Raw genomic sequence first — 53,148 nt, forward strand, 5'->3', positions numbered from 1 at the left:
GCTATCGTACACTCATTCTAAAAACGTTCTAATGGCGGCGACCCGCATCCGGGAACCAGTGGCCCAATCCCCTCAAAACAACTCCTTAAGCCAAGAACCACCGGCCTCGGTGGGCGCGGGCTGATCGCCCCCACAGGCCGCAAGCTGCGTGGGAGCCGTTCCGGCGATGAACGGCATCCGCACGGCACCCGCGCATCCTTGGTCGGTGCGCCCCCCACTGGCACGATCCACCCACGCCCAGTCCACATTGTCCGGCAATTCCAATTCCAGCGGCTCGCGGCTGACCTGGCGCATGGTCGAGGCCCACACCTTCAACGCCCCCTGCGCGCCGGTCAGACGGGCCGATTGATTGTCGTCCCGCCCCACCCACACTACCCCCAGATAATCGCCCGTGAATCCGGCGAACCAGCTATCCCGCAAATCATTGGTGGTGCCGGTCTTCCCCGCCGCATTGAAATCCGCAGGCAAATAGGCGTAGGCCGGCTTGCCGGTGCCCTGCCGCATCACTTCTTGCAGGGCGGTGTCCACGAGGTAAACGGCGGTCGGGTCCAGCCGCTGCTTGGTGTCGATCCCATAGCGCTGCAATCTGGCCCCGTCCTGGGAAACCACGTCCTGGATGCCCCGCAAGTGGGTGACGAAGCCGTTGTCCGCCAAGGTCTGATACATCTGGGCCACCTCGAAAGGCGTCAGAACCGCCGTGCCCAGCAGCAGCGACGGCACCAGCTCCAGCGGCTTGTCCACCCCGAGCTTGCGCAGGGTCTTCGCCGTGTGCGCCACGCCCACGTCCATGCCCAGCCGCACCGTCGCCAAGTTGTAGGAATGGGCCAGGGCCCGGTACAAGGGCACGGTGCCGTGTTCTCGGTTGTCGTAGTTCTTCGGCGTCCAGGCCGCGCTGCCCGGGTTCTTGATGCGGATCGCCGTGTCCTGCAAGGGCGTCGCCAGGGTGTACTTCTTGGGATTTTCCAGGGCGGTGAGATAGACCACCGGCTTGTACAACGAGCCGATCTGCCGCGCCGCGTCCAACGCCCGATTGAAGCCCGCCGCCTCCGGGTCGCGTCCGCCCATCAAGGCCACGATTTCCCCGGTCGCCCGCCGGGTCAGGATGGCCGCGCCTTCCAACTGGGTGGACTTGGTCTGGGCGTCCAGCTTTTTCAGGTTAGCCGTCATGGATTCTTCCAGTCGCCGCTGAGCGTTGATGTCCAGCGTGGTGAATATCCTGAGGCCCTCGGACGTCAGGTCTTCCGGCTTGTATTCCTGCTGCAACTGGCGGCGCACCAAGTCCAGGAAGGCCGGATAGCGGCTGATGGATTGATGGGGATTCTCCACCACGTCCAGCGGATGGGATTGGGCCTCGGCGGCCTGGGCGGCGTCGAGATGGCCCTGCGCCACCATTTCATCCAGCACCAAATCGCGGCGTTTCAACGCCCGGTCGGGCGCTTTGAACGGGTCGTAATAGGATGGCCCGCGCACCAGCGCCACCAACAGCGCGACATGGTGCAGGTCGAGTTCGTCTAGAGAGCGGCTGAAATAGTATTGGCTGGCGAGTCCGAAGCCATGAATCGCCCGCGCCCCGTCCTGCCCGAGATAAATCTCGTTGAGGTACGCCTCCAAAATTTCGTCCTTGGAATAGCGGGCGTCGAGGATGAGCGCCATCACGATTTCGTTGGCCTTGCGCCACCAAGTCCGCTCGGAGGTGAGGAAGAAATTCTTCACCAACTGCTGAGTCAGGGTGCTGCCGCCCTGGACGATGCCACCCGCCCGGAGGTTGGCCCAGACCGCCCGCAGGATGCCCCGCGCCGACACGCCGTGATGCTCATGGAAATTGCGGTCCTCGCTGGCGAACAGCGCCTTCAACAGCAAGTCGGGCGCCTGGTTGAGCTTGATGAGTACCCGGTCCTCTTTCAGCGCCGGATAGAAGCTGCCGATTTGCACCGGCTCCATGCGCAACACCGGCAGGGCGCGGCCCGTGTCCACGTCTTCCAGCGTCACCACTTGTTTACCGGCGAATTGGGCGCGGACTTCCCGTGCCGGCTCGGGCTTGTCCCAGAATTTGAATTCGCGGGTCTTCAGAACAATTTCGTTGCCGGTGCGGACGTAGGCACCTTGCGACGACAGGCTAGGATCAGCGCGGAATTTCAATTCGCCGAGCAGCCATTCGAGGCCCGTTGCGTCCAGGTTCGATCCGACGAATAGCTCCGTGGGCGCGGCATAGACACGGGCGGGCAAGGCCCAGCGCTTGCCCTCGAACTGCTCGCGGACCACATAGTCCTGGTAGGCGACATAGGCCACGAGTCCGGCGAGGACGAAGGGGGCGGTGAAAAATAGGAGGCGGCGGAAGGAGGAAGGGAAAAACCCGGAGGCTGGTTTGGCGGGGCGCTTGGAACGGCCCTTGCCTTTGCGTCTGGATGTCAGCATGAAGTCAAACTTGCCCTGGCGGGCGGGGAAACGAAGGAGGGGCTATTCTACACGGCGGGATTGGGGCGGGAAGGCTGTGGCTCCATCAGAGCATGGTGAAGCCGGTTAGCCCGAAGTGATGGGTTCCGCTAAGGCTCCACCTATCCTATGCACTCCAGAAGAACCTCCCAAAAATTAACGCCCGAACCCGCCCGAACCTTGCGGCCCGGGCGCGTCCGGGCGTTGTGGTAACTATCGAGGAAAACAACCGGGGCAACGCGGGTGTCCGCCCTACCCCGGCTATTTAGCTTCCCGGCGGTTGTAGGTCGGCCTTCAGTCCGACCTATCGGGCTAAAGCCCGACCTACGGCGAGCTGCTTAGTGGTGCCCTCCCGAACCACCCGAGGAGTTGCTAGCGGTCACCGCTTGCGGCATCGGCGGCATGTGCAGCTTGGCCGCAGGCCAGCCGCCCGTGGGCGATTTAGGGTTGGGCGCCCCGGTGAAGCTCTTCGCCAAGCTATGGCAGAGAGCGCAGCCGATGACCTGATCCTTCGCCACCTTGACCGGCTTGCCTTGATCGTTGGTCAAGACCCGATCCACAAGCGACCGCGACAAGCGGGTGCCCTTGTGATCCGCGCCATGGCAGGCGGCGCATTGGTCTTCGCCATCCGGTCCCGGCTTTTTGGCCATGTCGTTGTGCCAGCCGCCGTTCAAGCCGTCCTTATGCTTGCCCGCGCTGGTGTTGATAGCGGCACCTTCCGCGTGCTTGTACCAATACTCATCGCCCACCGGGTGCATCCCGTGGGGACCGGCTAGGAAGGCTTTCGCGCTGGCAGGGCCAACCACGCTGCCGTCGCGCACGCCCTGCCCTACCCCTAAGCCGCTGGTGCCGCCATCGGTGGCGACCAAGCCAGTCTTGAAATCGTCCTTGATATGGCAGGTGGAACATTCGGCGATGTTGCCGTCGTAGCCCTGGAGTTGGCGGGCGGTCACGTTGTCGTTGGCGTTGGGGTCTTTATTGGGCCACAGGCCATGCGAACCGCCGTGACAGGTGGAGCAATTAAGGATGCCGTTCGGCCCGGACCCATGCACATCGCCGCTCTTGCGGTAAAGCACCTGGGAAATTTCCCGGTCCACAAAGATCGTGTCGCCTTTCTTGGCGGCCAGCCCCGCCGCGACCTGGGCATCCGTCGCCGCCACTTTTTCGGGCCGCGATTCCTTGCTGGGCATGACCGCGAAGCGGGCATTGACCGGATGAATCGTCGCCGCCGCCGAGTCGCCGTCCTTCCAGCCCTGCTTCAAGGCACCCGCGCTGTAGTAATGATTCAAGCCCGCTTCGCCGTTCTTATCCAGATTGGCGTCGCCCACATGGCAAGAACCGCAGTTCGGCTCGTCGATCCACTGCCGCCGGAAATCCACGGAAGACAGGGTGTTGGGATCGTCCGGCCCCATCTGACCGCCCATGGTCAGGTTCTGGTCGTACATCTCGTGCGGGTAAACCAAGCCCACCGCCAGCATATCGCCATGGCAGCTATCGCACTTCAAGCCAGCGGAATGATGCACGTCACGATAAGCCTTCTCGGTCTTGCCGGTATGGCAGGTCAGGCAGTTTTTCTCCATGGGGATTTTTTCGCCCACCGGCAGCATTTCCTCGCCCAAAGAATGACGGGGGAATTGCGCCGGGTCCCAGTTGTTGCGCGGGGCGAAGGCTGGCACGGCGGACTTAACAGTGTAATTGCCGTTGGCGTCCTTGGTGTAATACTGGCCTTCCTCATCCAGATGCACCGAATCCCAGCCGCGCCCGCCGTACATGATCGGGTGGCCGCGCTCGTCGCGGATCAAGTCGCCCTTGGCGTGGGCCTGGCGGTCGGGGGCTTCCTGGGCGGTCACGTCCCGTTTGTAGACCTGCATCTTGCCGTGGAAAGCATGTTCGGTGCGGGTGTATTGGGACAGGGTTGTGACCAAACTCACCGCCGCCGCGCCGTAGTCGTACTTGAGGGTGCTGGTGTGGTGGGAGGCGCACATCGTGACCGAGTTGCGGGTGGTGTACTGATCGTCCACCACTTCGGTGAACACGTCGTCGCGGGCGTTGTTGTAGTTGATGGGCGTCATGTAGTCATGGACCAGCATGTTGTTCCAACGCGCCGCCTTCTCCTGATTGACCCAGTTGTCCTCGCCATAATCCTTGGCTTCCTTGAACTTCAGTTTGATCTGCAATTTCCAGGTCGCGTCATTGCCGGGATTGGTGGGGCTGGTGCTGCCGTCCGGCTTGAGCCAGCGCGATTCCGCAACGCGATCCGTGCGTAAGCCATTGGCGTCGTATTGCAGAACGATACCGGGCGCGACCAAGGCTTGAGTGGGATTGAGCGGGAACTTGCCATCGAAAATAGCGTGTACCGCCGGGCCGTAACCGTATTTCTTGAAGTCGGCGATGGGGTCGCTGGTCAAGCTGATGGTGGCCGGATAATCCGGCGGCAGCGGGAATGCGCCCTTGCCGGTGGCGGGTCCGGGCGTGCCGTCGGCGTTCAGCAATTCGGTGATGCGCACCGGCGTCCGCCAGATGTCCTCGGAACCTTTCTTGCCCTTGGCGTGGCATTCCCGACAGCCGGTGTCGGACGCGGTGGAATAGACCGCATCCGTCGCGGCTTTCTTGGCCCCGCCTTCCCGCGCCTCGACCCGCAGCAAAGGAAACGGGTTGATCCGGCCCTGATCGTCCACGGAGGTGAGCGGAATGTTCTGCGCCACGAAGGAATTCTGGGACGCGCTGAACGCGAACGGCTGCGGCTCATTGGACTTGTAGGGGTTGGCGATGCCCGGCATGGCCCGCACGCCCGCCCCCTTGTCCACTTGGCCACGCAAGCCTTCATCGGGTTTCACCAAGGGCTTGGCCGGAGTGAAGGCGTTTTGCACATCCGCCTGGGACAGGCCCTTCTCCGCCACCGGGGTGGTCAGCTTGGAGGCGTTGGGCTGATGCACCTTATCCCAAAACTCGCTCTTGGCGATGGTGGCGCGGGTATAGGCGTGGTTGTCCTGGTAAATGGTTTCCCCGGTAGAACTGGCTTTACCCAGCGTCCCGGTGTAGTCGAAGTTGGCTCCGGTCAGACCGTCCTGGAAATAGTTCTGGCTGGTGGAATTAATGGAGTTGGCGCCCGCCGGATCGTTGGGATTGGACGCCGCTGAGTAATAGACGCTGACGACGGAAGAATCGACGATGGAAGGCTTCTGCGGCACCTTCCGAATCACTTGGGCATTCAGCGCGTTGTACGGGAACAGGGCGTTGTACGGAATATTGATCTGGCTGCCGCCCTCCATCCCGGTGTCCTCGAACGGGAACACGACTAACGCATCGCGGTCGTTGGCACCATTCGTCCCCGGCATGGCCGCCGCCTTGGCGGGCCGGGCCACGGGTTCAGAGACCGGCGGGTTGGGGTTGGTGCCGGGCGGCGGCGCCACGGACACGGTAATAGCATCCGCGCATTCGGCCCCGCTGGCGTCTGTGCCCACGGCCATGACTTGGTAAAGTCCAGCCAGATTGAAGGCGTGGGAAACGCTGCTCTTGTTTTGATCGGTAGCGCCGTCGCCGAAATCCCACCCGAAGGCCACGCCTTTATTTTTGGTGGCGATTTGCAGGGCCACTGGCGCACCCACAGTGGCCGAGCGGTCGCCGCCGACGATGCCGCAAGCGGGCGCGGTCTTGCAGGACTTGGCGGCACCCGCCACGGCGACGGCAAGCTCCGCCCCGCCCGCCTCGACCTGTAATTGGCAAGGAATGGCGTCCTGAGGGATTAAGAAATTGAAGCCGAATTTGGCGTCGGTCTGACCCGAGAATAGCAGCCGATGAGCGGCGGCGTCGTAGATGGACACTTGCGAGCCAGCGGGTATGCCTTTGGCTTTGCCGGTGACTTGGATTTTGCCGACCTTGTTGGTGAACTTGGCGACCGCTGTGATTTTTGGACTGGCGGCCAGCGTTGGTGGCGCGGCGATGGTCGTTGCCACCGCGAGCAGCGCCGCAAAACTCGCGTGCCGCCCCCCGTAGAATAGGTTAATCATGATGTTCCCCGTTCAATAAAGAAAAATAAAACCAGCCACTTGCGTCAAGCCTTGCCGCGTTTTGGGCGAGGCCGAAACCGGGCCGGATGAGGGGAAAGCAATAAGGACGCCATGCTGTGAATCGCCCGGCGCTTTGGTCAGGATGGACGTTGGTCTGGGCAGAGAAACAGCGCGAGGGCGGTTTTTATTGTTCTCAGCCAAGACAGAAAAGTACGTAATGAGCGGGGTTTTTGAATGGGGGCGAGCCAAAATGACTTAATCCGGTGTCTTTTCACTCGCGGGCGCTTTTTTGTAATCGTTGCCCGCGAATCAATCCGTTTCTTTCGGTAATTCTTGCCCATTAGGCCGGGCCGTCATACGTGTATGCCATATAACTTAATAACCATAAAGAATGTGCGATATAGCTTATTGATTTGCGGGTGTCGGTCAGCGCTGGTTGAGGATGACGTAATGTCTTGACCACGCTGGAGTTTGAAAGCGAGAAAGCGTGACTTTTCCCCGCCAGCCTTTACCATCGGTGGCTTTCCATCCACCAGATTTACCAGATTTCCGCCCATGCGCCTGGACCTCTCCCGACACGCCGCCCAACTCGCCGAGCAATGCGCCCGGCGTCCCTGGCATATCCTGACCCTCGCCCTGCTGGTTTCGCTGCTGTCCGTGTGGGCCACGGCGCATTTGCCCATCTACACCTCCCGCCAAGCGCTGCTGCCGCAGAACACCCCGGTGGCCGAACGCCTCAACGGGTTCTTGAAGAAATTCGGCGCCGCCTCGGATTTGATCGTGGTGCTGGAAGGCGCCCCGCCCGCCGAGTTGGAAGCCTACGCCAACACCTTGGCCGAACGGCTCCGCGCCGAGCCTGAAATAGGCCAGGTCAGCGAGCGGCTGGATGTCCGCTTCCTGCTGGAGCATGGCTTTTTGATGGCGCCGCCCGAACGGCTCGACCAGTTCGGCGCGGCGCTGGACAAGCTGGCGGGAATGGATTTGCCCGGCGATACCCGTGGCCTCGACGCCGCGCTGCGAAAGGGCTTGGCGTGGCTGGAAAAGCCGCCGCCCATGGGGGACACCGACCTCCACGCCGCCGAGCAAAGCCTGGAAGCGCTGGGCTTTTTCCTGGGTGAATGGCAGCGCTGGCTGACCGCCGAAGCCCCGCCCACCGATTTGGAATGGACCCGGCTGCTGGCCCAGTTCGGAGCGGGCGAACTCGGCAAGGGCTATTTCACCTCCCGCGACGGGCGGCTGCTGTTCCTGTTCGTCCACGCCAAGAATCCTTCCGAGGAATTCGAAGCCCTCGCGCCCTTCGTCGAGCGGGTCAAAACCGTGGCGGCGGATTTGGCGACCGAGGCCAAAGCCGCCGGACGCGCCGCGCCCAAGGTCGGGCTGACCGGGCTGCCGGCGGTCGAGTACGAGGAATATCTCGATGTGCGGAAGGACATCGTGTTCGTCGTGACCACTTCCGCTGGCTTGATCGCCCTGTTGATTCTGGGCGTGGTGCGCAGCGTCCGCTGGGCGCTCGCCATCTTCGTGCCGATGGGCATGGGCGTGGTGTGGAGCCTGGGGCTGGCGCTGTTGGGGGTCGGTCATCTGACCATCGTCACCGCCGGGTTCATCGCCATCCTGTTCGGGCTGGGGGCGGATTACGGCATCTTCACCACGTCGAGCATCGCCGAGCAACGCCGGGCCGGGAAGCCCTTGGTGGAAGCCATCGGCCTGGGGATCGGCGCGTCGTTCCACGCGGTGTTCACGGCGGGCGGGGCGTCCGTGCTGATTTTCGGCGCACTGACGACGGTGGATTTTCCGGGCTTCGCCGAATTGGGCCGGGTCGCGGCGGAGGGCGTGTTGATGATCCTGATTGCGACCTGGATGGTTCAGCCCGCTTTGTACGCGCTGTTGCCGCCGAAGCTGAAAGAGTCCCGTGGGCTGAGCGGAGCCGAAGCCAATCAAGCCGATGGTAAACCGGGGCTAGGTGATCCGGTTCGCTCCCTTCGACTCCGCTCAGGGAACGAAGCGGATCGTCTAGCCGCATCGCCGTCGGGAAGCGTTCAGCGGCGCGGCACACTCCCCCGCCCGGTGGCCTTCATCCTGGTCATTGCCGCCATCGGCTCCGCCGTGGCCGGGGGCGTGAAAGGCTTCTCCATCCCGTTCGATTACGACGTGCTGGCCCTGCTGCCCAAGGATTCGGAGGCCGCCCACTACCAGCGCCGGATGGCGGCGGAGAGTGATTACCAACCCGAGGTGGTCATCTTCACCGCCAAGAATTTGGCCGAAGCCCGCCGCATCACCGACGAGGCCGGTAAGCTCAAAACCATTGCCAAGGTGCAATCCCTGACCAACCTATTCCCGCCCGACGCCGACCAGCGCTTGCGGAAAGCCCGCGCCATCGGGGAAGCGGTGACGCAGGCGGACTTCGCCGAGAAGGTCATCCAGCTGGAGCGGGGCGGAATGCCCGAGAAGACGTTCGGGCTGGTGAAAACAGCGCTGGACAAGAGCCTCGACCCCATCGACAACTTCCAGGAACAGGCGTTTTCCGCCGGGCACGCCAATCTGGTGAAGGGCTTGGAACAAGTGCGCGGGTCCATCGAGTCTCTCCGCGCTGCTCTCGACCAAAATCCCGAGCGGGGCCGGGAACGCAGCGAGCTGTACTTCCGCACTCTGCTGGGTACGGCGGGCAGCGGACTGGGGATACTGAACACCTGGCGCAAGGTCGAACCGCTGGCCCCGGACCAGTTGCCCGCGAGCCTCCGGGACCGTTTCTTCGCCCCGGACGGCACCATTGCCGTATACGCCTTCCCGGCGGAAAGTGTGTATGATCCGGCCAACCTCGAACGTCTAACCCATGATGTCTACAGCGTTTCACCGGAGGCCACCGGCTTTCCCGTGACCCATCTGGAATTCTCAAAAATCGTCGTGGAGAGCTTTACCCGTGGCACGGTGCTGGCGGTGGTGGCCTGTCTGATTTGGCTGATGCTGGTGTTGCGCAGCTTGCGCGGGTTCGTCCTGGCGGCGCTGCCGCTGTTGATCGGCGGCGGCTGGATGCTGGGGGTCATGGCCCTGGTCGGCATCAAGTACAACTACGCCAACATCATCGCCTTGCCGTTGGTCATCGCCCTGGCGGTGGATTATGGCGTGTGGTTCAGTCATCGCTGGCTGGAGCTGAAGGACCACAGCCCCTTCCAGGTCAGTGTCATCGCCGGGAAGGTCATCCTGCTGGCGGCGGGCACCGAGCTGGCTGGACTCGGGGCCATCGCCATGGCGAATTATCGCGGCGTGTCCAGCCTGGGGCTGGACATCACCATCGGCCTGTTATGCTGCTTGCCAGCGACTTTAGTGGTGGCCCCGACCATCGGACAACTAATTGATTCAGGGAGGAAAACCTGATGCGTAAACTGACCTTCATTACCTTGCTCGCTGGCCTGCTGGCCCCGCTCACCCCGGCCAACGCCGCCGAATCCGCGCCCCCCATCGTTGTTTGCTATCCCGGCGGGCCGGTCAACGAGGCCGACGCCAACGGCGCCATGGCCGCGATGTTGCGGGTGGTCGAGCGGGTCGGCCAATGGCCGGCGCAAAGCCTCACCAGCGAGTTCACCGCCAAAGCCGCCGACTGCCGGAAGCTGCTGGCCGAGAAGAAGCCCAAATTCGCCATCACCTCCCTGGGCCTGTTCCTGGAAGAACGCGCCGCGCATCGCCTGGTTCCGGTCATCCAGCCCAAGATGAAGGGCGCCACGGTGGAGCGCTATCAGGTGGTGGCCTCGCAAGGCAAGTTCAAAAGCCTGGACGAACTCAAGGGCAAAGCGGTGGGCGGCACGGTGCTGGAAGAGCCGGAATTCATAGGCCGGATCGTGTTCGCCGGGAAGATCGACCCCGCTACCTTTTTCGACCTCAAGCCCTCGCGGCAAGCGCTGCGGGCCTTGCGTTCCTTGGATAGCGGGGAATTGGACGCGGTGATCCTCAACGGCCAGCAATCCGCCGGGCTGGCCTCCCTGCCGCTGAAAACGCCCGCCGAGGCGGTCTTCACGTCGGCGGACATTCCGTTGATGGGTCTCGCCGCCGACAGCAAAGCCACCACCGCCGAGGAGCGCGCCCGCTTCGCCAAGGCGCTGGAAGGCATGTGTACCGACGCCGAGGGTAAGAAGCTGTGTGATTTGTTCGGCGTCGAAGCCTTTCAGCCCGCCGCCCCGGCGGTGTTCGAGCCGATGGTCAAGCTGTGGGAAAAAGGGAAGTAGCCTGATGCGTAGCTTGCCTATCCTATCCGCCGCGCTGGCGCTGGTGGCCCTGAGTGGCTGCGCGAAGCTGCACCGGGGCATGGTAAGTTTCGGGGCGCTGTCCGGTTGCCCCGAGGAAACCGCCGCCACCCTGGCCGCCCGCCAGAACGAACTTGGTTCCCACAGCGACACGCCCGCGCTGCAATGTGCGCTGGATTTCCTGCGCAATACCCACGACCCGGCTGTGCTGCGGACCCCGTTGGGCAGCCGGGTTTGCCTGCGCCTAGCGGAGCGCCAATCGAACGCGGAGACCCGCGAGAAGCTGGCGGCGGAGGGCGTCCGGTTCGCCGACGAAGCCTTGGCCTTGGGCGCGTCGGATAAGGGCGCGGTGCATTATTACCTCGCCGCCAACCTGGGGCTGGCGGTGCGCGATCAGCCTACGCTAGCGCAACAAAATTTGCCCCGGCTGGAAAACGAAATGAGGCACGCGGTGGAATTGAGCCAGGACACGGACGACGGCGGGCCATTGCGGTTGCTGGGAATGCTCTACCTCAAGGCGCCGCCCTGGCCCGTCGGCATCGGCGATGGCGACAAGGCGCTGGATTTGCTCAAGCAGGCGGTGGACAAGCATCCCGCCCACCCGCTCAACCATTTGTTCTACGCCCAGGCGCTGTGGGAAGTGGAAGGCGACAGCGCCGCCCATCAAGCCAAGACGGAATTGGCTTCGGGCATGAAGCTGCTTAAGGACGGGGATTGGGGGTATAGCAAGGAGCCTTGGTTGAAGGAATTCGCCGAGGCGGAGAAGGAGATGGGGGAGGTTAGTGCGGCGGGGATTTCGGGGGCTGGGGTGGCGGTTCGGTAGGTTTTGTTGTGACTCCCGACTTCCGGGTGGGAGTCCAAAGCCGTTAAGGCGATTTCCGAAAATGCTTGTCACCGTTGATCTGGATGTAGGATGGGTAGAGCGTACTCGCGAAACCCATCGAGCCTGACACAGAGTGATGGGTTTCGCTTCGCTCTACCCATCCTACAGGTATGTCTTTTCCTGGAAATCGCCTAAGTTAAGGTTTGAGCCGTTCGCCCTGATGCCTGTCCTGAGCGTAGTCGAAGGGTATAGAAGGGTGAATGGCTCAAACCTTAACCGGCTGAAAATGAAGCCATTCATGGTTCGAGTACCCTGTCCTGAGGTATCGAAGGATCACCACGAACGGCTTAATTGTCACCGTGGCGACTTTGACTTAGAGCGCCGTTCACTCGGCTTCGATACGCGATTCGTAGGGTACGCTGTGCGTACCTTGCGGGGTCGGAGAGGTACGCACAGCGTACCCTACCGCCGTATCGAACTCGTATGAATGCCGCTATAAGTCAAGCGTGCGCGGGCTTTGATTTCGTTGGCTGAACCTGTCCTGAGCGCAGCCGAAGGGCGGAGTCGAAGCCAGCGAAATCAAAGCCTCTCGGCAGGTTCGCTTCGACTCCGCTCAGCGAACGGGTAGCCTAACTTAATGACAGTGAAGCGGCAGCTAGGGCACGAGCCGAAAGCGCAGCGGAATCCGGGATAGTTAGTGCCAGCATGGCCCCAGATTCCGCAAAGCTTCATCCGGCCTACACCGCCTCCCGCCGCGCCACCCCCGTCCGATAAGCCGCCTCCTCCACCGCGCTCGCCACCGCGTTCGCCACCCGCTTATCGAACACCGACGGGATGATGTATTCCCGGTGGACCTCACCGTCGGCAATCAGGCCCGCGATGGCGGTGGCGGCGGCCAGTTTCATTGCCTCGTTGATGCAGGTGGCCCGACACGCCAAAGCGCCCCGGAAAATGCCGGGGAAGCACAGCACATTGTTGATCTGGTTCGGGTAATCCGACCGGCCCGTCGCCATCACCGCCACGTAAGGCTCGGCTTCCTCGGGCATGATTTCCGGGGTTGGATTGGCCATGGCGAACACGATGGGCCGATCCGCCATGCGCTTCAATTCGCTCACGCCGATGGCACCGGGCGCGGACAGGCCCAGGAATAAATCGGCCCCCGCGATCACCTCGCGCACCGTGCCCCGCTCTCCGTTGGGATTGGTGGCTTCCGCGTATTCCTCCTTGGCCGCGTTCATGCCATCGGCCCGACCCCGGTAAATCGCGCCCTGCCGGTCGCAGCCGATCACGTTCCGCACGCCCGCCGCCATAATCATCTTGGTGCAGGCCACGCCCGCCGCGCCCGCGCCGTTGACGACGACCTTGATGTCTTCCATCCGCTTGCCGACGATTTTCAAAGCGTTGATGAGCGCCGCCAGCACCACCACCGCCGTGCCGTGTTGGTCGTCGTGGAACACCGGAATGTCCAACTCGGCCTGCAAGCGCCGCTCGATGTCGAAGCAGCGCGGCGCGGCGATGTCCTCCAAATTGATGCCGCCAAACACCGGGGCGATGGCCTTCACGGTACGGACGATTTCGTCGGGGTCTGTGGTGTCCAAACAAATGGGGAACGCATCCACCCCGCCGAATTCCTTGAATAGCATAGCTTTCCCCTCCATCACCGGCAGCGCCGCCGCCGGGCCGATGTCGCCCAAGCCCAGCACGGCGGTGCCATCCGTCACCACGGCCACGGTGTTCTTCTTGATGGTGAGGGTAAATGCTTTATCCGGCTCCGCGTGGATGGCCTCGCACACCCGCGCCACGCCCGGCGTGTAAGCCATGGACAGATCGTCGCGGGTTTTCAGGGGCATCTTCGAGACGACTTCGATCTTGCCACCCAGATGCATGAGGAAGGTGCGGTCGGACACATGCACGACCTCGACCCCGTCCACGCCGCTCACCGCCTTGACGACTTCCTCGCCATGGCGGATGGATGCGGCGTCCACCGTGACATCGCGCAGGATGTAGCCCTCGCCGACGCCCACGATGTCGATGGCTCCGATGCTGCCGCCCGCCCCGCCGATGGCCGTGGCGACCGCTCCCAACATGCCGATGCGGTTGGAGAGCTTGAGGCGCAGGGTGAGGCTGTAACTGGCGCTCGGGATGCTTTTGGTGAATTTTTGGGGGGCGGACAAATCGTTCATGGGGCTTACCTGTGGTGATGCTTATCGCCCCACGATCATAGCCCCGAGACCGGCCAGCGGGTTGCTACTTTGAGGATATGATTCAGTGCCGGGAATGAGCATGGCGCATAGGCGGTGAATGCCATTGCACAATTCGGTAGGGTGGGAATGTACTCATGCCTACCGGGATGCTTCAAGGAAATGGTGGGCATGAGTACATCCCCATACATGCCTACATTCCTTGCGCTCCAGACTTGATCGGCACCTTCCCCGCCGCCATTGAAGGAATGTATCCGCACAACGAAATCCAACCCACCAACGGCCTGCCACTCCCCATCCACTAGTTCCCCCCACGCCATGCGCTTCAGAAAACACCGCGAACCCACCGCTCCCGACCCCGCCCCGCGCCCGCGCCCGCGCAATGCCATCGTGTACAATTCGGCCTCATCCGAGGCACGAGGCGCCGCGACGTTCACCACCATGCTGTCCTTCCTACGACTACTGAAGCAGCGTCACGAGAGCGTGCTGCGCCACCTGCCCGCCGGGGACGAGGCGCGGCGGCAAATCTTGCGGAAAAACCTGCAATCCCTGGTGTTCGCCGAAGCCTTCCTGGAAAAAGGCGAACTGAACCAAACCCACAAGCACCACCCCTCCCAAATCGCCGTGCTGGGTCCGACCCAGGCCGGCAAAAGCTCCGTCATCAATTGGCTACTGGACCGAACCCTCGCCGAAGTCAGCCCCCTCGCTGGCTTCACCGTTCATCCGCAAGGCTTTGCGGTGGAGGTGGACGCGGCGGACTTGGCTTGGCTTGATGGCTATTTCCGCCAATATCAGCGCTGCCGCCGCGCCGAATTGCCCGCCGACCGCTACGACGCCTTCGCCCTGGAAGGCACCACCGCGCCGGAACGCCGTAGCCCGCTACACGGCGCGGTGCTGTGGGACACGCCGGATTTCGATTCAGTGGACGCGGAGGACTACCGGCAAGCCGTGTTGCGGGTGGCCGCGCTGGCCGACGTGGCAGTGCTGGTGCTGAGCAAAGACAAATACGCCGACCTGTCGGTGTGGGAACTGCTGAAACTCCTAGCGCCCCTGGGTCAGCCGACCCTGATTTGCCTCAACAAGATCGACCCGCTGTCCTTCTCCGCGCTGGCCGAATCGCTGCGGGACAAATGGCGCACCACCCGGCCCGACGCCCCGCCGCCCATCGTGCCGATTCCCTACCTGGACGCGGGTGCCGGGCTGGCGGCGCTTAAGGCGGAACGTGCCCAATTGCTGGCCGGTTTGGAGCAAGCCCGCCGCGCCATCCACCGCGACCGCCACGCCGACCACGCCCGCCGCCTCATCGCCGCCCATTGGCAGGATTGGGTTGCCCCCGCCAAGGTCGAACACAAGCTGCGGGAAGACTGGCGACAACTGGTGGACGACGCGGTGCGTGACAGCCTCGCGCTTTACCGGCGGGATTACCTCGACCATCCCCACCATTACGAAACCTTCCAGCGGGCGTTGGCGGAATTATTGACCTTGTTGGAAATCCCCGGCGTGGGCGGTGCCCTGCTGGCGGCGCGGCGGGTGGTGACATGGCCGTTGCGGCAAATCGTCAAGCTGGGCCAGAGCGTAGCCCGTCGCGGCCAGCCGCCGGAGGGCGCGGAGGCGGCGATGCTGCGGCAGGCGTCGGAACACCTGTTCATCCGCATCGGCGAAAACCTTTTACTCCGGCGGGACGACGACCCCGCCGAGCAAGCCTGGTGGCGGGAACTGGGCGGCTTGTTCCGGGAGGATAAATCCGTGCTGACCCAACGCTTCGATAAAGCGACGGTGGATTATCTGCGGGCCTTCCAGCCGGAAATCGACCGCACCGCCCGCCGCCTGTACGACCACCTGCGCGACCATCCGGCGGTGCTGAACGGACTCCGCGCCACCCGCGCCACCACCGACGCCGCCGCGCTGGCCGTGGCCCTGCATACCGGCGGGATTGGCGTGCAGGATTTCATCATCGCCCCGGCCATGCTCTCGCTGACCACCATGTTGGCGGAAAGCGCCCTGGGCCGCTACATGGACAAGGCGGCGGCGGAACTCAAGCAACGGCAAGCGGCGGCGGTGGAGAAGCTGCTCAACGACTCGCTACGCATGGCGTTGCTACGCTTGCCAGGACGGCTGGACACCGCGCAACGGCTGGACATCCCGCCGGAAATGTTGGCGGCGGCGGAAGCGCGGTTGGCGCGATGATCCAACCGATAACTGTAGATCGGGCATGTACTCATGCCCGACGATGACACCCGGCCTCCAAAATGTCGGGCATGAGCACATGCCCGACCTACGGCAAACCCGTTCGGCTTGATTCCCCATGCAAACCCACTTCGACCAACTTCTCCAAGACACCCGCGCCTGGGCCGAACGCGCCGCCGCCGACCATTGGCTCCCGTCCAGCGCCCTCCGCCCGCTGGCGGAACTGGAAAGCCGCAGCCCCGCCTCGCTATTTGAATCCGGCACCCACCGGCCCTTGGTGGCGGCGTTCTTCGGCGGCACGGGCGTCGGCAAAAGCACGCTGCTCAACCGCCTCGCCGGTCAAGCCATCGCCCGCACCGGGGTCGAGCGGCCCACTTCGCGGGAGGTGTCCGTCTATCTGCACGAGTCGGTGCAACTGCGCCATCTGCCCAAGAATTTCCCGCTGGACCGGGTGCGCGTCGCCTATCACCATGACGAGCGGGTCAGGCAGGTGTTATGGATCGACATGCCGGATATCGACAGCATTGAGCAGCACAACCGCGAGTTAGTGCTGGAATGGCTGCCGCATATCGACGTGCTGATTTACGTGGTCAGCCCGGAGCGTTACCGCGACGACAAGGGCTGGCGGCTGTTGCAGGCCCACGGCGGCGAACACGCCTGGCTGTTCGTCATCAACCAATGGGACCGGGGCCACCCCGTCCAGTACGAGGATTTCGCCAAGCTGCTGGAAAAAGGCGGCTTCCGCGATCCCGTCCTGCTCCGCACCGACAGCCGCGACCACGCCACCGCCCGCAAGGAGGATGATTTCGAGCGGCTGCAAAGCTTTTTACGGGAGATGGCCGATCAACACGTTATCCGGCAATTGGAGCTACGGGCCGAAGCGCTGCGGCTGGACGCCTTGCGCGAGGCCATCGCCGGATGTCTGGACGCGCTGGGCGGCGAGCGGGGTTACCCGGAATTGCGTAAACAATGGGCCAGCGCCTGGGGCGATACCTGCGACGATCTCGCCAAGGGTTTGGAATGGCCGATTCAGGCGGTGGCGCGGGCGTTTGTTGGACATGAGGCCAACCCACTATTACGCCGCATCAACTTGGCACCCGAGACCGAATCGAAGCCGAAGCCGGAAGCGCCCCCGCCCCTGCTGTGGGACGATTGGGCGCAAAGTCGCTTGCGTGACGCGCTGGATAAGCTGCTGGTGGAAGCAGGCCAGCGGGGTTTGCCGGCGGTGCCGCTCAAGGCCGGGTTGGACCGCGTATTTGAGGGCAGCGGCAAGGCGGTATTGAACGAGGGCCAGCGCTCCTTACGGCAGGCGCTCGCCAATCCGGGCAATGCGTTTCAACGGCTGGCGCTTCGGATTTCGGGCGGGCTGGCGGTGTTGCTGCCACTGGCGGCTATCGGCTGGGTCAGCTACCACGTCGTGCGGGGTTTCTATGAAAGTGCCATGCAGCATTTGGACTGGCTGGGCACCGATTTCGCCATTCACAGCGGCTTGCTCATTGGTCTGTCCTGGCTGCTGCCGTTTTTCGTTTACCGGAAATTGAAGCCGTCGGCGGAACGCGCCGCCATCAAGGGCTTGCGGGCCGGGATTGGCTTGGCGCTGAATGATATTGAAGCGCGGGGAATGGAGGCGTTGGATCGGGCGGAACAGGCCCGGCGCAGCGTTGTGGATGAGGGGCGGCGGTTGGAGAAACTCGCCTCGGCGGGAACGACGCCGGCGCTAGCGGCGGATGCGGGATTGCTCGGGCGGGTGCTGCCCGCGCCGAGCCTCCGCGAGCGGGCTTATTCCATCAAGTCGAAATAGCTTTTATCCACGCCGCATTCCGGGCAAATCCAGTCATCCGGGATGTCTTCCCAACGGGTGCCCGGCTCGATGCCGGAATCGGGATCGCCCAAAGCTTCGTCGTAAACCCAGCCACAGGCGGCGCAGATGAATTTTTTGTAGTTGGACATCGTCTTATCTCCATTGCATGTTCTTAGTCACTTCCGCCGCCGACTTGGAAATGTCGCTCAGCGGAAGCCGAGCTTGATCGCGGCGGACACATTTTAAAACGCTGTGCCCGCCCCGTGCCAAAGCTTGAAACCCATCACTTCGCCAACGCCACCGAAAAGTTCGGATGCGCCGGATTGACCACCAGCCGCTGGTTGCGCGGATCGACCAACAAATCCATGGCCTCCAAGGGCAGAACGCCCATCAGGCATTCATCACCCAGCACCAACGCCTCGGTGACATAGGTCCGGTTTTCGAACGCGATTTCGATGGGGGCGATTTTCGGCACCTTGCGTTGGTGTCCATCGGCCAGCGTCACCAATTGGCGGGAAACCTCCGTCGTATCGAACCCCAGTTGCAACGCAATCTCCTCGGTTACGCACATGAAGGTGGCCCCGGTATCGACCAGGGCGCGAACGTCGATCCCTTGCCGGGTGAACAGGTTGGTCACATGCAGGTTGGCATAGGTTAGACCCATGATGTTCCTCGAAAATATTCGACCCAAATGCCATGGCCGTTGGATGTGGTGAACGAAGGGAACCACATCCAACGGGCTGTTTTTAAACCAAATCGTCCAAATACTTCTCCGCATCCAAGGCCGCCATGCAGCCCGAACCGGCGGAAGTAATCGCCTGCCGATACACCGAATCGGCCACGTCGCCCGCCGCGAACACGCCCGGCACGCTGGTGGCGGTGGCATTGCCGACCAAGCCGGTGTTGACCACGATGTAGCCGTCCCGCATCTCCAACTGTCCCGCGAAAATCTCGGTATTCGGGCTATGGCCGATGGCGACGAACACGCCGTCCAAAGCTAGCTCCTTGGTGCCGCCGTCCTGGACATTCTTGATCCGCATCCCCGTCACGCCCGAATCGTCGCCCAGCACTTCATCCAGCACGCTGTTCCACTCGATGCTGACGTTGCCATTGCGGGCGCGTTCCAGCAGCTTCTCGGACAGGATTTTCTCGGAGCGGAATTTATCGCGGCGATGCACGACGGTCACATGGGCCACGATGTTGGAGAGATACAGCGCCTCTTCCACCGCCGTGTTGCCGCCGCCGATGACGGCCACGTTTTTATTGCGGTAGAAAAAGCCGTCGCAAGTGGCACAGGCGGACACGCCCCGGCCCTTGAACGCCTCCTCGGACGGCAACCCCAAATAGCGGGCCGACGCGCCGGTGGCGATGATGAGGGCATCGCAGGTATAGACGCCCTCGTCGCCAGTCAGCCGGAACGGGCGTGCGGACAGGTCGGTGGTGTGGATGTGGTCGAAAATAATCTCCGTCTCGAACCGCTCGGCGTGGCGCTTCATGCGCTCCATCAATTCCGGGCCTTGGACGCCATCCGGGTCGCCCGGCCAGTTGTCCACTTCGGTGGTGGTGGTCAATTGCCCACCCATTTGAATGCCCGTCACCAGCACCGGATTCAGGTTCGCCCGTGCCGCGTAGACAGCGGCGCTGTAACCGGCTGGCCCGGAACCCAGGATCAATAGTCGGGAGTGTTTGGTTTCAGTCATGGATGGCCTCGTGCGAAGGGGTTTGAATCAAAAACCAAGTATGACGGTGCGGCATATTGGCGTAAAGATTGATGACCCGACAGACTGTTTCCACAAGTCTAGTCACGACTCGAAGCAATCAGAATGAACGGGCAAACAGCGGTGCCATTTTCCGCCGGGTCAACTCCAGTTCCGCCAAGGCTTGCCCGGCGATGACAGCGAAACGCCCTTCCAAAGCCTCGCAACGCTGCGCCCGCGTCCAAAAATCTGCCGCCATCCGGGCCGCTGGCCCAAAGATATGGGCGTCGAGTGAATGGCCGCTGATTTCCAGACGCCGCTCGACCATTTCCCCCGTGGCGGAAGGCGCCCAGCGCATGGGCAGCATGTCGTAAACCGGGGCGAGGGTAAACCGCGTGTAGTCGTCCGTGAAAAATGAAATATTGCCGAGGTGCATGTCGGTATTGCCGATCAATATTCCGAAGGTATGCCTCAGCACCAGCGTTTCCGCGTCGGCGGCGGAAATCAGCTTGTGGCGGCACAGCGCCTTTCCCAGCCTAGACCAGTTCTCGCCCTGTCCGGCGAATTGCAGGTCAAGCGCGGTGCCCGACACCATGGCCCGCCGCCCCGTGGGCGTGCGGTCGAAACGCTGGGTTTCCAGCATCACCCGGCCACCCGAATCCAGCCATTCGGATTCCACCGCGCATTGGCCGTGGTCCCGCAACGTGGTCAGAGCCAGATGCTCCGAGATCAGCAAATCCGCCCAGCGCCGTGCGACCGCCGACTCTTGGACTGGTGGCGAAAACTTGACGACGACGCCACGGGCATTTATCGCCAGCGTCACGGCAAACTTCGGCTGCTCGCCACCCGCCGACGATCCGGCCAAATCGCCCGCCACGGTTTCCGTTGCCAGCCGGGGATAATCGTCTCGGGCGAAGCGCACTGGACCCAGGCTGGCGGCAAGATGCCGATCCAAGGATTCCCGGCCAATAATCAAATCACCCGGACCATCCTCGCCCCGCCGGGTCAGCGCCACCAAGATATCCTCGCTGGACCACGCCCGCACATCCTTGGGCAAGCCGAGCGCGGTTTCCCGCCGCCCGAAGCCGCGCCCCATGAATCCTTGGGGACGCATGTCCCATAGCATCCAGGGCAAGTCGTCGAAAACCTCGTCGCGGAACAAGAAGCGTCCGCCGCTCAAGGCTTCCAGGGCACCGAACTCATAAACTTGGCCTTCGGGCGACATCCGCCAGACTGGAACCGGCGTTTCGATACGGGCCAGATTTTCCCGCAAGGCATACCGCGCCGCCCGGCCCCGACCGATTTGCACAACCCGGCCACGGTGAGCCTGAAATAAGCGCGAGAAGCTAGCCTGACTGATGCCTAGCTGTTCGGCGAGCTGCCGCCCACTGGCGATTCCGAGGCGTTCAAGCGCGTTGATGAGGGTGGGCATGGCGGGCGGATGAATCATTTAAGGATAGATAATGAATAGATATTGGCGATCTTTTCATTATTAATCAACCATATAAAAGCAAGTCACCGACTGAGCGTGAATAGAGTGTGGTGGACGGCAGTAAAGGGATAACATCGGATAACATCTTTTGAAGGGATAAGAGGCAATCGCGCCATGTGATTTTCTCCCTCCCCCCGGTGGGCGAGGGGACCAACAAGACATAGCGCGATTGCCCTGTGGATAGCGCCCACCGCCCTTGAACAATACCCCCCAATCCTGAACAATACCGCCGCGTTTTACTCTTTGATTTGGTGAGCATTTTGGCTGATTTCCACAAGAAACTCGCGCTGGGCCAAGACCTTGGCATATCCATCGTTAAAGGTCTCCGCGAGTCGGCCTTCCTGGTCTATCTGGCGATTTCCCTGTTCCTGCTGGTGGCCCTGGCGACATTCAACCTGGAAGACCCCGGCTGGAGCCACAGCGGGTCCGGGCGGGCCATCGCCAATGCGGGCGGCTGGGTGGGCGCCTGGCTGGCGGACTTCTTCCTGTCCCTGTGCGGCGTGACCGCGTTCCTGTTTCCCTTCCTGCTGGCGGGCTACGGCTACTCCATTTTCCAGGGGCGGGACGCCGAGCCGGCCGGCCTCTTGGACACCGCGCTGCGCTGGATTGGCTTCGGCGGGGCCATCGCGGCGGGCGCGGCCTTGATGGACATCCACGTCATCCGAATGCGCCCGTCCCTGCCTGAGAACAGCGGCGGCATCCTGGGTCATTACATCGCCGAACCGCTGACGCACTCGTTCGGGGCCACCGGGTCCACCATCCTGTTAGCCGCGCTGTTCTTGGCGGGCGTGTCGTTGTACACCGGCCTGTCCTGGATGGCGCTGCTGGATGGCGTCGGGACCGCAGGTTTAACTCTGGTCAACGGCGTGCTGGCGCTATACCGGCTCATTGTTAGCAAGCTGCCGACTCGCCGGGAGAGCGTGGGGGCAGAAGAGACGACCGCCGAATCCATGGCGCCCCGGGAAAAGACCAAGCCCAGTCGGCTTGAGTCCGCCGACAAGGGCGACCCTCTCTTCAAGAAAAAAATTCAAACGGAAGAACCAGCGGCTTCTCCGCCACCCGTCAAGCCTCAATCCATCGGTTTCGGCACGGCCCCCACGCCTAGCCTCGGCGGTTCTCCAACCCCCGGCAACGGCCAGAGCAACGGTGGCGGCGCCAAGGTCCGCAAACCGGCCCCGGTCAAAGTCGCCAACCTGCCGCCGGTCAATCCCGGTGAACTGCCGCCCTTGGAGTTGCTCAACGACACGGCACCCAAAATCCGGGGCTATTCGGACGCCGCGCTGGAAGAAATGTCCCGGCAGTTGGAAACCATCCTCTCGGACTTCGGCGTGCAGGTGGAAGTGACCGACGTGCATCCCGGGCCTGTCATCACCCGCTTCGAGGTGCAACCCGCGCCAGGCGTCAAGGTCAGCCGCATCAGCGGGCTGGCGAAGGACTTGGCCCGCACCCTGTCCGTCACCAGCGTGCGGGTGGTGGAGATCATTCCCGGCAAGACCGTCATCGGCCTGGAAATTCCCAACGAAGAGCGGGAAATGGTGCTGCTGCATACGGTGCTGGCTTCCGAGGCTTACCAGCACAGCCATTCGTCGCTGACCATGGTGTTGGGCAAGGACATCGGCGGTCAGCCGGTGGTCGCCAATCTGGCCCGGATGCCGCATTTGTTGGTGGCGGGCACCACCGGCTCCGGTAAATCGGTGGCCGTCAACGTGATGATCCTGAGCATGTTGTTCAAGGCGCGGCCCGACGAGGTGCGGCTCATCATGATCGACCCGAAGATGCTGGAATTGTCGATCTACGAGGGCATTCCGCACCTGCTGACGCCGGTCGTCACCGACATGAAGGAAGCGGCCAACGCGCTGCGCTGGTGCGTGGCCGAGATGGAGCGGCGCTACAAGCTGATGTCGCTGATGGGCGTGCGGAACATGGCGGGCTTCAACCAGAAGGTCACTGAGGCCATCGAAGCGGGCGAGCCCATCCCCGATCCCATGTGGTCGGCTCAGGATTACCTGGAAGGGGAGGAACCGCCGCTGCTGGCTCCCCTGCCCTTCATCGTCATTGTCATCGACGAGTTGGCGGACATGATGATGATCGTAGGCAAGAAGGTGGAGGAACTCATCGCCCGCCTCGCCCAGAAAGCCCGCGCCGCTGGCCTGCATTTGATCCTGGCGACACAGCGCCCTTCGGTGGATGTCATCACAGGTCTCATCAAGGCCAACATCCCCACCCGCATCGGCTTCCAGGTGTCATCGAAAATCGACTCGCGGACCATCCTCGACCAGGGCGGCGCGGAATCCCTGCTCGGCAACGGCGACATGCTCTACCTGCCGCCCGGCACCGGCCTGCCGATGCGTGCCCACGGCGCCTTCGTGTCCGACCAGGAAGTGCATAACGTGGTGGAATTCCTCAAACGCACCGGCCCGGCCAACTATATCGACGAGATCACCAAGTTCACCGAAGACGGCGGCGATGGGTCGGGATTCAAAGGCGGGAGCAGCGGTGGCGGCGAAGGCGGGGAGGAGTCGGACCCGCTGTACGACGAGGCGGTGCGCTTCGTCACGGAGTCCCGCAAGGCATCCATTTCCAGCGTGCAGCGCAAGCTGAAAGTGGGCTATAACCGGGCGGCGAGAATGATCGAGGATATGGAGAAGGCGGGCATCGTTGGCGCGGCGGAGACCAATGGCAGCCGTGAAGTGTTGGCGCCGCCTCCGCCGGATTGATGACTGGGGCTACCCGGACGAGGACGCGACGGCCTCGTCCATCGGCCCTTTGAGTGTGCTCATCAGGGCGCGGAACGCCCGGTCCATCAGTGGCACGGCGGCGGCGTCGATAGTTTTGGCGCTGCCCGAGGCAAACCGGCTCGCCAGCAAGGCCAAGGAAATCTCGGCCACCTTCGTGCCCTTGCGGTTGACGAAGACATGAGTCGACGTGGTCTGGCTCTTCCAGGACAGCTTGGCGCGGCTGCGCTTGCCATCGTCGTTGAATTCCACCCATTGCCCCACGGCCAAGCTCAGCGCCTTGGCCATGAATTCGTCGGGCACGGTCTCGACCACCGTTGCGGGGCGGTCGGTCTCCATCAAGTCAGCCAGATTCAGGCTCTCCACATCGGGCAGGTTGCATTGGATTTCGGAAATGGCCTTCGCCAATTCCGGGTCGCGGATTCTGACTTTTTGCTGATCGGCAGCAGACTGACCGGCAACCGCCAACTTGGCGCCACCGGACAGATGAATCGTGTGGCAGCCCAGCAAATCCTTGAGCGAATCGGCCACCGTCTGGGGGTCGAGCGACAAGGTGTCGAGTCCCGTCCGCAATGACGCCACCAGCAATGGCAACTGCTCTGACAACTCTTTCCGGGAGGTGGGGTTTATGGGTACGGTGACGCTCCAAATGAGCTTATCCATGATTTGGAGCGATTGATCCCAGTCGGCGGGCGCCCGGTCGCGGCGCAGATTCGCCAACACCATGACATCCTTCCAGGTGTTGAACAGGAACGAACGCACCGGCGCGGGCACCTGTTTATCCCGCAAGCGCTGGGCAATTTCGTAGGCCACCTTGCGTTTGCATAGCTGGACCCGCTCCTTGCTGTGGGTGGCCTGCACCGTCCGCTCCTCGGCGACGCGGCTGCGCTGGGTCTCCTTTTCCATGAACGCGGTGAATTCGTCCAGCAGTTCGGAGAACAGCTTCACGTCCTGGCCGAACTCGTCCAGGATACGGTTGACGATGGATTCGATGTATTTGAAGACCGGAGCGTCTCTGCCGCCCTCCTCCATGTCCAATCCAATGCCAGCTTGCGCCAGGGCGTTCAGCAACAAGCGGACGGGATGGTTTTTCTGCCCGAAGAAGGACCGCTCCAAAATGGCGACCTTGACGACGGGAATTTGCAGGCGGGTGATGAGCGCCTTGACCGCATCAGGCAGGTTCGGGTCTTCCAGAATGAAGTCGAAAATCATCGACACCATGTCGATGACATCCTCTTCGCGACGGGCCAAGCTGCGCTCGTCGCCACCTAACTGCTGTTGGACGTGGGTTTTCAGGTCGTCAACGGTGAGTGCGGCGTTGGCCCCGGCGGGATGCTGGAGCAGGCTCAAGATGCTCAGCACATCGGCCATGGGAACGGACGGACCACCGCTGGTCGCGCACAAGGCTGGCATTCCAACGCGGGTACGCCAATCGTCCAGCAGACTTTGCATGGATTCAAAAACTTCGAGATAAGCCTGCTGGCTTTCCTCCAAGCCCTCGCCAAAGCGGCCAACTAAAGCGGTCTGATTGCTGGGCGCCTTGCCATCCTCCCTGCTGGGAGCGCGGCGTATTTTGGAGGTGCGGGTAATATTCGGCAGGATGCCTTCGTCGATTAGGCAGGTTTCGACCTCCCCCAAAAAGACATCTAAGTTCCCGACAACCACCCTGTCGTAGAGCTTGTAGATGAGCAGCTTGATTCTGAAGTCAAGGGGCAGGGGCGACAAGGCGTCAGAGAAGCTGCGGCAGAACGCTTCGGGTCCGAGGGGATTTTCATCCTTATCGAGTTCTTCGCGGCCCGCCATGTGGGCGATCCGCTTGTCCAGGGCGAACAATTCCTTTGAGAAAAGGTTCTTGCCCTTATCGACCATGCCCGAAACCGCCAAGTCCTCTTCAAAGGCTTCCTCGCCCACCAGAGAAAAATCGGACTCGTCGAACCCAAACACCTTGCCCGAAGCGTTGCCCCCCTTCCCGCCAAGCAATTTGGGACGCGGCTGCCAGAAGTCGTCATAACGCTTCAATACAGCGGCTTCGTATCGGGCTTTTAAGTTGTTGGATTCACGGCGGATCAACCGCATTGCCAAGAAGTACTCCGATTCCAAGGAGGTGTTGCCCGCTTGGCCGGAGAGATTGAAAAGCTGGTCGTCCGCCTCGGCGAACAGACGTTGCATCTGTTCAGCCAAATAGCGCGTGACGATTGATCGAACGGAGGAAATCGTTACCGTGGAGGCCACAATGGAACCGTCCATCGGCATGGCCTTCGCGGAATTGACTTCATTGGTTTGGGGGTCTTGTGGTCCCATGCTCGCATCTCTTGGTAACAGGCATTCGGATTTTTTTGAAAAGGCACCCCGCCCAGAAGGAGAGTTTAGACGGACGCCATAGCCGTCACAGTGATTTGCGTCACAATTATCGAAACCCCCGAATTAATCAGGGTATATATAGAGTAGCTTAGAATCAATTGCTGCAAACAGAAGGACGCCCCCTCCGCCCTTCTGTTCAAGAAAGGCTACATCATTCCACCGCCACCAAAGGGCATACCCCGCCGGATATTACCTTTCATACCCCGCATCATGTTCAAGATATTGCCCTTCTTGAACTTCTTCATCATTTTCTGCATTTGGTCGTACTGCTTCAAAACCTTATTCACATCCTGAATGTCGGTCCCGGAACCCTTGGCAATACGCAGCTTGCGGGAGTTATTGATGAGGTCGGGGAATTGCCGCTCCTGCTTGGTCATGGAGTCGATGATGACGATCTGTTGCATCCACTCCTTGTCGTCGATCTTTTCCTTGACGTGCTGGGGCACGTTGGCGATGCCGGGCAGCTTGTCCATCATGGTTATCATGCCGCCCATGTTTTTGATTTGCTGCAACTGGTCGTGATAGTCATTCAGGTCGAAGCCCTTGCCCTTCTGGATTTTCTTGACCAGCTTCTCGGCCTTGGCCTTGTCGATATTGCGCTCGGCGTCCTCGATCAAGCTTAGCATGTCGCCCATGCCGAGGATTCGGGACGCGATACGGTCGGGATGGAAGCGCTCCAAGGCGGCGGTCTTTTCGCCCACGCCCAAGAACTTGATGGGCTTGCCGGTGATGTGGCGCACCGACAGCGCGGCACCGCCACGGGCGTCGCCGTCGGTCTTGGTGAGGATGACGCCGGTCAGCGGCAGCGCGTCGCCGAACGCCTTGGCGGTGTTGGCGGCGTCCTGGCCGGTCATGGAATCCACCACGAACAGTGTCTCGATGGGCTTCATGGCGGCGTGAAGCTGCTTGATCTCCTCCATCATGCCTTCGTCGATGTGGAGCCGACCGGCGGTGTCGATAATCAGCACATCCTTGTATTTCTTGCGGGTGAACTCCAAAGCCGCCCTGGCGATGTCCACCGGCGCCTGGGAAGGATCGCTGGGGAAGAATTCGGCGCCCACTTCGCCAGCCAGGGTCTGCAACTGCTCGATAGCCGCCGGGCGGTACACGTCGGCGCTGACGACCACGACGGAGCGGCGCTCGTTTTCCTTGAGCCAACGCGCCAGCTTCGCCACCGTGGTAGTCTTGCCCGCGCCCTGTAGACCGGCCATGAGAATGACCGCCGGCGGCTGGGTCGCGAGGCTCAGCTTCTCGTTGGCGTTGCCCATCACCGCGATCAGTTCTTCATTGACGATCTTGATGAAGGCTTGGCCCGGCGTCAGGCTGGCCTGCACGTCCTGCCCCAAGGCGCGGTTCTTGACATGCTCGATGAAATCCTTGACCACCGGCAAGGCCACGTCGGCCTCCAGAAGCGCCATGCGCACTTCGCGCAGGGTGTCTTGAATATTGGACTCGGTCAGTCGTCCCTGACCGCGAATTTTCTTGAGGGATAGGGTTAAGCGTTCGGTTAAATTATCAAACATGGCGTTGAAATCCTGGGGGCGGGCAAAGCTCCCGCGTTGCTTCATCTTGCTCAGACATTATGCCAGACTAGCCTAAGGAGGACAGCCCAATGTATTCAACCCTATTCGGGAGTCTGGCACCCTTGGCCTATCTCACGGCCACCGGCGTCATTTTCCATTCGCTTAAATCCAACCGAAGCCCCACCGCCGGTCCCCATCGCCTAACGGCCTTGACCTTTGGCTGGATAGCCGCCGCCTCGCACGCGCTGGCCATCGTCAGCCTTTACAGCGCCAAGAACGGCCTGGATTTCAGCTTTCTGGGTGCCTTGTCCTTGGTCAGCCTCATCACCGTGCTTATTGTGTTGGCGGCGACGCTTTTCAAGCCGATGGACAAGCTGGGGCTGGTGGTGTTCCCCCTCGCCGCCGTCATGCTGCTATTGAATCTGCTGCTGCCCGAAGCGGCCCGTCCAATACGCAACCATTCCTGGCCCATGACGGCGCATATTCTGTCCTCGGTGCTGGCCTACGGCTTCCTCAACATCGCCGCCATTCAGGCGGTGTTGCTGGCGCTCCAGGATTGGCGCCTGCGTAGCCGCCACACGGGGGGGCTGCTGGTGCGCTCGCTGCCGCCGCTGCAAACCATGGAATCCTTGCTGTTCCAACTGATTGGGGCGGGTTTCGTGCTGCTCACCGCCTCTTTGGTGACGGGATTTCTGTTCCTGGAAAACATGTTCGCCCAGCACTTGGCGCATAAGACCGTGCTGTCGATCCTGGCTTGGATCGTCTTCGCGGTTTTGCTGGTGGGAAGGATCCGCCATGGATGGCGGGGACAAATCGCCATCCGCTGGACCTTGGGGGGATTCGTCTCGCTCATGCTGGCCTATTTCGGCAGCAAGATGGTGTTGGAGTGGATTCTTAACCGAGCCTAAAACACAAAGCTTCGTAGGGTGGGTAGAGCGAAGCGAAACCCATCACCCTGTCTCCGGCTCGATGGGTTTCGCGAGTACGCTCTACCCATCCTACATCCAGATCAACGGTGACAAGCATTTTCGGAAATCGCCCAAGCTCGTCGCGATGTGCGCCTAACCCACCCTACGACGATTTCCTGAGTTAGAAACCCAATTTCGCCAGCCAAGATTCCCATAACTCCACCGGCACGGCCTTGGACGCCGCCACCGCCGAGAAACCAAGGAACAAAACGCCCCCCACCCGATGCATGACGTGCTGGGGGATTTTTTGCAGCACCGTCCGCCCGGCCCAGATGCCTATCGCGGAAGTCAGCCCCAAAGCCAGGGTGGCGCCCAGCCAGACCGGGATCGGCGGCTCGGCGGCACCCAAGCCAGCCACGGCGATTTGGGTCTTGTCGCCGAACTCCGCCAGAAAGATCATCAGGAAGGTGGTCGCGAAAATGCCATGGCCGGTTTTCTCCTCCACCGCCTCGTCATCCTCGTCCTCTTGCACCAGCAGACTGCGGACACCGAAAGCCGCGAACAACACCGCGACGGCAATGGCAACGATTTGCTCCGGCAACCAGTGGCCCGCCGCCGCCCCGAAAGCCACTGCCATACCATTGAGCAAGGCAAAAGCCAGCGCGGCGCCCCACAATACCGGCCAATGCCGATGTCGTGCGGCCAGGGCCATGCAGACCAATTGGCTCTTGTCGCCGAACTCGGCGGCGGCCACCAGGCCGAAGGTGGTCACGAACGCGGCCCAGCCATGCGCCCGGTCGACAACCGGCAACGCATGGTCCAGCCAGACTTTAGCCTCGCCAATGAGATTGCAAGCCATCGGAACGCCTACGGGGTGGCCACCAGGTTGTCCAGAATCATCATGACGATGAAGCCGAACACCACGGCAAAGGTGGCATAACGCGCCTTGCCCCGCGATTGGGTCTCGGGAATGATGTCGTCGCTGATGACAAACAGCATCGCCCCGGCGGCGATGGCCATCCCGATGGGCAGCAGCGGCAGAAACACGCTGACCAGGGCCACGCCCAGAAAACCGCCGATGGGTTCAATCAGGCCGGTCAGGGTGGCAATGAGCACCGCCTGTTCGCGTCGATAACCCAAGGCCACCAAAGGCATGGCGACGGCCAAGCCTTCCGGGATGTTCTGCAAACCGATGGCAATCGCGATGGCGACGCCGTTATGCCAGTCACCGGACCCGAAGCTCACGCCCACCGCGCCGCCTTCCGGCAGGTTGTGCATGACGATGGCGGCGATGAACAGCCAGACCTTGCGCAGGGAGTCGAAACTCTCGCCGCCCTCCAGATATTTCTCGTAGGGCAGCCATTTATCCGCCAGCACCAGGAACACCGCACCCGCCATAACACCCGCCGCGACCACGTAAACCCCGACGCCCGGCCATAGCTTGTTGCCGTACTGGATGCCCGGCACGATGAGCGAGAACGCCGTGGCCGCCAGCATCACCCCCGCCGCCCCACCCAACATGGTGTTCAAGGTCTTCCGCGAGACTTCCTTGAAAAACAGGGCTGGCAACGCGCCAAGGCCCGTGGCGAGTCCCGCCAAGATGCTGGCGAACGCGCCCATGGCGATGATCCGGTCCACGAAGAAGTAGATGAACGCCAGCAAGGCCGTGGTCAGGAAGGTGATCGAACTGACCAGAGTCAGCTTCTGGGCCAAGGCTGGCAAGGCGGCGTATTTTTTGTAGAGCCTTGTATTGCCGAGAATTTCGGCGAGGCGGCTCACTGGATTGGAATTCATCGGCGGCTAACCTCTTGAACGTCGTGATGGCGGATTGATCTCACGCCCGACTAAGCGGATTAACGCGGGATCAATGAATCGGGACTGGCTCCCACATTGAATCCGAATGAATCCCGGCGGGCACCGGAAAATCAGCGGCAGAATTGACGGAATGGCCCATGGGCCGGGCGTCCATGCCCCGAGCGGGAAGCACCCTTACACTGTTAGGCGAACAAACGGCGTGATTCAGCGGCCAGCCTGGGCCAAGCGCATGAAATAAATGGGCAGGACATCGTCCTCGTTGAAGGTCACGGATTCCCAAGCGTCGGTTTGCAGCAGCAATTCGCGCAGCAATTGGTTATTCAGGCCGTGTCCCGATTTGTGGCCGGTGAACGAGCCAATCAGGCTATGGCCCAGCAAGTACAAGTCGCCGATGGCGTCGAGAATCTTATGCTTGACGAACTCGTCGGCGTAGCGCAGCCCGTCCTCGTTCAGAATGCGGTAGTTGTCCACCACGATGGCGTTGTCCATGCTCCCGCCCAAGGCCAGACGGCGCTTGCGCAGGGCTTCGATGTCGCGCATGAAGCCGAAGGTCCGCGCCCGGCTGACTTCCTTGACGAAGGACGTGGAGGAAAAGTCGATGCTGGCGGTCTGGGTGTCCTCGCGGAACGCGGGATGGTCGAAGTCGATGGTGAACGTCACCTTGAAGCCGTCATAGGGTTCAAAGCAAGCCCACTTGTCGCCCTCCTCGACCCGTACCGGACGCTTGATGCGGATGAATTTCTTGGCGGCGCTCTGCTCCTCCACACCGGCGGATTGAATCAGGAACACGAACGGCCCGGCGCTGCCGTCCATGATGGGCACTTCGGGGGCGCTGACGTCCACATAGGCGTTGTCGATCCCCAGGCCAGCGAGGGCGGAGAGCAGGTGCTCCACCGTGGAAATCCGCACGTCGTTCTTCACCAGCGTGGTGGACAGGGTGGTTTCGCCGACATTTTGCGGGATAGCCTCGATTTCGACCGGCTCAGGCAAATCAACCCGGCGGAACACGATGCCAGTATTGGGCGCGGCGGGGCGCAGGGTGAGATAAACCTTTTCGCCGGTATGCAGCCCGACGCCGGTCGCTCTGATGACATTTTTCAGTGTGCGTTGCCTGATCATCCGATTCACCTGTTTTGATTAGGAGTGGTCCCGGCGGAGGACTTCCGCACGGGCGAGTCTTGACGGCCCATGCCTCCCCAGTGGACATGCGGGCCGTTCGACGGGAGGACGGGCGGCAATAAAAGCAGCCGCCCGTTGGTTCTGAGAGAAGATAACCGCAAGAAGCGGTCCACACCAAGCCGGTTAATCGGCTTGGCGGCGAAGGAAGGCGGGAATGTCGAGATATTCCAAGTCCATTTCCTTCTTCTTGGTTTCCGCCCGAGGTTCCTGTTTGGGCTGCTTGCGGATGGCGGTCGGTCGTTGATACTGCTCATAGTCCACTTCCCCGGCGGTGTTGCGCACCAGCTTGAGGGGGGTGTCCATGACCGCCGACTGCCGGTGGCTGCTCAACCCGGTGGCGACCACGGTGACGCGGATTTCGTCCTGAATGTCCGGGTCGATGACGGTGCCGATAACGACCACGGCGTCGTCGGAGGCGAATTCCTTGACCACGTTGCCCACCTCGTCGAACTCGCCGATGGCGAGGTCCAGGCCGCCGGTGATGTTGACCAGGATGCCCCGGGCGCCTTGAAGATTGATGTCCTCCAAGAGCGGGCTGGCGATGGCGCTTTCCGCCGCCTCGCGGGCGCGGTTCGGACCCCGGCCAACGCCGGTGCCCATCATCGCCATGCCCATTTCCGCCATCACCGTGCGCACGTCGGCGAAGTCCACGTTGATGAGACCGGGCCGGGTAATCAAATCGGCGATGCCCTGCACCGCGCCCAGCAGCACATCGTTGGCCGCCGCGAAGGCGCTGATGAGGCTGACATCCTTGCCCAGCACCGGCAGCAGCTTCTCATTGGGAATGGTGATCAAGGAATCGACGAACTGGCTCAGTTCCTCGATACCTTTCTCCGCCATGCTCTGCCGCTTCTTGCCCTCGAACGGGAACGGCTTGGTCACGACCGCCACCGTCAAAATGCCGGCTTCCTTGGCGATTTCAGCGATAACCGGCGCGGCGCCCGTGCCGGTGCCACCGCCCATGCCGGCGGTGATGAACACCATGTCGGAGCCGTCCAAGACTTCCAGGATGCGGTCCCGGTCATCCAACGCCGCCTGCCGACCAATCTCCGGGTTCGCTCCCGCGCCCAGCCCCTTGGTCAGGGCGTTGCCCAATTGAATCACCGAACGCGCCTTGATGCTCTTCAGCGCTTGGGCGTCGGTGTTGGCGCAGATGAAATCCACGCCTTCGATGTTGCTGTTGACCATGTGGTTGACGGCGTTGCCACCGCCTCCACCGATCCCTACCACTTTAATGACCGCACTTTGGCTGTACGAGTCCACAAGTTCAAACTTCATTGTATCCACCCCGTCGTCGTCACACTGATCTGTCAAAAATTGCCGGTAAACCAATTCTTCATCCGGGCCCACAATCCCTTAATTCCCGAGCCCACGACGACCTGGCGCTCGCCGTGGGTATGCTGCTGCTTGCCGAAAAGCAGCAAACCGACGCCCGTGGCGTAAATCGGGTTGCGCACCACGTCGCTCAAGCCGGTCACGTACTGCGGTATCCCGAGCCGCACCGGCATGTGGAAAATTTCTTCCGCCAGTTCCACCAAGCCTTCCACCTTGGCACTGCCGCCGCTCAGCACAAGTCCTGCGGCGATCAAATCCTCGAAGCCGCTGCGGCGGAGTTCCGCCTGCACCAGCAACAGAAGCTCCTCATAACGCGGCTCCACAATCTCCGCCAAGTTGAGCCGGGAAATCTGCCGCACAGGCCGGTCGCCGATGCTGGGCACCTCGATGGTGTCCTCCAGCTTGGCGAGTTGCGTCAGGGCGCAGGCCTGCTTGATTTTGATTTCCTCGGCGAACTGGGTCGGCGTCCGCAAAGCCACCGCGATGTCATTGGTTACTTGGTCACCCGCAATCGGGATGACCGCCGTGTGGCGAATCGCGCCATCGGTGAACACGGCGAGATCGGTGGTCCCGCCGCCAATATCCACCAGGCAAACCCCCAAGTCCTTTTCGTCGTCTGTCAGCACCGCCGCACACGAGGCGAGTTGCTCCAGAATGATGTCTTCCACTTCCAAACCGCAACGGCGTATGCATTTAACGATATTCTGCGCCGCGCTGACCGCTCCGGTCACGATATGCACCCGTGCCTCCAGCCGAATGCCCGACATCCCAATCGGCTCCTTGATGCCCTCTTGACGGTCGATCACGAACTCCTGCGGCAGGATGTGCAGGATTTTCTGATCCGCCGGAATCGCCACGGCGCGGGCCGAGTCGATCACCCGGTCCACGTCGCTTTGCGTCACCTCCTTTTCCTTGATGGCGACGATCCCGTGGGAATTCATGCTGCTGATATGGCTACCGGCGATCCCCGCATAGACCGAACTGATCCGGCAGCCCGCCATCAACTCGGCCTCTTCCACGGCCCGCTGAATGGACTGGACGGTGGTCTCCAAATTGACCACCACGCCTTTCTTCAAACCCCGTGACGGATGGCTGCCGATTCCGACGACTTCGACATCGCCGTCCTCGTTGATCTCACCGACAATGCAAGCGACCTTAGACGTTCCGATGTCCAGTCCAACGATGAGATTTCGATCCGATTTTCTAGCCATTAGGTGAACAATCCTTATAGTGTGATGCCGGTTTAGACGCTGCCCGAATCCAGCGGCGCGAGTTCCCGAATCTGGCTAATCGAATCGGGTGGCGCCTGTGGTTCCGGCTTCCACACCACGGAGAAGCCATTCGGGTAGCGAAGGTCCAATTTCTGAATGTCGGCGATGCGGTCCTCGCCCAAACGCGGCAACAGAGCCAACAAACGGTCCATCGCGGCCAGCGGGTCTTGGTTGCCGAACACGACTTCCATGCCGCCTTCCAACCGCGCCACCCAGGCCAAGCGCTTGCTGAGCCGGAGGCTTTCGATCCGCAGCCACCGCGCCTGCAATTTCGCATTCAAGGCATACATCATGCCGAGCACTTGCTTTTCCTGGCCCGGCGGGCCGGACAACTGAGGTAGCGCCCCGAACGCCGTCACGTCTTTGGGCGTGAAGCGCTCGCCCCGGTCGTTCAGCAGGCTATCCTCATCCCAGCGGGCGATGGGATGCTGCTCCTCGACCCGGACCACCAGGGTATTGGGCCAAACCCGGGCCGCCTGCGCCTTATCGACCCAAGCGAATTGCTTGGCCGTCGCCTCAATGCCATCCAAGTCGGCCATGAAATAATTCAGGCGAACCTGGGACATCAAAGCGCCGCGAAACTCCTCCGCGTCCAAGTGCCATACCGGGCCTTCCACCCGGACGTACTCAATGGGCAACGCGCTTTTCAGCCGCTCCCAGTCGATTTGTGCGATGGCGGCCCCCACAGCGCCGATCATTCCCAGCGACAGAATAAAGCGTATGGGTATTCGCCGCTTCGATTTCGGCTTTGGCCTACGGTCAATCCTGGCCATCGCCTCCTCAACCCCGGTCCAAACTCGTTTCCAGAATCCGCCACACCAGTTCGTCGAATTCCACGCCCGCCGCCCGCGCCGCCATGGGCACCAGGCTGTGGTCAGTCATGCCGGGCACGGTGTTGACCTCAATCAGCCAAGGCTCGCCCTGACCATCCACCAGCATATCCACCCGGCCCCAGCCGGTCACGCCGACGGTTTCCGAGGCGTGCGCCGCCAAATCCTGCAAGCGGGCCTCGGTGCCCACTGGCAAACCACAGGGGCAATGGTAACGGGTGGTTTCCGCCCGGTATTTCGCGTCGAAATCATAAAACAAATGGGGGGTTTCCAAACGAATCAGCGGCAGTGGCTGGCCGTCTAAAATACCCACGGTATATTCCGCCCCGGTAATCCAAGCTTCCGCAAAAACTGCGCAATTATATTGCGAAGCGCGTTGCCACGCCTCCTTTAATTCCTCGGAGTTTTCCGCCCGGCTCATGCCGATACTGGAACCTTCCTCGGCGGGTTTGACAATGACCGGGAAACCCAGTGTTTCCGCGCAAATACTTATATCCAATTCGGAGCGCAACCGCATCCAACGGGGCGTTGGCAAACCCGCCCCCATCCAGCCTAATTTGGTTTTTAATTTATCCATGGCGAGGGCCGAAGCCAGCACGCCGCTGCCGGTGTAAGGGATACCCAGCGCCTCCAAAGCCCCCTGCAATACCCCATCCTCGCCGCCCCGACCGTGAATAATGTTGAACACCCGATCAAAGGGCTGCTCCAGCAAGGGCTGTATCATCCGCTCGCCCACATCGAGACCCACCGCCTCGACGCCCTTATTCAATAAACCCTGCAATACCGCCCGGCCACTTTTTAGGGAAATCTCCCGCTCCGCCGCCGCGCCGCCCATTAAGACAGCGACTCGGCCAAAATCCTTGGGGTTATCTACTCGTTTGCTCATTCAGTCACTCCTTGCGGGAAAGTGATTAGTGGTTAGTGGCAAAGTTGAAAAACTTGACATCGCTTACTCTGAGCAAAACCCAGACAAACCCGCCACGGATAATTTAATGACTGCGGCCCACGATTCTCACTTCCGGGATCAACTCACGCCCCCGCAAGCGTTTGACTTCCGCCTGAACATGAAAGATCAAGGCTTCAAGGTCCGCTGCCGTCGCCGTGCCGGTGTTGACGATGAAATTGGCGTGTTTCTCGGACACGCAGGCCCCGCCGATGGCGTGGCCTTTCAGCCCACAGGATTCAATCAGCCGCGCCGCGAAATCGCCTTCCGGGTTTCTGAACACCGAGCCGCAACTGGGCTGATTGGTGGGCTGGGTTTCGCTCCGCCGCGCCAGTAAGGATTTGATTTTGTCGCGCCCGACGCCGCCGTCACCCGCCGCAAGCGCCAGCTCGCAAGCCAGGAACCATTCCCCTTCCGGGCCACGCACCGTCCGATAGCCCACGCTGAAATCGTCGGGACCGCGCTCCCGCACCGTGCCGAACCGATCCACGGTCGTGACCCGCCGGACCAAGGGCCAGGTTTCCCCGCCAAACGCGCCCGCGTTCATGGCCAAGGCACCGCCCATGGTACCGGGAATACCGGCCAGGAATTCCGCTCCGGCCAAACCTTGCTCGACACACAGCTTCGCCACGAGGGCGCAGGGGACGCCCGCCTCGGCATAAATGTCGGCTCCGCCGATACGGTGTAGAGCTTTAAGCCGGTTGCGGGTGCAAATCACCGTGCCCCGGATGCCGCCATCCCGCACCAAGAGATTGCTACCGAGGCCCAGCCAAAACAGCGGCTCGGTGGCGGGCAGGGTTTGTAAGAATGTCACCAAATCGTCCCGATCCGTCGGCACATAAAAGCGCTCCGCTGGACCGCCGACCCGCCACGAGGTGTGCGCGGACAAGGGTTCATCCAGCCGCAGTTCACCCCGCCAGGGCTGCGTCAATTCAGGCATATCCTTGCGAATGGCGTTCATTCAGCCGCTCCGCCCGCCAGCGCGGCAAAGCGTTGCGGCAATTCCAGCGCCACCTGGCCAACATTGCCAGCCCCCAAGGTCAACACCACATCGCCGGGTTCGACGATGCCGGGCAGAAGGTCGCCCAACTCGCTGACTTTCTCCACGAACACCGGGTCGATCTGGCCCCGCACCCGGATGGCACGGGACAGGGAGCGGCCATCCGCGCCGATGATTGGCTTTTCGCCCGCCGGGTAAACATCCAGCAGCACCAGCACGTCGGTCTTCGATAGCACCTGCACGAAGTCCTCGAACAAATCGCGGGTGCGGGTATAGCGATGGGGCTGGAACACCATGACCAGCCGCCGGTCGGGATAGGCTTGGCGGGCTGAATCCAAGGTCGCGGCGATTTCGCGGGGGTGATGGCCGTAATCATCCACGAAGGTGACGACACCGTCGCCCAGCGGGATTTCGCCGTTGACCTGGAAGCGCCGCCCGATGCCCTTGAAATGCAGCAGGGCGGTTTGAATGGTCGCATCGTCTATGCCCAATTCGCCCGCCACCGCGATGACCGACAAGGAGTTCAGGATGTTGTGCCGACCTGGCAGGTTCAGCGTTATTTCCAAGGGGTGGTCATTGCCCGCCCGCAGCACGGTGTAATGGCTGCGCATCCCATCCTGACGGATGTCCACGGCGCGAATATCCGCCTCGGGACTCAGGCCGTAAGTCTTCATGGGTTTGCTAATCAGGGGCAGGACTTCCCGCACGCCCGGATCATCCACGCACAGCACGGCCAGCCCGTAGAACGGCACATGGTGCAAGAACTCGACGAAGGTTTTCTTCAAGCGGCCAAAATCGCCGCCGTAGGTTTCCATGTGGTCCCGGTCGATATTGGTGACGACCGCGATCATGGGCTGGAGATACAGGAACGAGGCGTCGCTCTCGTCCGCCTCCGCCACCAGATAAGAACCCTTGCCCAACTGCGCGTTGGTGCCCACGCTGTTGAGACGGCCACCAATCACGAAAGTCGGGTCCAGCCCAGCTTCAGCCAGCACGCTGGCAGCCAGGCTGGTGGTGGTGGTCTTGCCGTGGGTGCCCGCCACCGCGATGCCATAGCGGAACCGCATCAACTCGGCCAGCATTTCCGCTCGGGAAATCACCGGGATTTTCTGGCGACAGGCTAAATCCACCTCGACGTTATCGCGGTTGATGGCGCTCGACACCACCACGACTTCGGCGTCGGCGACGTGTTCCGCCGCGTGCCCCTGGAACACCTGCGCCCCCAGTTCGGCTAGTCGGCGGGTGCTGGCGTTGTCGCCCAAGTCAGAGCCGGACACTTGATAGCCCAGGTTCAGCAGCACCTCGGCGATACCGCTCATGCCAGTGCCGCCTACCCCAACAAAATGGATGCGGCGGATGCGGTTCATGCCGTGTTGCCCGGCTATTTGATCGGTCAGCTTCATGGAGTGGCGAGTGATTAGTGGTGAGTGGTTAGTGCTGTTTGCAAGCAAATATCAGCCACGGCGCGGGCGGCTTCCGGTTTGGCGAGACTAGCCGCACGCTTCGCCATGATTTGCAGGCGTTCGGGTTGTTCAAGCAAAGCCTTGATTTCCGCCACCAAGCGTTCAGGGGTCAATTCGGTTTGGGGCAACAACACCGCCGCAGCGGCGTCGGCCAGATAGCGGGCGTTGTGGGTTTGGTGATCGTCAATGGCGTAGGGAAACGGAATCAGAATGGCTGGCAACCCGGCGGCGGATAACTCACTGACGGTCATCGCGCCCGCCCGGCACACGGCCAGATCGGCCCAAGCGTAAGCCTCGGCCATGTCCTCGACGAAGGCATCGACGCGGGCCTCGATCCCTGCCGCCTCATAGCAAGCGGCGGTGTCATCCCGCATGGCCGCGCCGGTTTGATGACGGATTTTCAGGGGCAAGCGGACAGCGGCGAGGGCGGACGGCATGGCTTCGTTCAACGCCTTGGCACCCAAGCTTCCACCCACGATTAGAAGGCGAGTGGTTAGTGGCGAGTGGTTAGTGGTTAGAGAAGAGGGGATGAACGAGTCGGTATTACTCGCCCCTCGCCCCTCGCCCCTCGCCACTTTCTCATGCAAGGCGGCGATTTCCCGGCGTAGCGGATTCCCGGTGCAGCGCGCCCCGATCTTGGCCGGAAAGCTATTCGGGAACGCTTCCAACACCACGCTCGCCCAACGGGCCAGCAGGCGGTTGGTCGTGCCGGGAATGCGGTTCTGCTCGTGCAGCACCAGCGGGATGCCCAGCAAGCGGGCCATCAAGCCGCCCGGCCCGGATACGAAACCGCCCATGCCCAGCACGACATCGGGCCGAACGCGCCGCAAAATCCCCAGCGATTGCAGGCAGGCCCGCCCCAGCATGAAAGGCGCGGTCAGCTTGTTGCGCCAACCTTTGCCGCGCAGACCGGAGACGGACAGCCACTCCACCGGAATGCCCGCCGTCGGCACGACCCGCGCTTCAAGTCCAGCGCGGGTGCCCATCCAGACGACGTCGTGGCCGTCCGCCAACAATTCGCGGGCCACCGCCAAGGCCGGATAGACATGCCCGCCGGTGCCACCGGCCAGGATCAATATGCGCGTGCCCATGTCGCCTTCACCTTGGGCGCGGACGCCACGGTCTCGATGGCCTCGCTACGCACCCGGAACAGGATCGCCAAAGTCGAACACATCACCATCATGCTGCCACCGCCATAGCTCATAAGCGGCAGGGTCAGCCCTTTGGTAGGCAACATGCCCATGTTCACGCCCATGTTGATGAAGGCTTGCAGTCCGAACCATATACCGATGCCATAGGCCAGGAACGCGGAGAACCGGGTGCCCGCCCGCTCGGCCAACTGCCCGATCACGAAGGCCCGCCACACGATCACCATAAACAGCAAGATCACCGTGGCCGCGCCCAGCAGGCCCAGTTCCTCGCCGATGACCGAAAACAGGAAGTCGGTGTGAGCTTCCGGCAGGTAAAACATTTTCTGGATGCTCGATCCCAGCCCCACTCCGCTCCATTCACCACGCCCAAAAGCGATGAGCGCCTGGGATAATTGGAAATCGCTGTTAAGTGGGTCGTCCCACGGATCCAGAAAGCTCAGCACCCGCCGCAGCCGGTATTCGGCGGTCATAATCAGCACCACGGCGGCGCCCGCCACCGCGCCAATCAGCAAACCGAACTGCCACAGCCGCGCCCCCGCCAGAAACAACATGCCCATGGCCGTCGCCATGACGACGGCGGTCGCGCCGAAGTCAGGCTCCTTCAACAGCAGGAGCGCCGCCACCGCCAGCAGCGTGAAAGGCCGGATCATGCCCTGGACCGAATCCCGCACGAGGCGAACCTGACGGTCGATAAAGCTCGCCATGTAAATCACGGCAATCAGCTTGAAGACTTCCGACACCTGGATGCGCACGCCAAATAGACTGATCCAGCGGACACTGCCGTTGACCATCTTGCCGACGCCGGGCACCAGCACCAGCAAGGCCAAGCCAAAGAAGTACAACGTCATCGAGTGCTTGCGCCAGGTTTCCAGCCGCACCGACGCCGCCGCGATGCCCGCGATTATCCCCATGCCGATGTGGATAAGCTGATGCTTAGGAAAGTAGAAGCTGTCCTCGGCCATCTTGTCCCCCAAATGCAGGGACGCCGACGCCACCATCACATACCCCAACAGCAGCAAGCCCAGACTCGCCAAAAGCAACCCGGTGTCCAGATAGAACCGGCTATCCCGGTATTGCAGCACCAAGCCTTTGCCGCGACCCGTCGCCACTCGTGTCTTCATGGTTTCAAACCCCGCGCCGCATCGGCGAACATTCGACCCCGTTCCTGATAATCCTTGTACTGGTCCAGGCTCGCGCACGCGGGTGCCAACAACACGGCATCGCCCGGCTGGGCCAGCATGCGAGCGGCTTGGACCGCCTGCTTCATGGTCTCGACCCGCACCAAGGGAATCACATCCCGCAGGGCGTCTTCCAACAGCGGCGCATCCTTCCCCATCAACACGGCGGCGCGGACCTTCTCCGCCACCACGGGCCGCAGCAGATTGAAATCGGCACCTTTGCCATCGCCTCCGGCGATCAATACCGCCGGGCGGTCCAGCCCGGCCAATGCGGCCATGCAGGCGCCCACATTGGTGGCTTTGGAATCGTTAATCCAAGCCACGCCGTCGAACTCGACGACCCATTGCATCCGGTGATCGAGTCCAGGAAATTTCTTGAGCGTGGCGACCATGGACTCCGTCGACAAACCCACGGCATCGCCCAAGGCCACCGCCGCCAGCGCGTTGGCGATGTTGTGGCGACCTTGGATGCGGACTTCGCTGGATTTCAGCAGTGGCTCGCCCCGGCGGATCAGCCATTCTTCGCCGTCGATACGGCTTAGGGAATAGTGGTTAGCAGAAGAATTTTCCTCGCTCGCCACTTGCCCTTCCACCCCGAACCACACGCACCGCCCGGCATCGGCCATCGCCGCCACCATGGGATCGTCAAGGTTCAGCACCCGGACGCCATCACCTTTAAAAATCCGCGCCTTGGCATCGGCATAAGCTTGAATATCCGGGTAGCGGTCCATGTGGTCGGGGCTGATGTTCAACACGGTCGCCGCCGCCGGTTCCAACAGGTCGGAGCGCTCCAACTGAAAACTGGACAACTCCAGCACGTACAACCCGGCTTCGCCGTCCAACAGGTCCAGCATGGGCGTGCCGAGATTGCCGCCGACCTTCACCTTCTTGCCATCCGCTTCGGCCATCAAGCCCAGCAGCGTGGTCACGGTGCTTTTGCCGTTGGCCCCGGTAATCGCCACGATGGGCGCCTTCGCCACGCAGGCGAACAAGTCCAAATCGCCCAGCGCCCGCACGCCCCTTAGCACCGCCGTTGCGATTTCCGGCACATCCAGCGCGACGCCCGGACTCACGATCAAATGGGTGGCGGCGCTGAACGCCTCGCCCCGGAACCCGCCCAGGAACACGCCCGCGTCGGGCAGGGTTTCGCGCAACTCGGCGAGATTGGGCGGCTTCTCGCGGCTGTCGGCCACCGCGAAGGGGATGCCCCGCGCCGCCAGGAAGCGGGCGATGGAATAGCCCGTCTTGCCCAGCCCCACGACCAAGACACGGGAGGTCTTTCGATCCAAGCCCAATCTTTCCAAGGGATTGGCAACAGTGGAGGAAGCTTTTTGATCGGCTAGCGACATGGAATCACCTCAGCTTCAAGGTGGCGAGCCCGAACAAAACCAGGATGACGGTGATGATCCAGAACCGGACGATGACACGCGGCTCCGGCCAGCCTTTCAATTCAAAATGATGATGAATCGGGGCCATGCGGAAGATGCGGCGTCCGGTGAGCTTGAAGGACAGCACTTGCAGCATCACCGACAGGGTTTCCATCACGAACACCCCGCCCATAATCATCAGCACGACCTCCTGACGCACCAGCACGGCCAGCACACCCAGCCCCGCGCCCAGCGCCAACGCCCCCACATCGCCCATGAACACCATGGCGGGATAAGCGTTGAACCACAGGAATCCCAGCCCCGCGCCCAACAGCGCGCCGCAGAACACCACCAATTCACCGGCCTTAGGGAGATGCGGAATGCCTAAATATTCAGCGAATACCGCGTTGCCCGAGGCGTAGGCGAAAATCGCCAAGGCGCTGCCCACCAGCACGGTGGGCATGATGGCGAGACCGTCCAAGCCATCGGTCAGATTGACGGCATTGCTGGTGCCGACGATCACGAAATAGGTCAGGACCGGATACATCCAGCCCATGTCCCACACGATCTGCTTGAAGAACGGCACGATGAACTGGGTCTCGGCGGGCACCGAAGCCGTGCTGTAGAGAAAAATCGCCGCCGCCGCGCCGAAGATCGACTGCCACAGATATTTGTGCCGGGCCGCCAGCCCCTTGCTATTGCGTAAAACCAGCTTCTTGTAATCGTCGATGAAGCCGATGACGCCAAAAGCCAGCGTCACCAGCAGCGTCACCCACACATAGCGGTTGCTGAGGTCGGCCCACAACAAGGTGCTGATGGCGATGGACACCAGGATCAAGGCACCGCCCATGGTCGGCGTGCCCGCCTTGGAAAAATGGCTTTGCGGCCCGTCGTCGCGGACGCTCTGGCCGATCTTGTATTTGCTGAGTTGGCGGATCATCGCCGGGCCAACCAGGAACGAAATCGCCAGGGCGGTCAGCACGCCCAGAATGCCGCGAAAAGTGAGGTAGTGGAAAACGCGGAAAGCGTCGAAATAGCTTTCCAGTAAATCGGCTAACGCTAGGAGCATGACGCCCCCCGCTCCCGCAGCGCTTCCACGACCCGCTCCATTTTCTGGCTACGGGAACCCTTGACCAATACCGTCACGCCGTCAGTCAAACCGGACTCCATACGCTCAATTAATTCTTCATGGTTTTGGCAATACACCGCGCCCACGCCGAAGGCTTCCGCCGCCTTGTCGGCGTTCGGACCCACGGCGAACAGACGCCCGACGCCCATGGATTTGGCTTGTTGGCCAATCTCCGCGTGCAACTCCGGGCTGTTTTCGCCCAACTCCCCGAACGCGCCCAAAGCCACCCAGTGTTGGCCGGGCATATCGGCCAAAACACCCAGCGCCGCGCCGAATGAGGATGGGTTGGCGTTGTAGGCATCGTTAATCAATATCGAGCCGCCCCGCCCCGGCACTGGCTCCAAGCGACCGGGCACTGGCGCAAGCTGAGAGAGTCCCGCCCGGATTTGCGCCGGGTCGAGACCCAAAGCCAAGGCCGCGCCAGCGGCGGCCAATGCGTTTGTCACGTTGTGACGGCCGGCTAACGCCAAAGCCATAGGAAATCTCTCCCCCTGATAGATAAGGTCGAATGAAGTTTGGAAGCCCGCCGCGCCGAGCCTCATCGCGACGGAATCAGGATCGGCGCGGACCACCGCCGCCTCGGAAAAGCCGAAGCTCATCACGGTGCGGCCACCCACCAAGCCAAGCCAGTAATCGAAAAAGCGGTCGTCGGCATTGAGGACGGCGACACCGCTTTCGGACAGGGTGCCGATCAACTCGCCCTTGCCTATGGCGACGCCTTCCAGCGAGCCGAAGCCCTCCAGATGCGCCGCCCCGGCGTTGGCAATAATCGCCACATCCGGCGCGGCCAACGCGCCGACATAAGCAATCTCGCCGTGATGATTGGCGCCCATTTCAATAACGCCAAATTGATGCTCGGGAGCCAGCCGCAGAAGAGTCAGCGGCACCCCGTAATCGTTGTTCAAATTGCCCTGGGTTTTCAGCACTGGCGCGGCGACATCCAACACCGCCGCCACCATTTCCTTGACAGTGGTTTTGCCGTTGCTGCCGGTGATGCCGACCACACGCCCGCCCCAGCGCTGACGCCAAGCGGCACCCAGTTGGCCCAAAGCGATTCGGCCATCCCGTACCCGCAGTTGCGGTAAAGGGCAATCGTCAGCGTAGCGTTCGACCAGCGCCGCGATGGCCCCCGCCTCCGCCGCCTGATTCATAAAGTCGTTGCCATCAAAACGGGCACCCCGGATGGCTACGTAAAGATCGCCAAGCTTCAGGGTTCGGGTGTCGATGCCCGCCGAGGCGAATGCAACATCGTCGCCCCTCAATTCGCCCTGAGCGATGGCGGCTAGTTCGGATAAACGCATCATAAAGCTGCCCCCAATTGCGCCAAGATTTCCCGCACCACGGCGCGGTCGCTGAACGGATATTTCTGGCCTTGGATTTCTTGGGTGGATTCGTGCCCCTTGCCCGCCACCAGCACCAAATCATCGGGCGCGGCCCGCTCCAGCGCGAAGGCGATGGCGTCGCGGCGGTCGCGGATGATGGCGAGGTCGCCCCGTTGGCAACCGGCGCGGATGTCTTTGATGATGGCGTCGCCATCCTCGGAACGGGGATTGTCGTCGGTCAGCACCACCGCGTCGGCGAGCGCGGCGGCGATGGCACCCATTTCCGGGCGCTTGCCCCGGTCCCGGTCTCCGCCACAGCCGAACACCGCCCACAACCGGCCTGAACAATGCCGCCGCAGGGTCGTCAGCACGCTGGAGAGGGCGTCGGGCGTGTGAGCGTAATCCACCACGACAGCGCGTCCAGCGGCGGTGAAGCTCTCCATGCGCCCCGGCACGGCCCGCACCTTGCGCAGCAGGGCAGCGGCTTCGTCGAGTCCGTGCCCCATGGCGAGCAATACGGAAAGCGTGGCCGTCAGGTTCTCCACGTTGAAGTCCCCGAATACAGGCGCGAACACCGTGGCGGACTGGCCTTCAAAATGGGCTTGGAAGGAAACGCCTTCCAGGGTTTGAAGAAAGTGGCCAGTGGCGAGTGGCGAGTGGTTAGCAAGCGGGCATTTATCGCTCGCCGCTTTTCCAAACCCAATGCTCCGCACCCCGGCGGGCATCCGCGCCATGACGGGACCGGCAATCGGATCGTCGGCATTGAAAACCACGAATTCCAGGCCGGGCCACTCCAGCAGTTTAAGCTTGGCTTCCAGATAGGCTGCCATGGTCTGGTGATAGTCCAGATGGTCGCGGCTGAAATTGGTGAACAAGGCACCCTTGAATCGGACGCCATTCAAGCGCCCCTGCGCCAAGCCGTGCGAGGAAGCTTCCATCGCCACGCACCGGAAGCCTTCGTGGCGAAGCTGGAATAGGAGATCGTGAATTTCGATAGCGTCCGGCGTGGTGTGGGTGGTCGGTCGCAATTCGCCGGGCTTGCCCCAGCCGAGCGTGCCCACCACGGCGGCGGAAAAGTAGCGAGTGGTGAGTGGCGAGTGGTTAGAAGAAAAATCCTCTTGACTGACCACTTCTTCCCCTGTCAGGGCTTGCGCCAAGAAGTGGCTGCACGAGGTCTTGCCGTTGGTGCCGGTGATGCCGATGGCGGTGAGGGATTGCGAGGGTTCGCCGTAAAAGCGGTCGGCAATGAAGCCGAGTGTGTGGCTTAACGATTCAATCGGGATAAGGGTTATCATCGACGCAACGCCTTGCGCCAAGCCGTTCCCGCCGCCCGCTGGATCATAGATGATGGCGGCGGCACCCTGTTGGATAGCTTGCGCGGCGTGGCTTAGGCCGTGGACGTGATGACCGGCCAGCGCCACGAACAAGTCGCCCGGTCGAACCCGGCGGCTATCGTGGACCAGCCCGCTGATGTCCAGCGCGGGAAAAGGCCCATTGGCGAACCCCGCCAGCAACGGCGCTAGGCCGAGGCGGGCGGGTTGGCATTCGGCGTGAGTCATGCCGGGTCATCCTGCCGACCGGCCATCATGGGGGCCACCGGCTCGTCCGGCGGGACGTTCAGCATCCGCAGGGCACCTTCCATCACCGCCGAGAACACCGGACCCGCCACCACGCCGCCGTAGTATTCGCCCGCCGATGGCTCGTCGATCATCACCACCATCGCCAAGCGCGGCTTGCTGGCGGGCGCCATGCCGGTGAAGACGGACATATATAAGGAACTGGTGTAGCCGTGGGCACCGCTTTTCTTGACCGTGCCGGTTTTGCCCGCCACCCGGTAGCCCGGCACTGCGGCCTTGATGGCGGTGCCTTCTTTCGTCACCACCGTTTCCAGCATGGTCCGCACGGTGCTGGCGGTCCTGACCGACATGATGCGGTGGGTTTCCGGTGGCTCGGTGCGCTTCAAGAGGCTCACCATGGGCAGCACGCCATCGTTGGCGATGGAGGTGTAAGCGCGGCCCAGTTGCAGCGTGGATGTCGCCACGCCATAGCCGAAGGACAGGGTGGCCTGCTCGAAGGCATTCCAGCCTTGGTAATCGGACAAACGGCCCGTGGCCTCGCCGGGGAAGCCGGTATCCAAGGGCTGGCCGAAGCCCAGGTTGTTGTAGAAGGCCCAGAATTTTTTCGGCGGGACTTTCAAGGCAATCTGGGTGACGCCCACGTTGCTGGACTTTTGCAGGATGCCGGTCACGCTGAGCGCGCCGTAGCTATGCACATCCTTGACGATGTTGCGGCCCACATGCATTTGCCCGCCCGTGTTGAACACGGCGTTCGGATGGGTCAAACCCAGTTCCAGTGCGCAGGCCACGGCGAAGGGCTTCATGGTCGAGCCGGGCTCGTACAAATCGGTGATGGCCCGGTTGCGGGAGACGCCGCCTTTCAGCTTGCCCCGGCTATTGGGGTTGTAGGAGGGCTGGTTGACCATCGCCAGCACTTCGCCAGTCTGGGTATCCAGCAACACCAAGGAGCCTGATTTGGCCTGGTGCTGCATGACGGCCTTCTTCAACTCCCGGTAGGCCAGGTATTGCAGCCGCTCGTCGATGCTCAGCACCAAATCCTTGCCCGGCACCGGCAGACGGATGTCCTCCGTGCCCTCAATAATCCGCCGCTTGCCATCGCGGACGATGCGCTTGGCACCCTCTGCGCCTTTCAGTGAATCGTTGAAGGCCAGCTCCATACCTTCCTGGCCTTGGTCCTCAATGTCGGTGAAGCCAAGCATGTGGGCGGTCACTTCGCCAGTCGGGTAAAAGCGGCGGTATTCCCGCTCCGCATAAATTCCCGGCAAGCCCAGGCCGGTAACTTGATCGGCCAATTCGGGACTCATTCGCCGCTTTAAATAAGCGAAGCTGCGGGCGTCTTCCGTTGTGCCAATGCGTTTACCGACTTCCCTCACCGGCAACCCAACGAGATCAGCCAGCGCCTTGAGCTTGTCGGGCGTCACCTCGGCCTCAGCTTTCAGGAATTCTTTGGGATTCACCCAGATCGACTTGACCGGAGTGCTGACGGCGAGCAACTCGCCGTTACGATCAAGGATGCGACCACGATGAGCGGGCACGGGCAGGATGCCGACATGGCGCAAATCGCCTTGGTGCTGAAGGAATTGCTTATGCAGAACTTGCAGGTAAACGGCGCGTCCAATTAACGCGGTCAGCGAGACCAGCAGCAACACCAGCAGGACACGCCAGCGGCCACTGAAATCCTCGGTTTCCGCCAATCTAGGGTGGATGATCCGCATAATGGGCGCTCGGTTTTTAGGGTTTGATGTAAATGGTCGATTCGCGGGGCGGCAGGACCATCCCCAGTTGGGCGCGGGCCAACCGTTCAATACGGCTATGCTCCGCCCAGGTATTCTGTTCCAACTGCAACTGACCCAACTCCTCGTCGTATTCGTCGAGGGATTGCTCAAGCCGCTGCACCTCCGCGAACAACATGCGCGAGCGGTACTTTGTATAAACCACACCCAAGGCCGAAGCCACGGCGACAGCGATCAACAACAGCAGGGTTCTCATGCCGACAATCGCCCAGCCACGCGCAAAACCGCGCTACGGGCACGGGGGTTTCCCGATACTTCGCCTTCGCCCGGCATCACGGCCCTGGCCGGACGATCAAGCCGCGCCATCCGGGCGGGCGGCGCGGGCCAGCGCAGATCATCCGGGCCACCCCCACGCGCCTCGTCGCGCATAAAACGCTTCACAATCCGATCTTCCAAGGAATGAAAGGAAATCACGGCCATCCGTCCGCCAGGACACAACACGTCTAAAGTTTGGCGCAACCCTTGTTCAAGTTCGCCAAGCTCGTGATTGATGAAAATGCGTATCGCCTGAAAACTTCGGGTGGCGGGGTGCTTGCCTTTTTCACGGGTCGGAACGGCCCGCTCGATAAGCCCCGCCAAATCCCCCGTGGTTTCCAATGGCTTAGTCACACGGTGGGCGACAATCGCACGGGCGATGCGCCGTGCGAAACGCTCTTCGCCGAAATCGCCGATCACCCGCGCCAAATCATTTTCAGAGACTCCGGCCAGCCACTCGGCGGCGGTCAAACCTTGACTCGTATCCATGCGCATATCGAGCGGCCCGCTCCGGGTGAAGCTGAACCCGCGTCCAGCCTCATCAAGCTGCGGGGACGACACACCCAAGTCCATCAGAACGCCCGACACCCGGCCGGTCCAGCCTAGCTGCTCGACGAATTCCTCCAGCCGGGCGAAGCTGCCATGACGGAGCGTCAGTCTTGAGTCAGTGGATAATTCTTCCGCCGCGCCCGACTTGACCGCATCCGGGTCTTTGTCCAGCGCCAGCAAGCGGCCTTGATCGCCCAGGCGCTCCAAAATCGCACGGCTGTGGCCGCCTCGGCCAAAAGTGCAGTCCACGATGTGACCGTCGGGCTGAATCGCCAATCCGTCCAAGGCTTCCCGCAGCAAAACCGGACGATGCAAGGATGCGATAGCACTCACAAGGACAACGAACCCAGCTCAGGCGGCAGTTCCTCGTCTTCGTCCGAACGCTCCGCCTCGATCCACTCGTCGCGGCTGCGATTCCAGAACTCCTCGTCCCAGATTTCAAATTTGTTGCCTTGGCCGATCAGCGCCACTCGTTTTTCCAAATTGGCGAATTTACGCAATGGTTCTGGAATCAAAAATCGGCCCTGTCCGTCCAGTTCGCACTCCGCCGCGTGTCCAATCAGCAATCGCTGTAGACGCTTCGCTTTTTTATTCAACGCGGGGAGCTTGACGAGTTTGCGCTCGATTTCTTCAAATTCGGGCAGGGGATATAGCAATAGGCACTTATCGAGACCAACCGTTACTACCATTTGGCCTTCGCAGCATTCGGCCAACTCCGACCGATACCGGGTAGGCATGGCCAGACGACCTTTTTCATCCAAATTGATGGAACTGACGCCACGAAACAAGTACGCCCCTAAGCCCCAAGATTATCCATTTTTTTCCACAAAATACCACTTAGGGTGGGACTATAGAAATCAACAGCGGGCAAGTCAAGTCGATTTCGATAACATTTCAACCGTGACAAGACTATTACGATTTTGATACCAAAAAGCCTACGCCCCCAAGGAATTATGGCTTTAAAATCATGCATCTAACAAAAATGATGGACAATTTTGGACGCTTCAAACGGTGGCAAATGCTTGGCGACAAGAACCGGGTAAGGCGGGTTTCAGACGAGGGGGCAAGGCACCGGATGCCCTACATTGGTGCGGCCCGGCTTTCAATCAGCGGGGGCCACCCAAATCAGAGGAAGGGCTAATATGGGATGGACGAGCATTCATCCCATTCGCCCCGAAATTGGGTTGTGAAACTGAAATAGAACGGTGCCGAAAAAGGTTTTCCCAAGCATTATCGCTGGCTTATCGCCAACTCGGAAGCTGAGAAGGAGAACGCGGTGGAAAACTGAAGGGGCGGGCTATCTAGACAGGAGGACGGGAGCGCTCGTTTTGGTTCTTGGAATCCGGGGCGCTCCCGTTGAGATTGATCCTAAAGGCAAATCCAGCCGAATAATCCGGGCGGAGGCTGGCATCCGCGTTCGACGGGTCGGGGGCGACAACCATCAATGATGGTCATGACCGCCACAGCACCCGTCCTTGACCGGCTCCTCGCCCGGCTGCACGGTGCTTTTGCCCAGGCCGGAATAGGCCGGGCACCAGCGCATTTTGGCGCTGCCGACCAGGATGCCGCCCAGGATGGCCGCCGGGATGTTGGCGAGGAACACCGACACCAGCAACAAGCCAATGCCCGCGATGTAGCGGGTCTTCTGGTCCTTCAAACCCACGTTAAGTTCGGGCTTGAGCATACGCTTGTAATCGAAACTCATGGCTAACCTCCTCGTTTGTAAAGCCCGCGATTTTGCTTGCTTCATCCCGTTCGCGCAAGCCGGACGCGGAAAACAAGTAAAATAGCGGGATGGACATCACCGCAATCATCGACCCCTTGAATCCGGCCCAACGCGAGGCCGTCTCTTCCCCCTCCCCCGCCTTGCTTGTTCTGGCCGGCGCCGGCAGCGGCAAGACGCGGGTGCTGGTTCACCGCATCGCCTGGCTGCTCCAAGTGGAAGGCGTTTCGCCCCACGGCATCCTGGCGGTCACCTTCACCAATAAAGCGGCCCACGAAATGCGCGGCCGCATCGAGGAACTGCTCAACATCCCCGCCCAAAACCTGTGGGTGGGCACCTTCCACGGACTGGCCCACCGGCTGCTGCGCCGCCACGCCAAAGAGGCGGGCCTGCCGGACGCCTTCCAAATCCTCGACTCGGATGATCAACACCGGCTAATCCGGCGCCTGCTGAAAGCCCTGGAACTGGACGAGGCCCGCTGGCCGCCGAAACAGGCGATGTGGTACATCAACGCCCACAAGGAAGAAGGGCGCCGCGCCCGCCACTTGCCCCAGCCCAAGGATCCGTTCGATAAGCAAATGCTACGGATTTATCTCGCCTACGAGGAAATGTGCGCCCGCTCGGGACTGGTGGACTTCGCCGAACTGCTCCTGCGCGTCCACGAACTGCTGCGGGACACGCCCGAGTTGCTGGAGCACTATCAACGTCGCTTCCACCATGTATTAGTGGACGAATTCCAGGACACCAACCGCATCCAATACGCCTGGCTGCGGCTGCTGACCGAGAAGCGGCAAAACCTGTTCGCGGTGGGCGACGACGACCAGTCCATCTATAGCTGGCGGGGCGCCCAGGTGGAGAACCTTCACAAGTTCCAGAAGGATTACCCCGAGCATCGCCTGATTCGCCTGGAGCAGAACTACCGCTCCACCGGCAATATCCTGAATGCCGCCAACGCGCTGATTGCCTGTAACGAAGGCAGGCTGGGCAAAACCCTGTGGACCGAGGGCGGCCAAGGCGAACCGATCTCCCTGTACACCGCATTCAATGAGCAGGAAGAGGCCTACTTTGTGGTGGAACGGATCAAGCAATGGAGCCAGGAGGGCAACCTCCGCCGCGAAGCCGCCATTCTGTACCGCTCCAACGCCCAGTCCCGGCAGTTCGAAGAAAAGCTCGTCGCCATGGGCATTCCTTATCGGGTTTACGGCGGGCTGCGGTTCTTCGAGCGGGCCGAGATCAAGGACGCCTTGGCTTATTTAAGGCTGATTTCCAACCGCCACGATGACCCGTCCTTCGAGCGGGTGGTCAACACCCCGACCCGGGGCATCGGCGCCCGGACCCTGGATTTGATCCGCGAGTTGGCCCGCGCCGAAGCCCTCTCGCTGTGGACGGCGGCGGACATGCTGTGCCGGGACGCCGCCCTGCCTGCGCGGGCGCGCAATCCCCTCGCGGCGTTCTTGCAGCTTATTGAGAAGCTGGCCGAAGACGCCGCCGGGCTGGCCCTGTCGGAGCAGGTGACGCGGGCGGTCAATCATTCCGGCCTGCGCGAGCATTACAAAAAAGAAAAAGGCGAGCAGGCCGAGCAGCGGCTTGAAAACCTGGACGAACTCGCCAACGCCGCCCGCCAGTTCGAGCTTGAGCCGAGCATTGACGCCGACCTGCCCAAGCTCGATCAATTCCTGGCCCATGCCGCGCTGGAGTCCGGCGATAACCAGCAGGGCGACGGGTCCGAAGACCGCGCACAACTCATGACCCTGCACGCCGCCAAGGGCTTGGAATTCGAACTGGTGTTCGTGGTGGGCTTGGAAGAGGGGCTGTTCCCCAGTATGCAATCCCTGGAAAACGCGGAGCGGCTGGAAGAAGAACGGCGGCTTTGCTATGTGGGCATCACCCGGGCGCGGAAGAAGCTACATCTCACCTACGCGGAAACCCGTCGCCTGTACGGCAAGGAGACCTATCCCCGCCCGTCCCGCTTCCTGCGGGAGATTCCGCCGGAACATTTACAAGAGGTACGTATGCGGGGCACGGCCAGTCGGCCCATGGCACCCGCCGCCACGTCGCGGACGACGAGTTTATCTAGCAATAACACGGGGTTCCGGCTGGGTCAGCGGGTGCGCCACACCAGCTTCGGCGAGGGCGTGGTGCTTCGAGTTAAGGGGGATGCAGGCAATGAGCAGATCGAAATAAATTTCGCCAAGCTAGGCATCAAGCAATTGATGCTGGCCTACGCGAAGGACAAGCTACAGGCGATTTAGAGCGTTTGGTAGTCCTATATGTTGAGTGATTTTAAATACCCATATTAGGCCAACCCCTCCCGGAGTTGGGCGTTCTAGTGATGGATGAAATACCAGATCGCGCCGATATGGTTTTCCAGGCTTTTCGAGAAGGAGAGGGTTTGCCGGGCCACGCGGGCCACGCGCTGACGCAATGTGTCGTTGAAGCGTTCGATGTGGCTGGTTTGGCCGCTGTCCTTTCCGGATGGCCGGTGCCGGGCCTCGGGGAAGATGGCCCGGCAGGCCTCCCAGAAGTCGGTGTGGCAGACCGCGCTCCGCTGGTAGGCCCCGGGCAGGGAGTCCCACAGGGCCTGCGCGCCCGCCGCGCTCCGGTCCCCCACGTGGACGCCGACGACCTCGTGGGTTTCCCTGTCCAGGGCCAGCCAGATCCACCGCTTGTTGCCGTGGCTCCCCACGAACCACCAGGCCTCGTCGCATTCGATGGTCAACCGGGGGTTGGTCTTGGCGGCGGCCTTGACCCGCCTCGGCTGGCTCCGCAGTTTCTGGTTGACGTGGCCCTGGAGCCAGGACTCGGAGACGCCCACCACCCGCGCGATGCCCGCGAGGGGGATCTTCTCCAGGAGCCGCC

38 protein-coding genes are annotated in these 53,148 nt (G+C 61.7%); 8 read left to right on the forward strand and 30 right to left on the reverse strand.

Annotated features, from left to right (window positions below; genetic code table 11):
- Positions 1 to 72 precede the first annotated feature (72 nt).
- The gene (mrcB, locus tag ACXWUF_RS00400; RefSeq protein WP_458492663.1) at positions 73 to 2,415 is read right to left on the reverse strand and encodes a penicillin-binding protein 1B; all 2,343 of its coding nucleotides are present in this window, start codon (positions 2,413 to 2,415) and stop codon (positions 73 to 75) included.
- Between the two features lie 356 nt (positions 2,416 to 2,771).
- The gene (locus ACXWUF_RS00405) at positions 2,772 to 6,443 is read right to left on the reverse strand and encodes a PKD domain-containing protein (RefSeq protein WP_458492664.1); all 3,672 of its coding nucleotides are present in this window, start codon (positions 6,441 to 6,443) and stop codon (positions 2,772 to 2,774) included.
- A 555-nt stretch (positions 6,444 to 6,998) separates the two neighbouring features.
- On the opposite strand from ACXWUF_RS00405, the gene ACXWUF_RS00410 reads away from it, so the two are divergent.
- Genes ACXWUF_RS00410 through bstC form a run of 3 tightly spaced genes read left to right on the forward strand, consistent with a single transcriptional unit; the run spans position 6,999 to position 11,504 of the window.
- Positions 6,999 to 9,818: an MMPL family transporter gene (locus tag ACXWUF_RS00410; protein ID WP_458492665.1), complete on the forward strand. Its 2,820-nt coding sequence runs from the start codon at positions 6,999 to 7,001 to the stop codon at positions 9,816 to 9,818.
- Positions 9,818 to 10,663 (forward strand): sterol transporter periplasmic substrate-binding protein BstB, encoded by an 846-nt coding sequence (gene bstB / locus ACXWUF_RS00415; RefSeq protein ID WP_458492666.1) that lies wholly within the window; start codon positions 9,818 to 9,820, stop codon positions 10,661 to 10,663. The genes ACXWUF_RS00410 and bstB overlap by 1 nt, the downstream gene beginning before the upstream one ends.
- A 4-nt stretch (positions 10,664 to 10,667) precedes the next feature.
- Positions 10,668 to 11,504, forward strand: a complete 837-nt coding sequence (bstC, locus tag ACXWUF_RS00420) for a sterol transporter outer membrane protein BstC (protein WP_458492667.1) — start codon at positions 10,668 to 10,670, stop codon at positions 11,502 to 11,504.
- A gap of 737 nt (positions 11,505 to 12,241) precedes the next feature.
- On the opposite strand, the gene ACXWUF_RS00425 is transcribed toward bstC, so the two are convergent.
- Complete coding sequence (locus ACXWUF_RS00425) at positions 12,242 to 13,687, reverse strand: malic enzyme-like NAD(P)-binding protein (RefSeq protein ID WP_458492668.1); 1,446 nt, start codon at positions 13,685 to 13,687, stop codon at positions 12,242 to 12,244.
- 336 nt (positions 13,688 to 14,023) lie between these two features.
- Between ACXWUF_RS00425 and ACXWUF_RS00430 the strand changes: the two genes are divergently transcribed.
- Entirely contained in the window at positions 14,024 to 15,892 is a 1,869-nt protein-coding gene (locus tag ACXWUF_RS00430; RefSeq protein ID WP_458492669.1) for a GTPase domain-containing protein, read from the forward strand.
- A 118-nt stretch (positions 15,893 to 16,010) separates the two neighbouring features.
- Positions 16,011 to 17,693, forward strand: coding sequence for a GTPase (locus ACXWUF_RS00435; RefSeq protein WP_458492670.1), 1,683 nt, complete (start codon positions 16,011 to 16,013; stop codon positions 17,691 to 17,693).
- Here ACXWUF_RS00435 and ACXWUF_RS00440 read toward each other — a convergent pair.
- From ACXWUF_RS00440 to yjjJ, 4 genes are all read right to left on the reverse strand, one after another.
- Positions 17,672 to 17,842 carry a rubredoxin gene (locus ACXWUF_RS00440; protein ID WP_458492671.1) on the reverse strand — a complete coding sequence of 57 codons (171 nt, stop codon included), beginning with the start codon at positions 17,840 to 17,842 and terminating at the stop codon, positions 17,672 to 17,674. The two genes, ACXWUF_RS00435 and ACXWUF_RS00440, sit on opposite strands and share 22 nt — an antisense overlap.
- 134 nt (positions 17,843 to 17,976) lie before the next feature.
- Positions 17,977 to 18,357, reverse strand: coding sequence for a clan AA aspartic protease (locus ACXWUF_RS00445; RefSeq protein WP_458492672.1), 381 nt, complete (start codon positions 18,355 to 18,357; stop codon positions 17,977 to 17,979).
- 82 nt (positions 18,358 to 18,439) lie between these two features.
- Positions 18,440 to 19,393, reverse strand: a complete 954-nt coding sequence (trxB, locus tag ACXWUF_RS00450) for a thioredoxin-disulfide reductase (RefSeq protein ID WP_458492673.1) — start codon at positions 19,391 to 19,393, stop codon at positions 18,440 to 18,442.
- Between the two features lie 118 nt (positions 19,394 to 19,511).
- Positions 19,512 to 20,822, reverse strand: coding sequence for a type II toxin-antitoxin system HipA family toxin YjjJ (gene yjjJ, locus ACXWUF_RS00455; RefSeq protein WP_458492674.1), 1,311 nt, complete (start codon positions 20,820 to 20,822; stop codon positions 19,512 to 19,514).
- Positions 20,823 to 21,142: 320 nt separating this feature from the next.
- On the opposite strand from yjjJ, the gene ACXWUF_RS00460 reads away from it, so the two are divergent.
- Positions 21,143 to 23,599 (forward strand): DNA translocase FtsK, encoded by a 2,457-nt coding sequence (locus ACXWUF_RS00460; protein ID WP_458492675.1) that lies wholly within the window; start codon positions 21,143 to 21,145, stop codon positions 23,597 to 23,599.
- A 9-nt stretch (positions 23,600 to 23,608) separates the two neighbouring features.
- Here the strand turns inward: ACXWUF_RS00460 and ACXWUF_RS00465 are convergent, their stop codons facing one another.
- A complete protein-coding gene (locus tag ACXWUF_RS00465; RefSeq protein ID WP_458492676.1) occupies positions 23,609 to 25,918 on the reverse strand; it encodes a DUF1631 domain-containing protein in 2,310 nt (769 codons plus the stop codon).
- A gap of 206 nt (positions 25,919 to 26,124) precedes the next feature.
- On the reverse strand, positions 26,125 to 27,501 hold the full coding sequence (gene ffh, locus ACXWUF_RS00470) for a signal recognition particle protein (protein ID WP_458492677.1): 1,377 nt from the start codon (positions 27,499 to 27,501) through the stop codon (positions 26,125 to 26,127).
- Positions 27,502 to 27,590: 89 nt separating this feature from the next.
- Between ffh and ACXWUF_RS00475 the strand changes: the two genes are divergently transcribed.
- Entirely contained in the window at positions 27,591 to 28,409 is an 819-nt protein-coding gene (locus ACXWUF_RS00475; RefSeq protein WP_458492678.1) for a cytochrome C assembly family protein, read from the forward strand.
- A 181-nt stretch (positions 28,410 to 28,590) separates the two neighbouring features.
- Here the strand turns inward: ACXWUF_RS00475 and ACXWUF_RS00480 are convergent, their stop codons facing one another.
- The 20 genes from ACXWUF_RS00480 to ACXWUF_RS00575 all read right to left on the reverse strand — a co-directional run bounded on the left by ACXWUF_RS00480 (position 28,591) and on the right by ACXWUF_RS00575 (position 50,271).
- Positions 28,591 to 29,268, reverse strand: a complete 678-nt coding sequence (locus ACXWUF_RS00480) for a TMEM165/GDT1 family protein (protein ID WP_458492679.1) — start codon at positions 29,266 to 29,268, stop codon at positions 28,591 to 28,593.
- A gap of 8 nt (positions 29,269 to 29,276) precedes the next feature.
- The gene (locus ACXWUF_RS00485; RefSeq protein WP_458492680.1) at positions 29,277 to 30,203 is read right to left on the reverse strand and encodes a ZIP family metal transporter; all 927 of its coding nucleotides are present in this window, start codon (positions 30,201 to 30,203) and stop codon (positions 29,277 to 29,279) included.
- Between the two features lie 225 nt (positions 30,204 to 30,428).
- Positions 30,429 to 31,343 (reverse strand): UDP-3-O-acyl-N-acetylglucosamine deacetylase, encoded by a 915-nt coding sequence (gene lpxC, locus ACXWUF_RS00490; RefSeq protein ID WP_458492681.1) that lies wholly within the window; start codon positions 31,341 to 31,343, stop codon positions 30,429 to 30,431.
- A 183-nt stretch (positions 31,344 to 31,526) separates the two neighbouring features.
- On the reverse strand, positions 31,527 to 32,681 hold the full coding sequence (gene ftsZ / locus ACXWUF_RS00495; RefSeq protein ID WP_458492682.1) for a cell division protein FtsZ: 1,155 nt from the start codon (positions 32,679 to 32,681) through the stop codon (positions 31,527 to 31,529).
- A 32-nt stretch (positions 32,682 to 32,713) separates the two neighbouring features.
- Entirely contained in the window at positions 32,714 to 33,949 is a 1,236-nt protein-coding gene (gene ftsA / locus ACXWUF_RS00500) for a cell division protein FtsA (protein ID WP_458492683.1), read from the reverse strand.
- 32 nt (positions 33,950 to 33,981) lie between these two features.
- Positions 33,982 to 34,695, reverse strand: coding sequence for a cell division protein FtsQ/DivIB (locus ACXWUF_RS00505; RefSeq protein WP_458492684.1), 714 nt, complete (start codon positions 34,693 to 34,695; stop codon positions 33,982 to 33,984).
- A 94-nt stretch (positions 34,696 to 34,789) separates the two neighbouring features.
- Complete coding sequence (locus ACXWUF_RS00510; RefSeq protein ID WP_458492685.1) at positions 34,790 to 35,725, reverse strand: D-alanine--D-alanine ligase; 936 nt, start codon at positions 35,723 to 35,725, stop codon at positions 34,790 to 34,792.
- A 103-nt stretch (positions 35,726 to 35,828) separates the two neighbouring features.
- Positions 35,829 to 36,743: a UDP-N-acetylmuramate dehydrogenase gene (murB, locus tag ACXWUF_RS00515; RefSeq protein ID WP_458492686.1), complete on the reverse strand. Its 915-nt coding sequence runs from the start codon at positions 36,741 to 36,743 to the stop codon at positions 35,829 to 35,831.
- Positions 36,740 to 38,185 carry a UDP-N-acetylmuramate--L-alanine ligase gene (gene murC / locus ACXWUF_RS00520; protein ID WP_458492687.1) on the reverse strand — a complete coding sequence of 482 codons (1,446 nt, stop codon included), beginning with the start codon at positions 38,183 to 38,185 and terminating at the stop codon, positions 36,740 to 36,742. Before murC ends, murB begins: the two co-directional genes overlap by 4 nt.
- A gap of 14 nt (positions 38,186 to 38,199) precedes the next feature.
- Positions 38,200 to 39,336, reverse strand: coding sequence for an undecaprenyldiphospho-muramoylpentapeptide beta-N-acetylglucosaminyltransferase (murG, locus tag ACXWUF_RS00525; RefSeq protein ID WP_458492688.1), 1,137 nt, complete (start codon positions 39,334 to 39,336; stop codon positions 38,200 to 38,202).
- Positions 39,318 to 40,517 (reverse strand): putative lipid II flippase FtsW, encoded by a 1,200-nt coding sequence (gene ftsW, locus ACXWUF_RS00530; RefSeq protein WP_458492689.1) that lies wholly within the window; start codon positions 40,515 to 40,517, stop codon positions 39,318 to 39,320. Before ftsW ends, murG begins: the two co-directional genes overlap by 19 nt.
- The gene (gene murD, locus ACXWUF_RS00535) at positions 40,514 to 41,923 is read right to left on the reverse strand and encodes a UDP-N-acetylmuramoyl-L-alanine--D-glutamate ligase (RefSeq protein WP_458492690.1); all 1,410 of its coding nucleotides are present in this window, start codon (positions 41,921 to 41,923) and stop codon (positions 40,514 to 40,516) included. Before murD ends, ftsW begins: the two co-directional genes overlap by 4 nt.
- A gap of 4 nt (positions 41,924 to 41,927) precedes the next feature.
- Positions 41,928 to 43,010, reverse strand: coding sequence for a phospho-N-acetylmuramoyl-pentapeptide-transferase (gene mraY / locus ACXWUF_RS00540; protein ID WP_458492691.1), 1,083 nt, complete (start codon positions 43,008 to 43,010; stop codon positions 41,928 to 41,930).
- On the reverse strand, positions 43,001 to 44,374 hold the full coding sequence (locus ACXWUF_RS00545; RefSeq protein ID WP_458492692.1) for a UDP-N-acetylmuramoyl-tripeptide--D-alanyl-D-alanine ligase: 1,374 nt from the start codon (positions 44,372 to 44,374) through the stop codon (positions 43,001 to 43,003). Before ACXWUF_RS00545 ends, mraY begins: the two co-directional genes overlap by 10 nt.
- Positions 44,371 to 45,951: a UDP-N-acetylmuramoyl-L-alanyl-D-glutamate--2,6-diaminopimelate ligase gene (locus ACXWUF_RS00550; protein ID WP_458492693.1), complete on the reverse strand. Its 1,581-nt coding sequence runs from the start codon at positions 45,949 to 45,951 to the stop codon at positions 44,371 to 44,373. The genes ACXWUF_RS00545 and ACXWUF_RS00550 overlap by 4 nt, the downstream gene beginning before the upstream one ends.
- Positions 45,948 to 47,684: a peptidoglycan D,D-transpeptidase FtsI family protein gene (locus ACXWUF_RS00555; protein ID WP_458492694.1), complete on the reverse strand. Its 1,737-nt coding sequence runs from the start codon at positions 47,682 to 47,684 to the stop codon at positions 45,948 to 45,950. Before ACXWUF_RS00555 ends, ACXWUF_RS00550 begins: the two co-directional genes overlap by 4 nt.
- 16 nt (positions 47,685 to 47,700) lie before the next feature.
- The gene (gene ftsL / locus ACXWUF_RS00560) at positions 47,701 to 47,958 is read right to left on the reverse strand and encodes a cell division protein FtsL (RefSeq protein ID WP_458492695.1); all 258 of its coding nucleotides are present in this window, start codon (positions 47,956 to 47,958) and stop codon (positions 47,701 to 47,703) included.
- Positions 47,955 to 48,899: a 16S rRNA (cytosine(1402)-N(4))-methyltransferase RsmH gene (gene rsmH / locus ACXWUF_RS00565; protein WP_458492696.1), complete on the reverse strand. Its 945-nt coding sequence runs from the start codon at positions 48,897 to 48,899 to the stop codon at positions 47,955 to 47,957. The genes ftsL and rsmH overlap by 4 nt, the downstream gene beginning before the upstream one ends.
- Entirely contained in the window at positions 48,896 to 49,354 is a 459-nt protein-coding gene (gene mraZ / locus ACXWUF_RS00570; protein ID WP_458492697.1) for a division/cell wall cluster transcriptional repressor MraZ, read from the reverse strand. Before mraZ ends, rsmH begins: the two co-directional genes overlap by 4 nt.
- A gap of 653 nt (positions 49,355 to 50,007) precedes the next feature.
- Positions 50,008 to 50,271, reverse strand: a complete 264-nt coding sequence (locus ACXWUF_RS00575; protein ID WP_458492698.1) for a YgaP family membrane protein — start codon at positions 50,269 to 50,271, stop codon at positions 50,008 to 50,010.
- A gap of 89 nt (positions 50,272 to 50,360) precedes the next feature.
- On the opposite strand from ACXWUF_RS00575, the gene uvrD reads away from it, so the two are divergent.
- The gene (gene uvrD, locus ACXWUF_RS00580; RefSeq protein ID WP_458492699.1) at positions 50,361 to 52,541 is read left to right on the forward strand and encodes a DNA helicase II; all 2,181 of its coding nucleotides are present in this window, start codon (positions 50,361 to 50,363) and stop codon (positions 52,539 to 52,541) included.
- Positions 52,542 to 52,615: 74 nt separating this feature from the next.
- Here the strand turns inward: uvrD and ACXWUF_RS00585 are convergent.
- On the reverse strand, positions 52,616 to 53,148 hold a 533-nt coding region (locus tag ACXWUF_RS00585; RefSeq protein ID WP_458492700.1), incomplete at its 5' end, for an IS1 family transposase.

The organism is Methylomagnum sp., from assembly GCF_054333355.1.

Coding starts and splice junctions, on each gene's coding strand:
- mrcB (WP_458492663.1), bottom strand. CDS start 2,415: ATGCTGACATCCAGACGCAAAGGCAAGGGCCGTTCCAAGCGCCCCGCC.
- ACXWUF_RS00405 (WP_458492664.1), bottom strand. CDS start 6,443: ATGATTAACCTATTCTACGGGGGGCGGCACGCGAGTTTTGCGGCGCTG.
- ACXWUF_RS00410 (WP_458492665.1), top strand. CDS start 6,999: ATGCGCCTGGACCTCTCCCGACACGCCGCCCAACTCGCCGAGCAATGC.
- bstB (WP_458492666.1), top strand. CDS start 9,818: ATGCGTAAACTGACCTTCATTACCTTGCTCGCTGGCCTGCTGGCCCCG.
- bstC (WP_458492667.1), top strand. CDS start 10,668: ATGCGTAGCTTGCCTATCCTATCCGCCGCGCTGGCGCTGGTGGCCCTG.
- ACXWUF_RS00425 (WP_458492668.1), bottom strand. CDS start 13,687: ATGAACGATTTGTCCGCCCCCCAAAAATTCACCAAAAGCATCCCGAGC.
- ACXWUF_RS00430 (WP_458492669.1), top strand. CDS start 14,024: ATGCGCTTCAGAAAACACCGCGAACCCACCGCTCCCGACCCCGCCCCG.
- ACXWUF_RS00435 (WP_458492670.1), top strand. CDS start 16,011: ATGCAAACCCACTTCGACCAACTTCTCCAAGACACCCGCGCCTGGGCC.
- ACXWUF_RS00440 (WP_458492671.1), bottom strand. CDS start 17,842: ATGTCCAACTACAAAAAATTCATCTGCGCCGCCTGTGGCTGGGTTTAC.
- ACXWUF_RS00445 (WP_458492672.1), bottom strand. CDS start 18,357: ATGGGTCTAACCTATGCCAACCTGCATGTGACCAACCTGTTCACCCGG.
- trxB (WP_458492673.1), bottom strand. CDS start 19,393: ATGACTGAAACCAAACACTCCCGACTATTGATCCTGGGTTCCGGGCCA.
- yjjJ (WP_458492674.1), bottom strand. CDS start 20,822: ATGCCCACCCTCATCAACGCGCTTGAACGCCTCGGAATCGCCAGTGGG.
- ACXWUF_RS00465 (WP_458492676.1), bottom strand. CDS start 25,918: ATGGGACCACAAGACCCCCAAACCAATGAAGTCAATTCCGCGAAGGCC.
- ffh (WP_458492677.1), bottom strand. CDS start 27,501: ATGTTTGATAATTTAACCGAACGCTTAACCCTATCCCTCAAGAAAATT.
- ACXWUF_RS00475 (WP_458492678.1), top strand. CDS start 27,591: ATGTATTCAACCCTATTCGGGAGTCTGGCACCCTTGGCCTATCTCACG.
- ACXWUF_RS00480 (WP_458492679.1), bottom strand. CDS start 29,268: ATGGCTTGCAATCTCATTGGCGAGGCTAAAGTCTGGCTGGACCATGCG.
- ACXWUF_RS00485 (WP_458492680.1), bottom strand. CDS start 30,203: ATGAATTCCAATCCAGTGAGCCGCCTCGCCGAAATTCTCGGCAATACA.
- lpxC (WP_458492681.1), bottom strand. CDS start 31,343: ATGATCAGGCAACGCACACTGAAAAATGTCATCAGAGCGACCGGCGTC.
- ftsZ (WP_458492682.1), bottom strand. CDS start 32,681: ATGAAGTTTGAACTTGTGGACTCGTACAGCCAAAGTGCGGTCATTAAA.
- ftsA (WP_458492683.1), bottom strand. CDS start 33,949: ATGGCTAGAAAATCGGATCGAAATCTCATCGTTGGACTGGACATCGGA.
- ACXWUF_RS00510 (WP_458492685.1), bottom strand. CDS start 35,725: ATGAGCAAACGAGTAGATAACCCCAAGGATTTTGGCCGAGTCGCTGTC.
- murB (WP_458492686.1), bottom strand. CDS start 36,743: ATGAACGCCATTCGCAAGGATATGCCTGAATTGACGCAGCCCTGGCGG.
- murC (WP_458492687.1), bottom strand. CDS start 38,185: ATGAAGCTGACCGATCAAATAGCCGGGCAACACGGCATGAACCGCATC.
- murG (WP_458492688.1), bottom strand. CDS start 39,336: ATGGGCACGCGCATATTGATCCTGGCCGGTGGCACCGGCGGGCATGTC.
- ftsW (WP_458492689.1), bottom strand. CDS start 40,517: ATGAAGACACGAGTGGCGACGGGTCGCGGCAAAGGCTTGGTGCTGCAA.
- murD (WP_458492690.1), bottom strand. CDS start 41,923: ATGTCGCTAGCCGATCAAAAAGCTTCCTCCACTGTTGCCAATCCCTTG.
- mraY (WP_458492691.1), bottom strand. CDS start 43,010: ATGCTCCTAGCGTTAGCCGATTTACTGGAAAGCTATTTCGACGCTTTC.
- ACXWUF_RS00545 (WP_458492692.1), bottom strand. CDS start 44,374: ATGATGCGTTTATCCGAACTAGCCGCCATCGCTCAGGGCGAATTGAGG.
- ACXWUF_RS00550 (WP_458492693.1), bottom strand. CDS start 45,951: ATGACTCACGCCGAATGCCAACCCGCCCGCCTCGGCCTAGCGCCGTTG.
- ACXWUF_RS00555 (WP_458492694.1), bottom strand. CDS start 47,684: ATGCGGATCATCCACCCTAGATTGGCGGAAACCGAGGATTTCAGTGGC.
- ftsL (WP_458492695.1), bottom strand. CDS start 47,958: ATGAGAACCCTGCTGTTGTTGATCGCTGTCGCCGTGGCTTCGGCCTTG.
- ACXWUF_RS00575 (WP_458492698.1), bottom strand. CDS start 50,271: ATGAGTTTCGATTACAAGCGTATGCTCAAGCCCGAACTTAACGTGGGT.
- uvrD (WP_458492699.1), top strand. CDS start 50,361: ATGGACATCACCGCAATCATCGACCCCTTGAATCCGGCCCAACGCGAG.